This is a genomic window from Kitasatospora sp. NPDC048722, from assembly GCF_040650235.1.
Lineage (GTDB): Bacteria > Actinomycetota > Actinomycetes > Streptomycetales > Streptomycetaceae > Kitasatospora.
Genome location: NZ_JBEZGX010000017.1, coordinates 55,862 through 113,532 on the forward strand (window position 1 = coordinate 55,862; position 57,671 = coordinate 113,532).

The following is a 57,671-nucleotide window of genomic DNA, read 5'->3' on the forward strand; positions in this document are numbered from 1 at the left end:
CGTGCCGGGCCGGGTACTCCGGCGAGGAAGAGCGCGCCGGCCTCGGCGTCGGTGAGGCCGGTCAGCCGCGTGCGGTATCCGTCCATGAGGCGGTAGCCGCCGACGGGCCCGCGGTCGGCACAGACCGGTACACCCGAAGTGCTGAGTGCCTCGATGTCCCGGTAGACCGTACGGACCGACACCTCAAGCGCCGCGGCAAGCTCGGCAGCGGTCATCCGCCCGCGGTTCTGGAGCAGCAAGAGCAAGGAGAGAAGGCGGTCGGCACGCATGGAGGCATTGTCCCGCGTACCTGACAGGAGGTGTCAGGTACGGAAGCCAGGCTGGGCATACACCGTGCGCACGAAACGTGCGCCGATCGAGAGGACATCCATGCCCGTGCAGACCACCGGCCACATCACGTACGCCAACTGGGAGGAACGTACGGTCGGTTCGAGCGAAGCCAGCCCGAAACTCGCCCACGCCTCCGTCACCAACACCTTCTCCGGCGGCATCGAGGCCGCCCGCACGACCTGCGAGTACATCATCGTCTACGTCACCGAGAAGACCGGTACCTTCACGGGCATGGAGGTGTTGGCCGGGCGCCTGGACGGACGCGAAGGCACCTTCGTCGTCGAGGAACGCGGCTCGTTCGACGCAGACGGCACCGTGCACTGCACCTTCGAGGTGGTGTCGGGAACAGGCACCGGAGAGCTGACCGGACTGCACGGAACCGGCAGCTTCACCTACAAGCCCGGCGAGTCGCCGTTCCCTTACACCTTCAACTACGACCTGGGCTGACCGGGGACTGCGAACGGCCTTGAAGACCAGACGACTCCCCAGCCCGAGGAAAGCAACCGGCGAGCAGGTTGCTACTCCACTCTCACTTCTCGAACTCGGGCGGGAGCACGGATGGGAACGGGAACGGCCATCGCGCGATCACCCGGGGGTGTGGACTCCTGAAGATCGTGCGGTGGCCGCGGGCCGTAGCGTAGACCCTGCCCGCTACGGCCCGCGGTGTTCGACCAGGCCATGGCCCGGATTGCTGGCCGGTTCAAGCGGGTGGAACCGCGGGCGACGGCCCGCGCCTTCGTGCTCGGACTGCTGTCCGGCGTCGAGCGGAAGAACTGCTGGCGGCTGGCCGGACAGGCGGGCCATGCCCGCCCCGGGCCGATGCAGCGGCTGCTGCGAAGCACCAGCTGGGACGCCGAGGTGGTCCGAGACGACATCCGCGCCTACGTCCAAGAGCACCTCGGCGCCGACGACGGCGTGCTGATCGTCGACGAGACGGGGTTCCTGAAGAAGGGCGCCGCTTCGGCGGGCGTTCAGCGGCAGTACACCGGTACCGCGGGCCCCGCCGCCTCGTGCGGCCTGCGTGTATTCGTGGATGAGGCCCGTCGAGGCCATAGCGCCGGGGGCGGTATGCGATGTGGCATCGAAGTCGGGCGGTTCGGGGCGGGCCGACATCGTTCGGGCGTCGTTGTCCGAGGGATCGGCGGAGCCGGTGTTCGTCCAGCAGAGCAGCGCGGTAAAGCCCGTAACGTTCCGGACATGCCGTGCGACGTTTGCGACCACGAGATGGTGCGGTGGACCCACCGTCCGAATGAAGCCGCCGAACACTGGTCGTGTCCGTGGTGCTACGCCGTCACAAGCATCGACCTACCGCAGTTCGAGGTGTCACGGTCGGCCTACATGCCGCCGGACCTGCGGTGGGAGACCGCTTCGTCCGAGTTGCTCTGGGATGCCTCCCGCCACGCCTACGGCTACCAGCGACGGACGCTGTGCGGCATCGGGAAGCCGGACATGTCCGGCTTCCCGTACGGCACGTGGGGCTGGCTCCGGGACGACTGTCCGGACTGCACCGCCATGGCAGAGACCATCGACGCGCGGTGGCCCGTGGATCGGCGCGATCCCACCTACCGCACGAGCATTCGTGACACCCCTGCGTCGTAGGCGTTGCCCGCTGGGCGTTGCCCGCTGGGCGCTGGGCGCTGGGCGCTGGGCGCTGGGCGCTGGGCTACACCGAGCCTGCCGGGTTCTCGCAGCGCCGGGGGAGTGGAGGCGGTGCTCGTGCCGGAGGAGGACGGACCAGCCGGCGCGGGACCGGTGGTGCCGGTGGCGCTCGCGCGGCAGCAGCGGTGGCTGGCCGCGGCTCGTACCGAGGGAAGGAGCACCGCGAGGCAGCGGGAGCGTTTCACGGTCACCCCGCAACTGCACGCCCGCCTTGTCCTGTGGTGCGGGAACGCGGCCGCGGTGCACCGCGAGCTCCTCGTCGCGGCCCAAGCCGCCGCCAATGACGACGCAGGGAAGCAGGAGGACGCGGGCGCGGCCGTGCCGACGGCGGTGCCGTCACTGGCGACGTTGCAGCGGGCGATCCGCCGCGACCTGAACCCGGGCCAACGCGCTGCCCTGGCCGGTGGGGAGCGGGCACGGCGCGGCCACGACGTGCACCTGCGCCGGCCTCGCCAGTGACGCAACGCCTGCTGGGAGGACGACCACAAACACGTCCCGGTCGAGGTCGACCTGCGAGGCGAACTCGTATGCCCATGGGTGACCTGGTTCATCGACTGCGCCACGAACGCCGTCACCGGCGTCGCGATCACCCCACACACCCCCTCCCGGGACGGGATCTTGGCAGCTCTGCGTACCGCGATCGCCCGCGACGAACCCGACGGCCCCTACGGACCAATCGGCGGCCTGCCGTCGCTGGTACGCATCGACCGCGGCAAGGACTTCCTCTCCCGCACCGAGTCGCCCCAGGCGGCGCGGTGCGCATACGCCGCCAGGAGGAGCGGCCGGGAGGACGGGGGATCCACGGCCCGGGCGCCCCGTCGTCCTCGACGGCGACGACTGCCCTCTCGACCGCGTGATGTCGTGGAAACGGCGCCGGGAGACCCCGGCGCGCAACCCGCATCGCACGCACCAGCAGAGGTGACATTCCGTGAACTCTCTTACGAAACGCCGGTTCTGCTCGCCGCGCCGCGCGGCGACACTCGCCGCCATCGCCGTGGCCGCCGGCGCCCTCGCGGCCGGCGCGCTCGCCCCGTCCGCCGTCGCCGCCCCGGGGGCCGCCAAGCCGGACGCCGTCCAGCAGCGCCTGAACGCGCTGGTCGACCCCGACCGCGTGCCCGGCGCGCTGGCCGCCGTCCGTGACGAGACCGGTCACACCCGGACCTACACCGCAGGGGTCGGGGACCGGGGCACCGGTGCGAAGGTGCCCAGGGACGGCCAGGTGCGGATCGGCAGCGTCACCAAGACGTTCACCGCGGTGGTCGTGCTGCAACTGGTCGGTGAGGGCGAGATCGGCCTCGACGACCCGGTCGAGAAGTACCTGCCCGGTCTCGTGCGCGGAAAGGGTATCGACGGGCACGACATCACGGTACGTCAACTCCTGCAGCACACCGCCGGACTTCCCGAGTACGAGCCGGACGTCACCGAGTCCATCCTCCGGGGCCGCTACGTCTCGCCCCGCGACGCCCTGGACATCGCGCTCCGGCACGAAGCGGCCTTCCGTCCGGGCACGGCCTGGGGGTACAGCAGCACGAACTACCTGGTGGCCGGCCTGATCGTGGAGAAGGTCACCGGCCGTCCCCTCGCCGAGACCGTCGACAGGCGCGTCATCCGGCCCATCGGGCTGCGCCACACCTACTTCCCCGCCCCCGGCGAGACCACCTTCCGGGAGCGCCACCCCCGGGGCTACCGCACGGACGGCCCGGGCGGATCGCTGCGTGACGTCACCGAGATCGACCCCTCCGCGGCCTGGGCGGGCGGTGAGATGGTGTCCACCGACTCCGACCTCGCCACGTTCTTCTCCGAGCTCATGCGCGGCCACCGCCTCCTCGAGGACCCCCAGCTCCAGCAGATGCGCGCCACCGTCGATACGGGGCACCCCGGCTTCCGCATCGGACTGGGGATCGTGCCGGCGACGCTGTCCTGCGGCACGACCGTGTGGTTCCACAACGGCGGCATCCCGGGCTACGGCACCTGGAGTGCCGCCACCGAGGACGGACGCGCCGCCAGCGTCACGCTGACCGTCGAGCCGACCGGCGTCAGCGACCTGTATCCCGCCCTCGGCGCCGTCGACGCGGCCCTGTGCCCCTGAGGCACACCGACGGACCGTTCGTCCGGCGGGCTGTGTGACCAGGCCGGGCGGATGGTCTCCAGGGCCGTGACAGGCTCCGGGCCTCCGCGCCGGCCCTCCCGACCGGACGGGTCGGCCCGGTGCGGGCGGAGTACCGTGGGGATATCGGGGCGGCCCGGATGCCCCAGGGGAGGGGCCGGCCCTGGGCGTGGGCGATGCGGGCTTGCTGGTAGGTCAGCTGCCATCGGAACAGCCAGGGCGGGTTCCACCACGGGTCGAGGCCGGTGAGTTCCTGGTGGAGCCCGGTGGTGCAGGTCCTGTGTCCTTCGTGGGCGCGCTGGTTGTTCAGCCATGCGCCGAGTGGGAAGCCGTCGTGCTGCTCGTCGCTGCGGAGGGCGAGGTGGAAGTGGGCGGCGGCGTAGGCGCGGGCATGGCTGAGGGCGGCGTCGGTCACAGGACGGTGCGGCCGGGTGGTGGGGGGCCTTCGTCCAGGTGCGGCCTGTTCTTCGGCGATCCCGATGTCCGCCAGTAGCCCGCGTTGTTCGGGCAGCAGGCTGTCGTAGTCGGCGCATTGCTGTTCCAGCCACGTGCGCAGTGGCTCGTTGATCTCGGGGAAGTCGTCATCCGCGCACAGCCGGCCGGCGGCGAGGTCAGGTCGACGCTGCGGGAGCCCTGACGATCAGTCGGCGAATGGCCGGACAACGTTCAGCGGAAGTTCATCGGTTCAATTTCGTACACATTTCGCGTGCTTGTGATTCTCGTCGCATCCACGCCTTCTGACGGTCTTTTAGCGCGGTGGCGGTCCGGTGCACCGATGCGTAAGCGTTACTGTGGTGGAGCGGCAACGTGGCTGCTCGGACCGGGCACGCCTACTTGCGACCTAAGTTTCTTTCGTGGTGCGCACGCGATGAACCGTGTTCGCGCCGCCTTTGGGGAGAGGCGACTTGGCCCTCGAATTCATTCCGGCCCGTCTTGATGACGTGGACGCTCTGTTGACGCTCTACCGCCAGGTGTACGGGCGGAGCTACGCGCTGCCGCTCGGCACCGACCCCGAGGTGATGGCCCGTGAGATCACGGCCCCGGACAGCACCTGGCTGGTGGCCCGGGAGCCCGGCGGCGACCGGTTGCTCGGGTCCATCCTCGGCACGGTCGACCCGGCCGCGCGGATAGGCAAGCTGCAGGGCCTGGTGATCCATCCCGACGCCCGTGGGCTCGGCGGGGCCAATCTCGCCGTACAGCAGCTCGCCGACCAGCTGCTGACGGGCGACCACCCGGTCGACTCCGTGTACGCGACCGCCCGGACCGACACCACCGCCCCGCAACGCATCTGCCTGAAGTCCGGCTTCCGTGCGCTCGGCGTCCTGCCGAACCTGCGCAAGGCCGCCTGGCACGAGACCATGGTGCTGCTGGCCAAGCACCGTGCGGGCGTACTGGAGCAGCGGCTTCCGGTGTACAAGGTCCCGTCCGCGCTCGACGGGCTGGTACGGGCGCTGGCGGACCTGCCGGGGCCCGCGCAGCGACCGGAGCTCGTGGACGAGCCGCTGCCCAGGCCGAGGAAGGGCGGGAGCGCCGTCCGGGAGCTGGAGTTCATCGACGCGCCGGCCTTCGTGAGCCGCCGGTTCGGCGGGCTGGGGGAGTGCTTCTACCCGTTCCACGAGCCGAACGTCATGCTCTCCGCCGCCGACGGCGCCTACGAGGTGTACGCGCACCTCAGCCCCGCCGACGGGTACTGCACGCTGATCGGCATCGAGCTCGCGGAGATCGGCGAGGAGCTGGACGCCATCACCGACCGGCTGGCCGCGCACGGCGCCCGGTACATCGAGGCCCTGGTGCCGCTGGACAGTTACCACTCGCTGCGCCGGCTGCTCGGGCACGGCTTCCTGCCGGTGGCGGCCTACCCCGCGATGCGCCGGGAGGCCGAGGGCTTCCGCGACCACGTGGTGCTGGCCCGGATCCTGCAGCCGCTGGACTTCCGGGGCCTGGCCATCGACGCCGCGTTCCGGCCGTTCACCGAGCAGTACATCGAGCTGTGGAAGAAGCAGCACCTCGACACCCACGGGATATTCCATTGACTTCCCCCCTTCCTGAAGAAGGGGGGTCCCCTCAGCCTCGCGGCTGAGCCGCTGCGCGTGTGCGCTGCGGTGGGACTACTTCCTGCTTCATCGACGACTGCCCGCCCGGAGTGCTCCGTTGAGGTCTTACACCGTCTCCACAGGCTGCTGCCGCCAGCCCGGCGGCCAGGATGTTTCTGGCTGCGTTCACGTCCCGGTCGTGGGTCGTCCCGCAGTCGCACGTCCACTCGCGGACGTTGAGGGGCATCGTGGCGCGAATGGTTCCGCAGGCCGAGCACAGCTTGGAGCTGGGGAACCACCGGTCAACGGTCACCAGGTCGCGGCCGTACCACTGGGCCTTGTACTCCAGCATGGACCGCAGCTCAGTCCAACTTGCGTCGCTGATCGCGCGGGCGAGCCTGCGGTTCTTGAGCATGTTGCGGACCGCCAGATCCTCGATCACGACCGTTTGGTTTTCGCGGACGAGTCGGGTGGTGAGCTTGTGCAGGAAGTCCCTGCGCCGGTCGGCGATCTTCGCATGGATGCGGGCGACCTTGCGCCGGGCCTTCTCCCGGTTGACCGAGCCCTTGGCCTTGCGGGCATGTTCCCGCTGGGCCCTGGCCAGGCGTTCCCGGTCGGCGCGCTCGTGCTTCGGGTTGGTGATCTTCTCTCCGGTGGAGAGCGTCACCAGGCTGGTGATCCCGGCGTCGATGCCCATCGCCGTACGGATGGGCGCGGGAATCGACGGCCGGTCATCGCACAGAAGGGAGACGAACCAGCGTCCGGCCGCGTCCTGCGACACGGTCACCGTGGACGGAGACTGCCCCTCGGGCAGCGGCCGGGACCACACGATGTCCAGCGGCTCAGCCATCTTGGCCAGCGTGAGCCGACCATCCCGGTAGCGGAACGCACTGGTGGTGTACTCGGCGGACCTGCGGGACTTCTTCTTCGACTTGAACGTCGGGTACTTCGCCCGCTTGAGCCAGAAGTTGGAGAACGCCCCCTGCAGATGCCGAAGGGCCTGCTGCAACGGCACCGAGGAGACCTCGGCGAGGAACGCCAGATCCTCGGTCTTCTTCCACTCGGTCAGCATCGCCGAGGTGGCGTTGTAGTTCACCCGCTCCCGACGCAGCGTCCACGCCTCGGACCGCGCGGCCAACGCCTTGTTGTACACGAGCCTCACACACCCGAACGTGCGCGACAGCTCAGCCGCCTGCACATCGGTCGGATAGAAGCGGAACTTGAAAGCCCGCTTCACCTGATTGGCCGTCACGGATCACACGCTATCACCCGTCCTTGTGACCACCTGTGGGCAGTTGGTGGACGGCGGTCCGCCTTGACGGCGAATCGCCGCCCCCTGCCCCGCTGCGCGGGCGGCCCAATTCCTCCCCGGCCCAAAGGCCGGGGTTTCCTTGGAGGTATCCGATGAACAAGTACCTGCAACCGGTCTCGGCACCGGACCCCGAAGTACTCGCCCACGTACAGCAGCTGGCCGACCTGGCCGAGCCGTACCGCGCCGGGGACGACGTGGACGCCCTGTTCACGGCGGCGATGAACGAGATCAACGCCTGGCACGCCGAGCGTTCGCCCTACTTCGGCAAGCTGTGGGCGGCCGAGGGGCACACCCTGGAGTCCATCGAGGAGCTCCACCGACTGCCGTTCGTACACGCCAACTTCTTCAAGCTGCACGAGGTGCTGTCGCTGCCGCGCGAGGAGACGCTGCTGACCCTGACCTCGTCCGGCACGACCGGCCAGAAGTCGCAGATGGCCTTCGACGACTTCACCCTGCGCAACGGCCAGCGGATGGTCGCCCGGGTCTTCGACCACTACGGCTGGATCACGTCCGAAGGCGACGAGCCAGTCAACTACCTGCTCTCCAACTACCAGCCCCGGCCGGGCCTGAACCTCGGCACCTCGTTCACCGACGAGTACCTGTGCCACTTCGCTCCCGTCCGCTCGGTCGAGTACGCGCTCAAGCACACCGGCAGCGGCCACGAGTTCGACCCGTTCGGCTGCGTCCGCGCGCTGATCCGCTTCGCCGAGGAGGGCGCGCCGGTCCGGATCCTCGGCTTCCCCGCCTTCCTCTCCTTCACGCTGGACCGGATGCGCGAACTCGGCCTGCCACCCCTCCGGTTGAACCCGGAGTCGCTGGTTGTCTTCGGCGGCGGCTGGAAGGGCAACGCGGACAAGCAGGTCGCCAAGCCGGAGCTGTACCGGCGCATCCACGAGCAGCTCGGCATCCCGGACGAGCGGATCCGCGACGGCTACGGCGCCGTGGAGCACTCCGTCCTGCACATGGAGTGCCCCAACCACCGTCTGCACGTCCCGGTCTGGGCCCGCCAGCTGGTCCGCGACGTGCGCACGCTCCAGCCGCTGCCGTACGGCGAGAGCGGCTACCCCCAGTTCATCTCGCCGTACATCACCTCGGTGCCGGCCCAGTCCGTGCTGATGGGCGACCTGGTCACCCAGCACGCGCCGGAGGAGTGCGGCTGCGGCCTGCCCACGCCCTGGTTCGAGGTGCACGGGCGGGCCGGGCTCAGCCGCAACCGCAGCTGCGCCGTCGCCGCCGCCGAACTGCTCAAGACCGAGGGGAAGAAGTGACTCAGCACTACTGGCAGGGCGCGTGGGTGGACGACGCGGAGGCGGCGGCCCGCCTGGAGCGCCTCGACGAGTACGCCGCCGGCGCGCTGGCCGAGCGGCTCAGCCCGATCACCGTGCTCGCCGCCTGCGACCGCCTGGCCGGCGCGCTGGCCGACCCGGCGAGCGAGCACTCCGTCCGGCTGGCGGGGCTGCTGCGCGAGGCGGGCGTGCCCGAGGACGAGACCTCGCGGACGATGCGCGACCTGACCGAGGCGCTGTCCCGGGAGGAGCTGGAGGTCAAGCTGACCCGCGAGCTCGGCGGCATCGACCCCGGGCGGCTGGCGCGCTTCGACTTCCGCCGGGAGGTCTTCGAGGGCTGGCTGCCGGTCGGCCTGCTGGTGCACATCGCGCCGGGCAACGCACCCGCCGCCGGGGCGCTCACCGTGGTCGAGGGCCTGCTCGCGGGCAACCTCAATGTCGTCAAGACCAGCGGCGAGGGGCGGTTCACCCATGAACTGCTCGCCACCCTGGCGGAGTTCGACGCCACCGGAGCGATCGCCCGGCAGGTCGTGGTGCTCGGCTTCCCGTCCTCGCGCACCGACTGGCTCGAGCGACTGTGCGCGGCCGCCGACGCCGTCGCCGCCTGGGGCGGCGAGGAGGCCATCGCCTCGATCGCCGCGCTGATACCCGCCGGCTGCCGACTGGTCGACTGGGGACCGAAGCTCTCCTTCGCGTATCTGACGGCCGATGCCTGGTCCGCCCCCGAGACGCTGGACGGCATCGCCGACGACATCTGCCGCCTCGAACAGCAGGCCTGCGCCAGCCCGCAGGTGGTGTACCTGGACACCGAGGACCAGGACGAACTCTTCGCCTTCGCCGAGCGGTTCGCCGCCGTGCTCGCCGCCCGCGCACCCGCACCGCACGACCGCGAGCCGCTGGAGAGCGCCGAGATCACCAACACCGTCCTGGTGGCCCGGCTGGAGGAGCACCTCGGGCTCACCAAGGTGCATGCCGCTCCCGACGCGAGCTGGCACGTGCTCGCCGACACCCGCAGCGCGCTGCGTGCCTCGCCGCTGCACCGCACGGTCTGGGTCAAGCCGCTGCCGCGCAAGCGGATCGCCGAGGTGCTGCGCCCGATGCGCCGCTACCTGCAGACCGCCGGGATCGGCGCGAGCCGCACCGACACCGCGGAGCTGGCCGGCGCCGTGCTGGCGGCGGGCGTCCAGCGGGTGACGGTGCCCGGCGGAATGCTCGGCAGCTATGACGGCGAGCCGCACGACGGCGTGTACGCGCTGCAGCGCTACAGCCGCCGGGTGGACGTCCAGCTGGACGGGCGGTTCACCGGCGACGCCTGCCTGGACGACCTGGTCGGTGCGCGTGAACTCAGCCCCCCGGCGGTCGCGGTGACCGGCAAGACGGAGTTCGAGCAGCTGCAGACCGACCTCAGCCGTGCGGAGGTCTTCTTCCGCAGCGGCGGCAGCTCCGGCGCGCCCAAGCTCTCCGCGTTCAGCTGGGACGACTACCACGAGCACATGCGGTCCGGCGCGGAGGGCCTGCTGGCGGCCGGGTTCGACCCGCGGACCGACCGGGCGATGAACCTCTTCTTCGGCGGGCAGCTGTACGGCGGGTTCTCCAGCTTCTTCTCGGTGCTGGAGACGCTCGGGGCGGTCCAGTACCCGATGATGGCGCAGGACGACCACGCGGCGGTCGCCCGGTCGGTGGTCGAGCACCGGGTCAACACCCTGTTCGGCATGCCGAACTACCTGCTGCGGATCTTCACCGAGGGCGCGGACCTGCTGCGCGAGTACCGTGGTGTTCGCAAGCTGTTCTACGGCGGCGAGCACTTCCCGGCACGCCAGCGTGAGTGGCTGCGTGAGGAGTTCGGGGTCGAGCTGGTCCGCGCCGGCGCGTACGGCAGCGTTGACGCGGGCCCGCTCGGCTACCAGTGCCCGCAGGCGCCGGACCGGGTGTACCACCTGTTCAGCGGACTGCACACGCTGGAGATCCTCGACCGCGAGGCGGACCGGCCGGCGCCGGCGGGTGAGGCCGGGCGGCTGGTGTTCACCGCGCACACCCGGCGCGGGCAGCGGCTGGACCGGTACGAGATCGGTGACCTCGGGCGCTGGCTGACCGAGGACTGCCCGTGCGGTCGGCGCACCCCGCGTTTCGAACTGCTGGGGCGCTTCGGCGACATCTTCCGCAGCGGCAGCCACTTCCTCAACTACCGGCGGTTCGTCCAGGTCGCGGAGGAACGGCTGGAGCACCACGGTGCGCTGCAGATCCTGCTGGACGAGGACGACGCCGCCAACGAGACGCTGACCGTCCGGCTGGAGGGCCGGCCGCAGGACGGGCCGGGCATCCGGGAATTCCTGGACGGGTACCCGGATCTCGCGGCGGCGGTGGAGCGGGACCGGCTGGTGGAGCTGCGCGTGGAGCGCGTACCGGCCGCGGACTTCGCGCAGACGGCGGCGAGCGGGAAGCTGCTGGCCGTCGTGGACCGACGGTCCAGGAACCGCTGACGTTCCGAAGGACGCGGAGGAACCGCGCGACCGGCCATGCAGCATCCCAAGCCGCATGGCCGGTCGCGCGGTCCCCCGCGTTCCTGCCGGTCCGCCGCGAGCCCGGACGTCAGTTCGCGCGCTGGTCGACGAGACGGATCAGTTTGCCCGTGCGCGGGTTGACGTCCAGTCCGTCCGGGCCGACCCACTCGAAGGCGAGCGGGTGGATGTTCCCCTTCCGCACTTCCGCGCCGAACATCGGCCGGGCCTCGTCCAGCACGGCGAGCAACTCCCGCTCGAAGTCGGCCGACCGGGCCGGGCCGGCCAGCCGCAGGAGCAGTTCGTCCTTGGCCTCACGGTGCCGGAGCACGACCTGCAGGTCGCCGACCGCACCCTGCCGGTCGGCCCGGGCGGCCATGGCGCGCAGGTCCTCCAGGTAGACGGTGACCACGCCGACCCGGGCACCCTCCTCGGAACGGCCGAGCAGCCGGAAGCGGCGTCGCGGGTAGTCGACCCACTCGGCGATGTCGCCGACCGGGTAGCGGATCACCGGCATCAGGCGACGCACCAGGTCGGTGGCGATGACCCGGCCCGGACGGCCCTCCTCGGTGATCGGCTCGCCGCTCTCGGGGTCGAGCAGCTCGATCACCTTGTCGGTGCCGAACACCTCGTGCACCCGGGTGTCCGGTTCGTCCGCCACCGGCCCGGCCAGGATGCCCGCGTCCACGCTGGCGTAGCCGATCGAGCGGACCCGCGCGTTCGGGAAGGCGGCGGCCATGAGCGCCAACTGGTCGCCGTAGAAGGCCTCTCCGGCGAACAGCGCCAGCCGGACCTGCGGCAGCGTCCCCACGGTCTCGGCCACCTGACGGGCCAGCCGGCACAGCGAGGTCGGCGGCGCGGAGATCACCGTGGCGCGGAAGTCGCGCAGGGTCTCGATGGTGAAGTCCAGCGGCGCCGCACCGCCGATCGGCAGCTGCACCACCGGGACCGGCGCCTCCTGGAAGGCGTTGAGGGTGAAGACGAAGCTGGAGTACAGCTCCCCGGCGTAGAACAGATTGGCCACCCGGTCGCCCGCGCGCACCCCGGCGGCGGGTAGCCCCTCGCCGAAGCGCCGGGCCATCGCACGCCACTCGTCGCGGGTGTAGACCGAGACGCGCGGTGCGCCGGTGGTGCCGCCGGTCTTGAAAACGATGCCGTCCTGGTGCGGGCCGGTGAGCAGATCGCTGCGCTCGATGCCGTGGGCGCCCCAGTAGGCGGTGTGGTCGATCAGCGGCAGCGCTGACAGGTCGGCGACGTCGCCGGGCAGTCCGGCGTAGAGGTCGCGGTAGAAGGGCGAGTGCTCGCGTACATGGGCCAGGAGATCGGCCAGCTGAGGGTCAGTCATGTCATCCAAACCTGCGATGGGATTACCGGTTGATCGTAGTCGCATCGTCGCGGGTCGGGCCGCCGCGCCTCCCACGCGGCAGCCCGGACCGCCGACGGCGGAGGCCCTGGAACCGATCGCCGACGGTGCCGACCCCGCCCGGCACATCAAGACCGGCACAGTCGTCTCCGACGACGAGTAGCCGTCCCGCGGCCCGCCGGCACAGGGCGTGCCCTCCTGGCCGACGCTGCAACGTCGGCCTACTCGATGACCATCACAGGATCATTCGGGAAGGTACGCCCTCTGACGGCGCAGCGCCGCGACGGCGGCCGCTGACCAGGGCGGTGGGGTGCGAGGCGAGCGACGTACGGCGGACGGGATCAGCTGGGCGGACGGGGGCGAGAGTCGTGCCGGGTGATGCCGTTCACCCGGCTTGTGGCTGGGCGGTGTCGGACCGACGCCGGAGCTACCCGCGGGTCTGCTCGACCCGCTATCGGGCGGATCGGTAGGTGCGGTTCGCTGTGGCGTGCACGGAGCCGAGCAGGCTGAGTGCCTCGGCGCTGGGGCTGCCGGGTTCGGCATGGTAGATGATCAACTGCTGGCCGGGGGCGTCCCGAACGTCGAATGCGTGGTGGGTGAGGGTCAGGCCGCCGACGTCCGGGTGGTGGAGGTGCTTGTTCTCCCGGGTCTTGCCGCGCACGGTGTGGGTGTTCCACAGTCGGGCGAAGTCCGTGCTGCGCGTGCTGAGTTCGCCTACGAGAACCCGTAGGCGTGGACTGCCCGGATCGACGCCGGACGCCTGGCGCAGGTGTCCCACCACCATCTCGGCGGTCCGGTCCCATCGGGGGTGGAACGGCCGGCCTGCCGGGTCGAGGAAGATCATGCGGGCCAGGTTGTCCATCGGTTCGAAGGGGGAGTACAGCGCCTCGGCCAGGGCGTTGGCGGCCAGGATGTCCAGGACCGGGTTGATGACGAACGCCGGAGTACCGGGGTAGCCGTCCAGCAGGACACGCAGGGCGGGGGCGACCTGGTCGGTGGCGGCGACGGGCCGCTGGGACGGTGCGGTTCCGGACAGTTGGTGAAGGTGTGCCTGGGCGTCCGTGTCCAGCAGCAGCGCGCGGCTGAGCGCATCCACCACCTGCGCGGACGGGTGGCGTTCGCGGCCCTGTTCCAGCCGGGTGTAGTAGTCCGCGTTCACCCCGGCCAGTACGGCGACCTCTTCACGGCGCAGCCCGGCCACCCTGCGCACGCCATGGCTCGGCATCCCGACCTCCTGCGGCCGCACGGCCGCACGGCGCGCCCGCAGGAACTCACCCAGCTGGTTGTCGGTCATGTGCCCAGGCTATGCCGCCGGCCGGGTGTGCTGCCCGGGTGTACCGCACCCAGGCAGCACACGGCCTGGGCCGCCTGGAACACCTCGCCCAGACTCGGTGCCCTACCGAGAGACAAGGGGCAGTCATGCCGGACCAGACAGTCAAGGTCGTAGCGATCACCGGTGCCAGCAGCGGGATCGGCGAGGCGACCGCCCGCCGGCTCGCCGCCGACGGCCACCGCCTGTTCCTGGGAGCGCGGCGCACCGATCGCCTGGACCGACTCGTCACGGAGATCACCGCCATGGGCGGCACGGCGGCGGCCCGGCGCCTGGACGTCACCGAGGCCGCCGACGTCCAGGACTTCGTGGCAGCGGCCGAAGAGCGCTACGGCCGCGTGGACGTGATGGTCAACAACGCCGGGGTGATGCTGCTGTCGCCGCTGGAGGCGCTCAGGACGCAGGAGTGGAACCGCATGATCGACGTGAACGTGCGGGGTGTCCTGCACGGCATCGCCGCCGCCTTGCCCGTGATGCGCGCCCAAGGCGGCGGGCACATCGTGAACATCGCCTCCGTCGGCGCGCACGAGGTCTCTCCCACCGCCGCCGTCTACTGCGCCACCAAGTTCGCGGTCCGTGCCGTCTCCGAGGGCCTGCGTCAGGAGTCCGCCGGTGACGTCCGGGTCACACTGGTCTCGCCGGGCGTCACGGAGTCCGAACTCGCCGACGGCATCGCGGACCCGGCCGCCCGGGCGGCCATGCGGACCTACCGCGCCGTGGCCCTGCCGGCCTCCGCGATCGCGGACGCCGTCGCCTACGCGATCTCCCAGCCGCCGCACGTCGACGTCAACGAGATCGTCGTACGACCCGCGGCGAGCGCCCAGTGACGGAAGGAACCGCAATGCCGCACACCCCCGACCCGGACGACCTGGCGCGCAGAGTGCGGGACCTGGAGGACCGGGACGCCCTGCACGCCCTCATGATCCGCGGCTGGCGGGCACTTGACCGCAAGGACTGGCGGACCTGGTCCGCCTGCTGGACCGAAGACGCCGTGCTGGAGTTCGGGCCCTGGCAGCGAACCCGGGGGAGGGAGGCCATCCGCGCGAAGGTGGAGGAGGCCGAGTCGCCCTACACGAGCATCCAGCACCACATCCTCAACATGCACGTAGAGGTGGCGGGCGACCGGGCGACCGGCATCGGGTACATGTGGTTCGTCGCCGTCACCGCTCCGGGAAGAACCTCCGCCCCCTACTCCATGGGCGGCCCCTACGACTGGGAGTTCCGCCGGAACGGAGACGGCTGGCTCTTTGTCCCGGCAGCGGCTCGGGGTCTTGTGGACCGACGGCGACGACACCCTGCGGGCCTTCGAACCGGAGTGACCGGGATGACGTTGTCGACTGCCCGGTGAATCGACACGCTGGGCCGCGCGGTGGCTTCACCGCCGGCTGATCGAGTGCCTGCGGCCGCCGCCCTGTGGCCCCCGACGCCGTCCACGCCGCCTGTCAAGGCCTGGACGGCATCCAGGGCCTGAGGGTCGCCCCCGCTGCCGGCCTTCTCGCCCGCGGCGGCTTCGGGCACCCGGCCGCGTTCTCCACCGCGGTCGGGCACACCATCCCGCACCGCCGTCGGCCTCTGCCACCCGATTGACCGGTGACCGGGGGAAGCCGTGGAGGTGGCTACACGGGCGTACGACGATGCCGTGCCGGCGGCCGGTGCCGACTGCCGCCGGATCAAATCGCTTCGCTCCGTGCCAAAGTGAGCGGTCTTGGCACCTGCTTGGTCTGCTGGTACATGGCCTGGACTGGGACGGCGCCTTGGGGGCCCTTGGCCTGGAAGCCGTTGAGGGCGGCGGCCACACGCAGCAGTCCGGAGACGATGTGGGCGACGCCCTCGGCGGTGTGGCCGATGTCGGCGGCGGTCCTGGCCTGGCGCAGGTGCAGAACGGTGGCCCGGCCCTGGCCGCGACGTGCTCACTCGATGCGGCCGGGCCGTTGGCCTGACGCCGGCGACCGGTGGGCCGGCGATGGAACACCAACGGGTCGAGAAGGCGACCCGGGCCCGTCCCGAGGAGGCCGGGGACGGAGCCGACCGGACCTTACTGGCTGACAGTCCAGAGTGCGACGGTCACCCGTGGTACCGGTACCTCACGTCATAACGGGGTGTCGTTGCGGCAGGCGACGTCCAGTAGTGCGGTGGTCACCGTCCCGGCGAGTGCTGTTACGAACGGTACGAACTGGCGGGGGTCGGCGTGTTCGGCGATGCGGAGGGTGAACTCCTTCGGATACCCGGGGCCGCGATGGGTCATCTCGTCATCCAGCAGGATGCGGGCGAACAGCGCGGGTGTGACGGTACGCCACCGTTGCCGGGTGAAGCCTTGGTAGACGATCTCGGTTCCGAGTTCGGCGAACCGCACCGAATCGGGCGGCCACCCGCCCACTGTGAGCGTCAGGGTTCTGTGGTCGGATGGCCGGCCGTCGTACGACCGGAGCCGCCAACGATCCGCCGGGTTCGCCCACGGGAGCGGTGGAGGGGTGACGGCCGGCGGCGGGAGGTGCTCCGGCCAGTCGAGGACCACCGGCCACCCGGTCACGAACTCCGAGGAGCCCGCGCTGTAGGTCTCCATGCCGGGATTCCCGGCATGGAGAAGGGCCCTTCCGACGCGCTCGGCCGTGGCGACGATCTCCTGCTCCGCAGCGTGCCGCGCCCGGGCGTTCACCGTCGCGCACAGCAGATCCCGCCACCAGGTCGGGAAGGTTCCGGCGCCCGCCGTCTCCTCCACGCGGCGGCGGGCCGCCGGCTCCCAGGCCACCCGGTTGCACCCGCGACCATGGAGGACGATCAGGACCTTTGCCAACTCCCTTGCAGTGAGCGGAGATTGTGTGTGGATGGCGACGTCGTGCACCATCACGCGGAGGACGTCCGCATCGAACTCCCAGGCCAAGAGCCGCAGATCGGCGGCCTGCACCGCGGCGGCCTGTCGCTTGCTCCACTCCTGGAACACGGCGTACCGGACGGCCCGGTCGGCCTTCTCGCGGGCCGCAGCCCGTTCCCGGGCAACGCGCTCCTCCTCCTGCACGATGGCTGTCCGCGCTTCGATCTGCTCCAGCACCGGCCGGTAGGCCGCGGCGGCAGCCGCCATCCGGGCCGCGTACGCATCCTCGGCGCTGCGCCGACGGCGCGCCCGTCGCGCGCCGGCCCCGGGCAGGCGCCGTGCCAGCCGCCGCCGAGGCGCCCACCGCGCCATGGCCTGCCACAGCTCGTCGGCCGCAGCCTCCGTCTCCGCGATGTAGGCGACGGCGGCGTCACGCCAGGTGTCCACTTCCCCCGGTGTCGTCATCACCTGGACGCTGTGCGCCGTGCGGTCACCGAAGGACCGCCAGGGCTCCTGGCGGCGGGCGCCGTCGGGCATCGGCTCGCCCTCGACCCAGTACACGAGACACTCCGGCGCCGCCGAACTCGGGCCGTGCCAGGTGTATTTCGCCACCGCCCTGTGCTGTTCGGACATCACCGATTCCTCCCCGCTCCGGCACCCGTCGCCGTCCCCTACCCGTCTCGCACGCGGAGACACCGCCTCACCACCGCTGTGCGCATTCCAGCCGGCCGCTGCCGCGAACGTGACAGGCGGTCACCGTAGCGGCCGGTCGGCATGTCCCTCGGCGCGGCTGGGCCTGTCATCGGGCTGTGCCGGTTTTTTGCGTGAGCGGGGAGACACCGCGCACCGTGCGGGAGACGGGCCGCCTGCTACTTCTGCGCGACCTGCGCGACCTCCACCTCGCCGCCACCGAGAACTCCCTCCAATGGGAGACGCTCGCCCAAGCCGCCCAGGCAACCACCGACGATCGCCTCCTCGACCTGGCCGGCCTCGGTCGCCCCTCCTACGGTCAGGCCCGCGCGCTGCTCGACCAGCACACCGTGGTGGCCGGGCCGGGCACGGGCTGGGACCTGCACGAGTACTGGCACTCCTCGCTGACCCGCCTCGGCGAGCAGGGCGCGTCCGAGCTGATGCTGATGGCCAAGTCCCGGCACAAGAAGGTGGAGAACGTGCGCCAGTGCTTCAAGCCGTCGGCGGAGGCGATTGCCGAGTGACCGGCCTGCTCGCGCCCGGAAACACGTGCCGTCAGGCAACCGCGCCCCAGCGGATCGCCGCCGCCGCCGCGTAGTCGCCGGCGTGGGCGAAGCCGCCCAGTACCACGAGGTCGCCCTCGTGCACCCGCCCCGACCGCAGCGCCCGGTCCAGCGTGATGGGGATGGCGGCGCCGAAGAGGTTGCCGCAGGTGTCGAAGGTGTCGGGGTGCCGCTCGGCGGGGAGGCCCAATGATCGGCGCCAGTTGTGCAGGAAGGTGCGGTTCGGCTGGTTGGTGACCAGCAGGTCGATCTCCTCCGTGGGGACGGCGATCCGGTCGCAGACCTCGCCGACCAGCTCGGGAACCAGCCGGTTGCCGCGTTCCAGGACCGTGCTGACTCCCTCCTCGCTGAAGCCGATCCGCAGCTGCGACCTTCCCGGCTCCCAGTAGCGACGGCCGTCGTCCAGGACCGCGGTCATGTCGCCGCCGTGAGCGCCGATGTGACGAGACACCAGCTCCAGCACGGGCGAGCTCGCCGAGGTGGTGAGGTAGCCGACGCCGCAGCCGTCGCCGGGGATCGCCGCCTGGGCGAGGCGCCGCACCTCGGACTGGGTGAAGAGCTGCCCGGCCGCCGTCTGCGCGTTGCAGATCAGCGCCGTCCTGGCCTCGGTGCTGCGCAGGATCTGCCGGGCCAGTTCCAGCATGTGCACGAAGGAGGCGCACCCCGCGTTGGCGACGTCGATCAGCCAGCTCGGGTTGAGTCCGAGTCGGCGGGCGACCTCGGTGCCGGCGCCCACGAACGGGGTGTCGGGCAGCTGACTGTGCACAAGCAACACGTCCACGGCACGGATCTCGCTCCGACCGTGCCGCTCGATGAGTGGCTGCACCGCCCGCTCCACCAGGTCCACGTTGCTCTCCCCGGTCACGTGGTGCCGCAGCGGCGGGACGCGGAACATCGGGTTGTCCCTGAGCCGGTCCTCCGCGCCCGGGCAGTCGGTGTAGTAGCTCGCGGGGACAGGCTCCCCGGGCAGGTAGCCGGAGACATCGGTGAGGCTGACCGTCTTCACCGCGCGACCGCCGGGCCGGTGCTGCCGTTCGCCGCGCGAGGCGGGACGCTCACCGGCACGCCGCTGCGGTGGCGATGCTCCAGGATCGCCTTGAGGTTGGCCATCTCCACCGTGTGGCCGGCGTAGAACAGGTCCCAGTAGCCGCCCACCCAGGTCCGGTCCAGGCGCGGGGCGAGCTCGGGGCGGGGGTTGGCGTCGTAGAACGGGTGCCGGCAGTTGGTCCAGGTGATCACCGAGCCGGGTCGGTTCACCACCAGCTCGGCGGGGACGACCCGCATCAGGTAGATCATCCAGAGCTGCTCGCCCTGGTCCCAGGAGCAGTGGAAGTCCACGGTCCTGGCCTCGGCGTTGGTCTCGACCCGGCAGTAGATCCGGGTGCCCGCCTCCAGCAGGTCGTCCCCGACCCACAGGCCGGGGGTGCCGGCGGGCTCGAAGTTGCGCAGGCTGAAGGTCCACTCCTCCAGGTGATGACCCTGTTTCAGGTACTCGTACGCCTCGTCGGGCGGGCAGTCGACGTACTCGTGGATCGTGCAGTACTGCCCGTAGATCTCCTGGTGCGGGTAGGCCGGGCGGGTCAGCTCCGAGCAGTACGCGGCCACATCGGCGGGGGAGGTGTTCTCCACCGTGGTCAGCCCGGGGACCCCGGTCGGGTGGGTGGTGTCAGCCGACGTGGACGGCGCGGCGGTCATGGATGGTCTCCTCGTGCTCAGCAGTGGTCGGAACGGACAGGAAGGGCAGGAACGGGGGGATCTCGGCGGGGTCGAGGTCCAGCGCCACCAGGACCGGACCACTGGCCGCGTTGCTGCGCAGCAGCGCCCGGCGCAGCTGCTCGGCGGTCTCGGCCCGGGTCACCTCCAAGGTGGGGAACAGGCCCGCCGCGCCCGCGGCGATGTCGGAGGGGAGGAACAGGTTGCCGGGGTGCGGGGCACCCTGGAACAGTTGCTCGCGGGTCGCGCACATGGCGTGCGCGTTGTTGTTGAGGATCACGAAGGTGACCGGCGCGGCGTACTCGAGGGCGGTGTGCACCTCCATGCCGTGCATGAAGAACGCACCGTCACCTGCAAGCACGTACGTGCGCCGTCCGGTGGCTAGCGCCGCTCCGATGCCCGCGCCGAAGGTGTAGCCCATGCCGCCCATCCCGACGGCGACCACGAACCGTCCCCGCCGCGGGGCCGGGAGGCGGTGGATCGCGCTGGCACCGGCGTTCCCGGCGTCCACGAAGACGTGGGCGTCCGGGGGCAGCGCGTCCGCCACCGCCGCCACCGCTTCGGCGTGACCGAGGCCGCCGCCGGTGGGCGGGGTGGTCAGCGGGACCGGTCCGGCGTGCGCGGGGGCCGGCCGGACCTCGGGGGCGAGCCGGGCGGCCAGTCCGCGCAGGGTGTCGCCCAGCTCGCCGGACAGATGTAGCCCGGGGGCGCACGGAACGAACGGAGGTTCGGGATCGACGCAGATCACGGGCGTGCCGGCCAGCTCCTGCTCCAGGCCGCCGCGGGCCAGCACCGGCAGCCGGGTGCCGACCAGCAGGCAGAGCCCGGCCCTGCGCAGGCAGTCCGGGACGTTCGGGTGTCCCATCACTCCGGCGACACCGGCGAACCGCCGGTCGGCGTTGTCGAAGACGTCCTTGGCGTCCGGCACGACCGCGACCCAGGCTTCCAACCTCCGAGCCAGTTCGGCCAGTTCGGCCTTCGCACCGGCCGCGGCGACCCCCTCGCCGGCGATGATCAGCACCGGCCCGGCGCCCCGCAGGTGCTCAGCCGCGCGGTCCAGCTGCCGCGGCGGCGTTCGCGGTGCAGCCGGGAGCGCGGGTGGCTCGGGTGGCGCGGGCCGAGGGGGCGTCAGGGCGGCCTGCTGGACGTCCTTGGGCAGCAGGAGGACGGCGGGCCCCCGGGGGTGCGTGCCGACCGCCGCCGCCATCGCCTGCGCCAGCAGCCGCGGCAGCTCCTCGGCCGCCTCGACCCGGGCGCAGTACCGGCTGACCGACCCGAACACCGCTCGGGCGTCGAGGGATCCGGCCCGTCCGCTGGAGTCCTGGAAGGCGCCGCGCCCGTCCAGCTCGGTGGGCGGCTGCCCGACCAGGGCGAGGACCGGCACCCGCGAGGCGTGCGCCTCCGCCAACCCGGGCAGCAGGTTCATCGCGCCGCCGCCGGAGGTGGCCGCGACCACCCCGAGCCGCCCGGTGGCCCGGCTGTGACCGTCCGCCATGGTGACGGCGGAGAACTCGTGCTTGGCGATCACGGTGCGCACCGCGCCGCCGGTGGCGTTCAGCGCGTCGTACAGGTCCTCGATGTTCGCGCCGCCGATCCCGAACACCTGCCGGACGCCGGACTCGGCCAGTACGGCCGCCAGGTGGTCGACGGCACGGACGGCGGTGGACGCGGAAGCGGGGGCGGGGGCGACCGCCCGCGGGGTGGCCCGGGTGTCGGTGGTCACGAGGTGACACTCCGCTCGCCCGCGACGGCGTCGAGGACCAGCCCGGCCGGTACCAGGGTCTGGAAGCGCCGGCGGTACTCGTTCGGTGTGAGTTCCAGGGTCCGGCCGAAGGATCGGAAGAAGGTCTCGGTCGAGGCGAAACCGCAGCGGCCGGCGATCTGTCCCACCGTCAACTCGGTGGACTCCAGAAGCTCGCGCGCCCGGGCGATGCGCATCTGCTCGATGTACTGGCCCGGTGGCGTGCCCACCTCGCGCCGGAACACCCGGGCGAAGTTGCGCACGCTCATGTTGGCGCGCTCGGCCATCTCGGGTACGGGCAGCGGCTGTTCGAGGTTCTGCAGGATCCATTCCTGCGCCGCCCGGATCGGCGGCCGGTCGGCTAGCTGGGCGTCCAGGATGATGCTGAACTGCGACTGACCGCCGCTCCGTTTGAGGAAGAGCACCAGGAAGCGAGCCACCTCCAGGGCGTGGGACGCGCCGTGGTCGGCCTCCACCAGGGCGAGCGCCAGGTCGATCCCGGTGGACACCCCGGCCGAGGTGACGTAGCTGCCGTCCCAGACGAAGATCGGCTCCCGCTCCACCGTCACCCCCGGGTAACGGCGGGCCAGTTCCTCCCGGTAGGCCCAGTGGGTGGTGGCCCGCCGCCCGTCGAGCAGCCCGGCCTCGGCGAGCAGGAACGCACCGCCGCAGACCGACACCACCCGGCGCGAGCGCTCGGCCGCCCGCCGGATCCAGGACACCAGCTCCCGGTCGGCCAGCGCCTCGTGCAGGCTCCAACCCCCCGGCACGAGGAGCGTGTCGATCGGTCCCTCGCCCGCCTCCAGCGGCTCCGCCTCGATCACCAAACCCGCGCTGGTCCGGACCCGGGGCGCGGCCGCCGAAACGAACTCGACCTGGTAGCCGCCCTGGTCGTCCCGCCGCTGCCGGCCGGCGGTGTCGAACACCTCAATGGGTCCGGCGATGTCCAAGGCCTGGACGCCGGGGTAGACCACCACAACAACTCGTCGCTGAGACACCGTCACAGCCTGTGTCCACACCGTGGGTGGCGGCAATGACAGATTCCTGACGAATTCGGCCAGCGCGGCCGGCGCTACCGCACGCACCAGCAGTGATGACACGGTGTCACGGTCTGGTGTGAGACGAGTCATAGTCGCCGGCCCTGGCGGCCCCTCCGGTCGTCCGTGGCCTCCACCAGGTCGGTATGGAGCCCGGGGCCGACCTCCACGATCAGCTCCGCGAACGGCGGACCCTCCACCGCCTCGCGCACCGCCAGCACCCCCACCACCGGCGCCTGGCCCCAGCCCCGGCAGGTCTTCTCGGCGGGCGCCGACGCCTACCTGCCGCTGATGGCGACCTTCGGCGTACTCGGCCTGGTCGTCGCCGCGCTGATCGTCGGCAACGTGGTGAGCGGCGCGGTGGTATCCGGCCACCGGCACATCGGCGTGCTGAAGTCGATCGGCTTCACCCCGCCCAGGCCGAGGCGATGCTGCGGGCCACCCCCGGCGCCGAAAGGGTCTCCGTGCGCGGGCTGGTCCAGGTCGGCCTGGTCGACTACTCCCAGCCGGTCTTCGCCGACTTCTGCGGCGGCGACGACCTCGCTGACTCCAAGCGACTCGAGGTGGTGAAGGGCCACACGGCGCCCCGGCCGAACGAGATCGAGGCCGGGCCGACCTTCCTCGACCAGCACGGGCTCAAGCTCGGCGACCGGATCACCCTGGACCTCGTGGGCCGACAGCTGACCGTCACCCTCGTCGGCGAGCCCCGAACACACCACACCCGCAGGATCGTTGACATCGCGCACACCATGCCGACGACGACCGTCGCCCTCGTTGCCACCGAATACGGGCCAGAGCCGATTACGGGGCAGAGCCGAAGGCCGTGCAGACCCCGACCTGATCCTGCGCGCCCGTATCTGCCGCCGACGAAGGAGTTCATCGAACCGCTCCCCGTTTGACCGGGGCTCGATCACTTGGGAGGGTCTCATCCGGTGCGACTGTTCTGGCTGGACATGTTCGCGTCGGTGAAGCGGCCGGTGCGCCGGCGGTGGGCGCGAGCCAGGTGGTGCTGGAGCCGTACGTGGCGGAACTGGTAAACGGCGCCGCACCGGCGCAGCGCGCCGCGGTGGTAGGCGTCCTCGAGGAACACGGCGGTGTTCCAGGGGAGTCGGCCGGTGAGCGGGAGCCAGAAGCGGACCAGGACGAGCCACTGTCCCCAGGCCGTGAACATGAGGATGTAGGCAGCGGCGCCGCCGGTTCCGCCGATGGCGCCGACCTCGAGCCCGTCCAGGCCCCAGACCAGGGGGCCGAGCGTGCCGTGGAGCGCGGTGACGAGGGCCTGGCCGACTCCGGTGATGGTGGCTGTCAGCAGCGGCGCGAGGATCAGGAGTTGCCGGGCGGCCTCGGCCCGGTTCGTCGCCGGCAGGGCGGAGGGGGTCGCTGCGGAAGTGGTGTCCAGCGGAGCCTGAAAGGCCATCAGGAGCCCGAAGGTCAGCGGCGCCGCCGTGCCGAAGATCAGCCCGAAGACGATGACGTTGACGATCGTGAACTGCGGCACCCCGGGAGCGGTGATCGGGAAGCCGTACACCAGGGACCGTACCAGGGTGATGGCCACGGCGGTGCCCGCCCCCATGACGAACCCGCCCAGCAGTGCCGCACGCCGAGGTGGGCGGCGAACGCTCGGCGCGGTCGACGGGCCATGCGCCGGTGTCCGCACACGATGCTGGAGTTCTCTGACCCGCAGTTGCGGCCCCTCGTGGATCTGGAGGAAAAGCTTGGGCCCTGGGTCGGTGGCGTCGCGGGTTTCACGAGGCGGCGAGCGTGGCCACGACGTCCTGGGCCCAGGCGGTGGCGGCGGCTTCGGCGTCAGCGGGCGGGATGTCCTTCAGGGTGACCCCGGAAAAGGTGCCCTTTTCATAGCTGATGGTGATGAGCGCGTTGCGCTGGAGCGCCACGAGGTCGGCGTGGCCGTTCCCATTCATGGTGGTGTAGAGCAGGGTTGCCTTCTCCCCTATGCCGGGAACGGCCCGGTCGTCAGTGACCTTCATTCCGGTGGTAGCCCCCCCGGTCCGGTGCGCGGCCACGGTGGTCTCGTAGAGGTAGTCGGCGATCGGGGACAGCTGGACCATGACCTGCATCATGGTCCAGCCTCCGTCATTGCTGTGCCAGCCCGCGCTCGCATTGGTCATGCCCCCGACGTCCTTTTGCTCGCTGCAAGAGGTTCCCTTCGCATAGCGGTCGACCGTCTCGGGGCGAACCAGGGCGCAGCCCGCGGGCAAGGTGGTGTAGGGCGCCGTCGTAGGGCTCGCCGGTCCGGAGGCGGCGGGCGTGACCGAGAGGGTCGGCGCGGGCGAGAGCGAGAGCGTCGGCGCGGGCGAGACGGTCGTCGTGGCGGAGACGGTCGTCGCAGGGGAGACGCTCGTCGCGGCCGTCGTCCCCGCGGTCGCCGCCGGGGTGACGAGGTTGGCCACCAGGCCCAGGACGAGCGCTGCGGCGCCCGCCCCGGCCGTGACGCCTCCGAGCAGCCAGGTCCACCGCCGGGAGGGTCCGGCCGGGCGCAGGTCCGCCGGGTCGGGGAGGGTGGCGGGAGTGGGCTGTGGCGGCAGGGGGCGTGTGCCCGGGAGGGTCGGCAGCGGTTCGGTGGCGGGCGGGGTGTCCTCGATCTCGGCCATCTCGTGATGAACCCTTCGGAGGCTGTCAGTCGGCTGACAGGTGATAGGCGGTCAGGGTGGTCCCGTAGCCGACCAGCAGGGCCGAGTCCTGGGCGAGGACTTGCGGGGCCCCTGGCTGCCGGGCGAACGTCTGATGCCACTGCGGGGTGCCGGCGGCGCCGGTGAGCGACTGCACGGTGATCCCCCCGGCGGCGGTGGGCGCAGTGATCAGGAACGACCCTCCGGCGGCGCCCCACACGGTGGCGGCGCCGTGTGGCGACGGCCAGGTCCACGCGGTGCGCCCGGTGCGCAGGTCGAGGGCGGACGCGTCCTGCGGGCCGCCGGTCACGACGACGGTTCCGGCGTCCGCGCACCCGGTGATGACGCCGGTGCGCGAGCCGGTCCAGAGCCAGGCGCCCTCGGTGTCGAAGGCCGCCGTCACGACCTTCCCGTCCGTAGCCGTGGTCCCGATGAGGGGCAGGCAGGTGACCACCCCTTGGCGGAGCGAGAGCGAACCCTGGTAGAAACCGGTGTACATGGTCCCGGACGGAAGACCGGTGGGCCGGCTCCAGAGGACGGTCGCGTTCTGGCCGTCCACGGCGGTGAGGGCGAGATCCGTGCCCAGGGCGTACAGCCGGATCCCGTCCGGCGGCGCGTACAGGTCCTGGGCGTCGAGCGACCAGCGTTGGCGTCCGGTCGCGCTGTCGAGTGCCACGAACCGGAAGGCGCCCTTGGCGAGCCGGGCCGGGTCCCCGAGGAGCGTGACGATCAGCAACCCCGCCGACGGCATGCCCTGGATGCGGAACGCAGTGCCCAGCGCCGTACTGCTCCACAGTCGGCGCCCTCCGGCCGCGTCGTAGCCGTGCAGCGTTCCGTCCGCTCCGGTGACCAGCAGCAGGCCCGGCAGCGGCAGGGCGACAGACTGCGCACCGGGAACCGGATCGGACGAACGCCAGACCGCGTCGCCGCTGCGCGCGTCGCGTGCCCGCACCGAGCCCTCGGAGTCCACGGACCAGAGCCGCCCGCCGTCGCCGACCGGGACCATCCCCGCCTCCGCGGTGCTGCTCCACAACACCCGTCCGTCGGAACGGTCGTAGCCGACAGCTCCCGTGCGGTCCGCGCACACCACCGCCGCAGGGCCGCAGCCCACCGGTGTCATGCCGGCCCGGGGAAGCGTCACCGACCAGGCCGTCGGGGGCGCCCCCGACGTGCCCGGCCACAGCGCCCGGGTGGCACCGCCCGCGGCGGCCGTGGCGAGCAGTGCTCCGCCGAGGACGAGCAGCCGGCGCCGGGTGCCGTTCGGATCGCTCAGCACCCGGGCCAGTTCGCGCTCACGCCGGCGTACGGTCCGCTCCGCCCCTCCCAGCCAGTCGGTGCCGACCGCCGGGCCGTACCGGAAGGCCTCGGCGAGCTCGGCCGGTGCGGGCCGCCGGGCCGGATCCCGGTCCAGACAGCGCACCAGCAGTCCCGTCAGCTCCGGTGGCACTCCGTCGAGGTCCGGAGGTTCCTCGGAGGCCCGGTAGATCAGCACCGCCGGCGGCCCCTCGCCGAAGGGCGTACGGCCTGTCCCGGCGAAGGCCAGTACGGCGCCGAGCGAGAACAGGTCGCTGGCGGGGGTGAGGTTCAGCCCTGCCGCGTGTTCGGGGGACATGAACCCGGGGGTGCCGATGATCTGGCCGCTCGCGGTGGGCAGCGCGTCGGCCGTCGGCTTGCTGATCCCGAAGTCGATGACCCTCGGGCCGTCCCGGGCGACCAGGATGTTCGAGGGCTTCAGGTCCCGGTGGATGATCCGGGCGCGATGGATCGCGGCGAGCGCCTCCACCAGGCCCGCTCCCAGTACCTGCAGCGCGGGCCCGGCGAGCGCGCCGTGCCGTACCACGACCTCGTACAGCGACGGCCCGGCGACGAACTCGGTTGCCAGCCACGGAACTTCAGCCTCCGTGTCGGCGTCCACCACCGCCACGGTGTAGGCCCCGTTGACCGACCTGGCCGCCGCCACCTCCTGGGTGAACCTGCGCCGGAACTCGGCGTCGGCCGCGTACTCCTGCTGCACGGTCTTCACCGCGACGGGGCGCCCGCTGCCGGTGGTGGCCAGGTAGACGGCGCCCATGCCCCCCGCGCCGAGCTTTCGCAGGATGCGGTAGGGGCCGATGCTCTGCGCGCTCATGCGGCGCCGGCCCGGAAGGCGCGCAGCGTGGTGGAGGAGGCGCAGTAGAGCGTTCCGCCGACGGCCGCGGTGGTCCACTGGCCCTCGTCGGAAGCCGGGCGTGACACCCAGCGGACCGCACCTGCGGCAGCGTCCAGGACGGCGGCCCCGGACGGCCCGCCCAGCAGGGGGACGGCGAAGAAGCCGTCGCCTGCCGACGGCACCCGGAAGTCCATCCCCGTGCCCGGCGAGGTCGCCGTCGCCACGGTGGAGTGCCACAGTCCCTTGCCGGTCGTGACGTCCAGGCAGTAGGCGGTGCCCAGGTTCCCGGACAGCAGCAGCCTGCCGGCACCGAGTGCACCGCCGAAGACCGGCTGCGGGACGGGAGGAGCCAGCCAGCGCTGCCGCCCGGTGGCCGCTTCCAGGGCCACCACCGTCTGGCCGTTGACGACCAGCAGCAGTTCGCCGGTGCGGATCAGCCGTGAGGGCGGCCCGGCGGCGCCGCCCGCGAGGCCGGCCGCCTGCCACTGGGACGCTCCGGTCCGCAGGTCCACGGCGTGCAGGACGTCACCGTCGCGGTAGTAGCACCTGCCGTCGGCGACCAGGCCCATCGAGCTGCCGGAGCCGCTGTAAAAGAGCTCATCGTGGCGGGCCATGGACACCGCCATGTCCTGGGCGACATCGTGCTGCCACAGCACCTCCCCGGTGCCCAGATCGGCCCCGACGACGACTCCGCCGCCGGCGAAGGCCGTCTGCCGGGCCATCACCACGGTCCGGTCGTCCGCGCCGAAGACCCGGATGCTCATCTCGGCGTCCATCTGCTGTTCGGCGGGCATGGTGAGCGGCATCCGGTGGTCCTCGGCCGTGGCGTTCAGCCACACCAGGCTCTTGAAGTCCATGGACGTCCCGTAGAGCAGCCCGTTCTGTACCTGGAAGAACTGGACGTCCTCCCGGGACCACGCCTGACGCCCCGTCGAGCCGTCGAGGCCGGTCGCGCCCAGCCCCTCGTTCCACCACACCGGCGTCGAGCCGATGAGGGACAGCTGATGGTCGACCGCCACACCGCTGAACGGCCGGCTCCACAGCGGGGCCGGGGCTTCGGGCGAGGGGCTCGCGCCTCCCGCGTCGGCTCCCCACGCGTCCACGGGATTGCCGACCGTCGCCGTCCCGGCGGCCGCCCGTGCCCGACGCGTGAGCAGCAGCGGCACGCCGACGGCCGCCGCCACACCCGCGCCGAGCCCGGCACCGAGGCCGAACAGGCCGCGGCGGCTGAGCGACTGCCACGTCCGCACCGGCAGCGCGGGCGGATCGGCGGGCGGCGCGGCCAGGTCGGTCGCGGCCTGCCGCTCCCGGGCGTCGAGGTCGGCCAGCAGTCCCGGACTCAGCAGTGCCGCCGGATCGACCGGAGCCAGTGCGGCCAGCACGGCCGCCGCCGAGGGCCGCCGGGCAGGCTCCTTGTCCAGGCACGCGGCCACCAGCGGGCGCAACACGACCGGCACACCGGCGAGTTCGGGCTCCTCGTAGACCGCCCGCCGGTTGATCTGCGCGGGCTCACCGGTGCCGAACGGGGCACGGCCGGTGAGCGCGTACACCAGCAGGCAGCCGAGCGAGAACACGTCCGACGAGGCGAAGGTGACGGATGCGGAGACGATGCGCTCGGGAGCGATGTATCCGGGCGTGCCGCACACCATGCCGGTCCGGGTCAGGTGAACGGCGTCGAAGGCGCGGCTGATCCCGAAATCGATGACACGCGGACCGTCCCGCGCGATGAGCACATTGCCCGGCTTGAGGTCACGGTGCACCACGCCCACCGCGTGGATCGCGGCCAGCGCCTCCGCGAGGGCGGCCCCCAAGGCCCGCGCACCCGCCTCGCCGAGCGGGCCGAACCGCCTGACCACCTCGCCGAGCGACGGCGCCGGCAGGTACGCCGTGGCCATCCACGGCCGGGAACCGCGCGGCTGCGCGTCCACCACGGGCGGCGTGTGGAACCCCGTCACCCGCCGGGCGGCCTCCACCTCCTGCTGGAACCGGCGCTGGAACTGCGGGTCCTCCGCGTACTCGGGCCGGATGACCTTCACCGCGAGCAGCCTCAGTCCGGGCGAGCGGGCCAGGTACACCACCCCCATCCCGCCCTCGCCCAACGGCCGCAGCAACTGATGGGGGCCCACGAACACGGCCGGCTGCGCCGCTATTCCTTCGGTGTCACCATTGGCAGCCACCAAGCCTCCCCCGGTATGTCGCCGCCGTCACGGACAGAGTGACACGTACAACTCATCAAGCGGTTCCCTTCCCCGCATTGGGGGATCCCATCTGCCGGCCGGGCAGGCTGGAAGCGTCCGACGCGTTGCTCGACAGGCCGGAGACGAAGGAGAGGCCTTCAGGCCTTTCGGCGCAGATCCCGGAGCTCCGGCAGTCGCCGGAGTCCGGCCGATCGGTAGGTGGCGATGGCGGCGGCGTTGGAACTCGGCGTACACACGACGACGTTGGAGGAGCCCAGCTCCTGGAGTGTCCGCGCCGCGGCGAGCACGATGGCGCGGCCGTAGCCCCGGCCGCGGTGGTCCGCGTGGACGCCCATCGGTTCGATCAGGCCTGATCGGCCTTCCCCCGGCGGACCACACCGTCGCGGCGGCCACCGGTTCGCCCCGGTCGTCGCGGGCGAGCAGGCAGCGCGCGGTGGCGTACGGGGCGGCTGCCGCCATCGTGCGCCAGCGTTCGTCGGTGAAGGTGGAGTTGACGAACGCCGAGCGCCGGACGAGGTCCCCTACACTCCCGCCCACCACTTCCCCAAGAAGCGCAACGACCCCGACTTCCCAGACCAAGCCCGCGCTCGCCACCACGCTTGCCCGCCGGGCCCACGATGCCGGGGTGCCGTTCCGGGCGGTGGTCGCCGACATCGACGCCGCCAACGCCCTGACCTGGACCGATGCCGAACACCCCGGCCACTGGACAGCCATCGAGCGCACCTTCCGCGACGGGCACACCGAGACCTGGTGGGCCGCCGACGCCACCCTCGGCGCTTGGGGTCCGGACACACTCGCCCGCCTGGTCATCGCCACCACCGACCCAGCCACCCTGCCCGAGAAAGCCACCTGGTACCTCGCCACGAACCTCCCCTCCCCGACAGCCCGCGCGCGGTGGACAGCCCCCACCCGCCCGCCGACCTCGCCGAAATCGTCCGCCTGTACGGCCTGCGTCCATGGGTCGAGCAGAGCTACAAGCAGGTCAAGGACGAACTCGGCTGGGCCGACTTCCAGATACGCAACGACACCGCGATCCGCCGCCATCAAACCCTCGTCAACTGCGCGTTCTCATTCTGCTGGGACACGTGGTTCAGCCCACCACCAGAGAGTTCGCCCACAACCGCCCTACCACAGCCGCCCGAGAAACCGGACCGGCTCGAGAGGGGGCCCACACCGACCCCACCAGCCCCACCCGGCCTGTTGGCCCAAGGCCATCCGTGCCGTCCGGGCCTGGCTCGACCCCTGGATCACCCTCCAACGCTGCTGGCGAGCCTGGACCAATGCACCCCCGCCACCTGAACTCCAAGCCCTGATCGACGCCGTCGGCACCGGCCACGCCCTTGATCTCTACTCCCCGGTCTAACAAACCACCGGTAAGGCGATTTGACACAACCAGGATGAGGAACGGGAACTTTGACGGTACATCAGACGCAGCGGGCACTCCCGGGTCGAACACTTCGGCGATTGCATACAACTCTGTATACGGTTGTTCACAATCGACGGCCGGCACGTCGGCCGCGCCGGCCGCTTCCGTCACATCGGAGTCAGCGACGGGCCAGCGCCACGACCTCCCGGCCCGAGGTGACGACGAGCCGCCCGCCGTCCGGGGAGAGTGCCAGGCCCATGACCGGCCCGGGGAAGCGCATCGCGGAGCCGACGAGTCGACGGCTCGCCAGATCCCATTCCAGCACCGTGCCGTCGCCGCTCCCGCTGACGGCCACCGGCCGGCCGTCCACCACCGCCGTCGCGACCCGCCACACACCGCGCCCGTGCCCCCGCAGCGGCTCGCCGAGCGGGCCACGCGGCGCCCGGTTCCACAGGCCGCGCCCGGTGCCCAGCTCCCACAGCCGGACGGTCGCGTCCTGGCCGCCGGTGACGGCCACCGGCCGGCCGTCGACCACCGCCGTGGCCACCGAGAACACCGGGCCGTCGTGGCCCGTCCGCGGCTTGCCCACCGGCCGGCCCGTCGCGAGGTCCCAGACCCGCACGGTGCCGTCCACCCCGGCACTGACGGCGAGCGGGCGGCCGTCCACCAGGACGGCGGCGACGCCCCACACCATGTCCGTGTGCCCCTGCAGCGGCGGCAGGAGGGGTGCGCCGGTCCTCGCGTCCCACACGCGCAGGGTGTGGTCGACGCTTCCGCTGACGGCCAGGGTGCGCCCGCCGACGTCCAGCGTCGCCAGGGCGCGCACCGGGCCGGTGTGGAGCGGGAAGGGGCCGGCGGCGCGGGAGTTGGCGGCCAGGCTCCAGCAGTGCACCGAGCCGTCCAGGTCGCCGCCGGTGAGCACGTGGCCGTCGGTGGCGGTCAGGGAGGCGACGGTGTCCCCGGGCGGGTCGAGCGGGTCGCCGACGGGCTCGCCGGTCGCCAGGTCCCACACGCGGGCCGTGCCGTCGTCCCCGCCCGTGACGGCGAGCGGACGTCCGCGCAGGACGGCGGTGGCGGCGGCGAGCACCTGGTCGGTGTGCCCAGCGACGGGTGCGCCGACGGTCTCGGGGGCCGAGAGGTCCCACAGCCGCGCGGACTTGTCGGTGCTGCCGCTGATCACCACCGGCCGGCCGGCCACCCGGGTCGTCGTGAGCGTGGACACCGGGGCCCGGTGCCCGACCAGAGGGGCGCCGACGAGCCGCCCGGTCCCGAGGTCCCAGACCCGGAGGATGTCGTCGCGGCCGCCGCTGATCGCGAGGGGACGACCGTCCACGACGGCGGTCGTGATCGACAGCACGACGTCACTGTGGCCGATCAGCGCGTCCCCGATCTCCCGGCCGGTCGTCAGGTCCCAGCGCCGGACGGCGCCGTCGGTGCCGCCGCTCACCGCGACCGGGCGGCCGTCGACGACGGCGGTAGCGACGCAGTAGACCCGGCCGTCGTGGCCCGGCAGCGGGTCGCCGTGCGCGCGGCCCGCCTTCAGGTCCCACACGCGCACGGTGCCGTCCCAGCTCCCGGAGACCGCCACCGGCCGGCCGTCCACCTCGGCCGTCGCCACGCCGTACACCCGGTCGCCGTGGCCGCGCAGGCCCTCGCCCACGCGCGCGCCCGTGGCGACGTCCCACACCTCCAGGCCGAGGTCCCAGCCCGCGGTGACGGCCACCCAGCGGCCGTCCAGCTCCGCCGTGGCCACCGCGTAGACCGGGGCGACGTGCCCGCGCCAGGGCTCCAGCAGGCGGCGGCCGTCGCGCAGGCTCCACACGCGCACGGTGGCGTCCTCGCCGACGCTCACCGCCACGGGCTCGCCGTCCACCCGAGCCGTCGCCATGGCGCTGACCTCGGTGCCGTGCACCCGGAACGGCTCGCCGAGCGGTGCGCCCGTGCCGCCGTCCCACAGCCGCACGAACCCCTCGCCGTCGCCGACGGCGACGACCGTCCCGCCGTCCACCTCGGCGGCGGTGGCGGCGAACACCAGGTCCAGGCCGCCGTGCAGCACGGCGCGGCAGCGGTGGTCGACCTCGGAGCCGGACGCCCAGGAGACCGGCCACCGCGCGCCGGCGTCGCCGTCCAGCGGGACGGCGGCGAAGCGGGCCGCCCAGTCGCGCGCGCCGAACCGGGCCGCGTCCAGGGCGAGGAGGTGACGGCGCGCCGCCGGCCCGGCGTCCCGGTTCAGGTGCGCGGACGCCCGGTAGACGGCCGCGAGCAGGTGCCCGTCGGCGCTGTCGGCGTCCTCCAGCGCGGCCAGCACGGCGGCCGGTTCGGCGGTGACCAGCCACGCCGGATCGCTCACTGAACCCCGCACGGCATCGCGGACGTCCTCGGACATGTTCCGGCCCCTCTCCCCGCCCCATGCCGAAAGCCCGCCCCCGGGGCGTCGATTCGCGTACCACCACCGACGTGAGCCGCCCAGCATCGCAAAAGTGCAATGGGCGGGTCAACGGCGGGCCGTCGGCGGACGTGATCCGGGAGCGACATCCCAGAGCACTCCTTTGAGTGCTCGAAAGATTCCATGGCCGTTATCGGCTACACGATCTCAGCCCCGAGGAAGAGGGCGACCGCCCTGCCCCAATACCGGCCCGAAACGCCGCCCACCGGCGGCGTTTCGCTGGCCGGATGCCCGGGGCGAAAGGTCTAGTCTCGGCCTGTGGACCAGCCGGACCAGCGCGCCGAGGGAGCGGGACCTTTCACCACCCGCCTTACCTGGCGCCCGCCCGGCGGCGGCACCGCCGTATGGGAGTCACGACTGGCTCGACGGCGTGGCCTCATCGCCATCCGCCCACCCGGCGCACCCGCCAGCCGGCACGCCAGCGCCGACCAAGTCGCCCTTACCCGTCTGCGCAGACTCAACGCCACCGCCGCGACCGCCTTCATCATCGGCGGAGCCCTCTTCGCCACCGGCGCCGGCGTCGCCCAGCTCGGCTCCGGCGACGCCATCACCTGCGCCTCGATCTACTTTGCCGGCGGCCTGTTCTTCAACACCGGCGGCTACGTCTCTCTGCTCCAGGTCATCAACGCCCCCCGGCACGAACCGGGGGGTGAAGGCCGCCTGGTCACGCCGGCCTGGCGCTGGTGGAGCTACGAACCGATGCGTGTGGACTGGCTGAGCACGTTCGTGTTGTTCGCCGGCACGCTGGTGTTCGGCGTGAACCTGGTGGACTCCTTCCTCCAGGGGCTGAGCGTCCAGCAGGTCAACCGGCTGATCTGGGGCCCCGACGTGATCGGCTGTGTGCTCTTCCTGATCTCCGGCCACCTCGCCCTCGTCGAGATCTGCCACGGCCGGCCTTGCGTCCGCCGCCGCAGTCTCGGCTGGTGGATCGTCGCCGTGAACCAGCTCGGCTCCGTCCTCTTCATGATCTCGGCGCTCGCCGCCTACACCCGCCCCTCAACCGGCAGCCTCGTCAACACCGATATTGCCAACTGGGGCACCCTCACCGGCGCCGTCTGCTTCTCGCTCGGCGGCATCCTCCAGCTCGACGAACACCCCTGAACCCCGGGGTGGGGGTCGAGCCGTACCCCCCCCGAGTCCGCGCGACCTCCAAACGCGGGCCCGCTGTGAACCTGGCCTGATCACCGCTGCCTGTACCCATCTCCGCCGTGCCCAGCCTTGCAGCCGACCTGCGACGGCCAGGTGCCCGTACATGGTCGACGAACCAGGCCGAGCCGCGGAAGTGTTCCGCTGAGGGCTGGCCGGGCGGCATCCGGTGCGTGTCCGGAAGCCCAAAGCTGTACCGCTCGCGCACGCAGAGTAGTCGGACATGCCGAACCTGCTACTGGAGAAAACGCGACCTCACCAGACCATCAATACACGGCAAAACGGACAGGCGACCTCATCAACAGCGGCTCACCCACCCTCTGGGGACGAGCCTCCGCCACTGAAACCCGCCGTACCCGGCTCTGGGCGATGCCGCACTGAACGAGGCCATCACGGCCGTGAGTCCTCGCCCAGCACCCGGCGGGGCTGGTGCCGTCGTTGGGGACCCTGGGCGAGATCGGGCCGGGCTCCCCGGAGGTGATCCCTCGGTCCGCGCCTATGTCCGCCAGGAGTACGGGCTGTGGGCGCGGCTGACGGACGGCGGGCGGATCGGCTCCCGTGTGTCCGGGGCGGAGGGCGTGGTGTAGCCGGCCTCTGTCGTAACGGGGTGGTCAGCTGCCGGGGCCGAGCGGGCGCCGGGCGATGTCCGTGCCCGAGTGGTCGAGCATGTCGCTGGTGGTGCTGACAAACGCAGGAAGCGCCTGGCGGCCGCGGCTCTGGCTTCTGGTCCAGGACCGTGAGAGCCGATTCCGGGGAGAGTGCCGTGGCGTCCATCCGCAATCTCAACGCGTGCACCGAGCCGGCCGCATTCAAGACCGTGCGGCTGCGCGACGGCGGTTTCGAGGCGTTCGGCTGCCGCGCGCACCGGCGCAGGGTCGCGTACATCGCCGGCGCGGCCAGCCGCGCCGGCATGATCCGGGCCAACGGGGCACACCGGTGCGGCACTGTGATCGACCACCGGCCCTTCGAGCTGATCATGCGGGCGCATCACGGCGGCTGGCTGCCCGACCCGGAGCCGATCGACGGAGCCTGCGGGGCCGGGCCGAGGACCTGGTCCACCGGCTCCGGAGCACCCACGACGACCGCTACGACGTGCTGGCCGAGCGCTGGACCAGCTCGACCTCGCCCTGGTCCTGGCCGAGTCGCTCGTCGACCCCTACGAGGGCTACAAGCCCAGGAGGAGCCGGGCTCGTTGGGCTTGTGGGCTGTCCGGGTTGCCCGGCGGCGTGGTGCGGGAGGCGGTTCCGGGCCGGTGGTGACGATGGGTCCGGCGGGGCCGACAGGGGCTCCGCGGTCTTTTCCTGCATGGAATCGTCGAGCTGCGGCCCGGCCGGCGGTGGCGCTTCTCGAAGGCACGCCGGTGCCTGAGTGGTGCGGCAGCAGTGAGGAGAAACCGCTCGTGATCGCTCCATTCGGCTCCGTCATCAGATGTCATGCCCGGCCGCGCTTTCGTGCACTGACTGCGGGCGGCCTGGCGGCGGGGATGTCCCTGGCCCTCGTCCCGTTCCTGGCCGGCTCCGCCGCCGCCGCAGGTTCCTGTGTGCAGACCGGCAACCAGGTGGCGTGCACGTTCGCCTACACGGGGGCGGCGGACACGTTCACCGTGCCCGCCGGGGTGACGCAGGTGACCGTGGACGCCCGCGGCGCCTCCGGCGGCGCCGCGGCCGGCGACACCAACCCCGGCGGCGCTGGCGGGGCCGGGGCCGAGGTCGTCGGCACCTTGGCCGTCACCCCCGGGCAGACCCTGCAGGTCAATGTCGGCGGCGCCGGCGGCGTGGGCACGGAAGGCGCCCCCGGCGGGGGCGGCTTCAACGGCGGCGCCACCGGCGGGTCGTCGGACTTCGTCTACGGGGGCGGTGGCGGGGGCGCCTCGGACGTGCGCTCCGGCCCGTACGACCTGCTCTCCCGCGTGGTGACCGCGGCCGGCGGCGGTGGTGGCGGTGCCACCGCCGAGCTGGCCGGCGGGGCCGGGGGCGCCGGCGGCCAGTCCGGGACGAAAGGCGCCGACGGTACCGGCGGTCCCGACACCACTGGAGGCGGTGGTGGTGGCGGTGCGACCCCCGTCACCCCGGGCGCGGGCGGGCCCGCAGGGACCGGTGCCGACCGCACCGGCGGCACCGGCGGCCCGGGCGTGTTCGGTGCCGGCGGCGCCGGGGGCACCGGCGATGCCGGCACCACGGGTGGGCTGACCGCCGGTGGCGGTGGTGGTGGCGGTGTCTTCGGCGGTGGCGGTGGTGGGGGCGGCGGCGTCACCAACACCGAGTTCTCGGGCGCGGGCGGCGGTGGAGGCGGCTCCAGCGCCGGCCCGGTCGGCAGCACCTTCACCACCGGCGCCAACACCGGCAACGGCCAGGTGATCATCACCTACACCCTGCCCGCCACCCCCGGCACCGTCACCACCCACCTCACCTCGTCCCCGAACCCCTCCAAGCCGGGACAGCCTGTCTCCGTCACGGACGCCCTCTGCCCGGCCACCGGCGGCCCCGGCGCACCCCGGCCGACCGGCACCATCACCTTCGCGGTCGACGGCACTGCCGCAGGCACCGCGCCGCTGACTCCCGGCACCGGCAACTGCAGCACCGCCCACCTGACCATCCCGAATCTGACCGCCGGCACGCACGTCATCACCGCGACCTACTCCGGCGACTCCACCTACCAGTCCAACTGCGGCACCCCCGAGACCCTCATCCAGACCGTCGAGAAGTGCGAGGAAGGCCACTGGCCCCTGGAGGAGGGGGCCGGCAGAACCCGCGGCGGCTGCGACACCCACGGCTGAGCCGGCGGCACGCCGTATCAACGGCGTGCCGTTGGATGTCGGACGAGCAGGCCTTCGGCTCTGGAAGTCGATGGCCACGACCGCCGCCGGCGCCGGCCCTCGTCCGGGCAGACGGTGCCCATCCCGGGCGAGGGCCGGCTCGCGGCGTCGCCGGCGGCCGCCAGGCGGGCGACCGGTCCGGGGTCCTGGCCGTGCACGGTTCCCCATTTCCATGGTGGGGGACGGCGGTCTGCCCGCAGGGCCTGGGTGGTCGGGGCTGTGTGGCCCATGCCGCCCGGGTTCCCCTGGTGTCACGGTTGAGGTGGGCCTGGGTTGGGAGGAGGTCATGGACGAGCACGCGGACGCCCGCCGCGTCATCGACGACTTCTTCGCCGAACGCGAGGCGCTGGCGCGTTCCCGGGTGGGCTTTCCCGTCGATGCGGACGACATCCGTGCCCGGCGTGAGCGTTTCGCCCGCACGGGCCGGCTGGCCGCCGGCGAGGTCCTGCAGGTGCGGATGTGGGCGGTCAACCGGGCCCTGGCCGCGGTCAGCGGGGAGGCGCGTCCGTCCGGCGCGGTCGAGGAGGTCGTGCGCGAGTACCGGATCGTCACCCGCTGGGTCGAGGAGCAGTCCCGGAGCGAGCCGTGAGCGCGCGCCCGGCCGCGGTGACCGGGCGGCTGGAGGGCAGGCCCGCCCGGAGGCGGCCGGGCCTGCCCTCGTCCTCCCCGGCAAGGGGCAGAACGACCGGAGCACCAGATGATCTGGCGGCCGCGCAACCCCACAGGGCGGGACTGCCACCGTTCCTGGCCGTTCGCGCGCGGCGCGCCTGACTGCGAACCGGCACCAACCGCGCCCGTTCCATGCCGAAGCAGAACAAGGGAACCCAATGTCGGCGTGTCCGATGATGTGACCTGTCCGGCGCCGGGATGGGTGGGCCGGGCGAGGGGAAGAAGAGTGCGTGTGGAGATGATCAATGGCACCGGCCTGCATGGTGGGGCCTGGCCGGAGCTGCTGCACGGCCGCCGTCCGGTCCTGCTCGTGCCCGCGGATCCCGGGCGGCCGCTGCTGCCCGAAGACGGCCGGGCCGGCCGCGACACCGCTTGTCCTACCACCACCGGCCCACGGACGGGCTGGTCCGCCGTCCTGACCGGCACATGGCTGACCATCCACCGCCCGGGCGGCGCGCTCTGGTTCGACGCCGAGATCGCCGCCACCCGCGAGTGGCGCCGCCGCATCCGTGACCACCGCACGCTGCTGCTCATCACCGGCGCCTTCACCGGCATCTTCGACTTCCGGCTCGCCGCCACGGCCGGCGAGCTCCTCCTCCTTTCCACCCCGGTACGCCTCGTCGGCAGCCTCTGACACCTCGGGCTGACCTGCCGCTGTCACCCGCATCTACGCCGGCACGAACCGAGATGATGAAGGAGATCATCGGCTGCTCCCTCGACCTCGGCTGAGGCCCACCGGGTTACCCGGCTACCGGAGGAACGACGCGTAGTCGGCGTAGCGGACGCGGCCCGTGGGGCTGCTCAGGATCGCGTTCGCGACGGCGTCGGGAATCGGGGCCCAGCGGGCCGGCATGTCGGCCGCGAGCTTGGGGTTCAGCGTCCAGATGAGGGCGAAGTTGGTGGCCCACAGGGCGGGGGCCATCGACATCCCCACCTCCGAGCAGACCCCGTCCTTGGCGTTGGGCGCCAACTGCGCTTCCCCGGAGATCTGCTGGGCGAGGAAGCCGTAAGCGGCCTCGACCGGGAAAGCGGAGCGGTAGAGCATGCGCAGCGAGCGGGTGGCGCCGTTGGCGCGCATCCACGTGCCCATGTAGCCGCCGGGCGCGATGACGGTGTTCACCAGTCGGGTCGGGGCGGTCGCATAGGCCGGGCTCTCCAGCCAGCCGTCCTTGGTGACGAAGAGGCCGTAGCTGGCCAGCACCGTCGGTGTGACGACCCCGTTGACGTCCGCGAACAGCGGGCGGCCGACGGTGTTGGTGAGGATGCGCACGCTCGCATCGACCAGCGCCGCCGGCTCCTTCTGTCCGCCGACACCGCCGCCGGAGATGAACTCCAGGTACTGCTTGGGTGTGAACGCGTCCGCCTTGTTCAGGCCGAGCCGCAGTGCGATGGCGTCGGCCATCTTCTGCCCGAGCGGCCGGTGGAGCAGGCCTCCTGACGCGATCTCGGTCGGCGTCGCGGCCAGGTAACGCGGCGAGCCCGCGTACGGGAAGGAGAACCCGCTCGACGAGGGGACGGGCGCGGCCACGGCTTGTGTCCCGGCCATCGCGAGCAGGAATGCGAGCACGGTCACGACGGCGAGGCGGCACGGCTGGAGCAGGAAGCGCATGGCAGAACTGTGAACCGTGCGCTGCGTTCATGCGGCTCCGGCGGGCCGGTCCGAGTCACCCCCTCACTCCAGCGGCCGAACGCCTACCGTGCTCCGGTTCGCCCTCCCGACGACAGCGAGGTCCTCCAGATCGTCTTCAACGTCACCATCGCGCCGAAGACGGAACCCGACTGGCCCGGCCGCCACCGCTGGTGGCACACCCACACCGAGTCCCCAGCCCTCCACCACCTGTCCCGGCCCGTCCTCGAACGACTCTTCATCACCCCGCGGCCGAAGTGATGGACCCCCAGAAGTGGCTGCCCGACGGCAAGGACCACGCCGCCCGGCAGCAGATCATCAGCGACGCGAACCGCGCGGGCATCATCGAGTTCCAGGTTCTGGCCCTGGTCCACCGCCGCGGGGAACGCGCACGGATCCTGCTGCTCGACCGCCACGCCGCCGACGTCTGGGGTCTTCCGGCCGGCTGGCTCGTGCCCGGCGAGGCGCTCTCAGACAGCCTCGACCGGCTCTGCAACTCGACGCTGGGACCGCCAGGCGCCTGGGACGCGTCCTTCGCCACCACCACCGTCAGCCGGCTGCCCGAAGGCACCGAGGTCATGCAGGTCGCCTTCGACATCGCCATCACCCGCGACAGCGTGCCGCGCTGGTTTCCGCCCCGGGCGATCCGTGGTGGGAGGACCGTGTGCTCCACGCGATGGCAGTGCCGGGGCGGTGGCGAGTTCGGGGCTTACGTGTGGCTCGCGTGGGCTGCTGTGATCCAGAACAGGTCGAGGAGCAGCAGGATGTCGACTGCAACGCCTGCGATCAGCATGCGGCTGGTCGCTCGGAGCAGGGCCGTGGCGCCGAGGATGATCCCGGTGACAAGGAGGACGAGGGAGGTGGCGAGGATCAGGAAGTAGACGGCGCTTGGGGCGTCCTGGCTGGCGACCAGACTGGCGCCGATGTCGGCGACGAGGAACTGAGGCAGGCCGAGCAGCCAGACACTGGCGGTTCTGCCCCTGGCCGGGCGGGGGCGCGGTGGCGTGGCCGGGGCGTACGGCGGGGGTGGGGGCTGGGACGGCGGGCCCGCGGGCATGGTCGGCATCGCGGGCCGAGCGGTGCTCAGGGCTGCGTGGAGAAGTTGCCCGAAGACGGGGTCGTTGGAGATCTCGTCCGCCAGGATGCTGCGGACGATGTCCGCCGCTCCGCCTCCTCCTCCCTCGCTGTCGAGCCGGAAGAGCGCGGCAGCGCCGAGCTGGGTGCGGCCGAGTCGCTCGCGCAGGAGCGCGGTCAGGTCCTTGCTCGGCACCCCTGGCGTTCTGACGTAGGTGGCCGAGTTCACGAGTACGTCGACTGCGGCTGCGGCCAACTCCCTTATTTCCAAAGCGCATTCCCCTTTGTAGGTGTCCACCGTGATGGTACGGATCGAGACAAGTGGACACCAGTGGGCTCAGGGCTGGCCCGTGCACGGGTTAGGGACATCGCGGGTCCTAGCAGACGAGGATCCGTCCGACCGCACGGCGGACTGGCGGGCGCCGAGCCTGGGGGCACACGCGCGCGGTGACCCGCCGCCCGGTCCTTCGCCGACCACCTCATGGCCGAACGCGACCACGCCATCAAGCACGGCCTGCGCCCCAAGCAACTACGGACCGCCGAGGTGCGCCTCACCACCGTCCGCGACATCGCCCTGCACCTGCACGGCCAGGGCACCACCACCTGGGCGAGCGTCAGCACCCACGACGTGGAGGCGTTCCTGGCCCGCAACCCGTGCCGCCGTGCCGCGCACCTGGCCGGCCTACGCCAGTTCTTCGCCCACGCCCACCGCACCGGGACGGACCTCCACGACCCCACCGCACCGCTGGACGCGCCGCAGCACCGAGGGTTCCGCGGCCCCACCCTCACCCTCGACCACCAGCGCGCCCTCTACCGACGCTGGATCGACAACCCCGACACCCACCCCCACGAAGCCCTTCGGCCTCGCCACCCTCCTGCACGCCGCCACCACCACCGAACTGCGCCACCTGACCGACACCGCCGTGGACACCGTCCGCCGCACCCTGCACTTCCCGGCCGCCCGGCCCCCACCCCGCTCGACACCGCGACCTGGCAAGCCCTGCAGCGCTGCCTGGACCACCGCGCCCGCACCGGATCAGCCAATCCCCACATCCTCACTACCCGCCTCACCACCACAACCCGCGCCCCCGCCGGCGCCGCCCACATCCGCGACAGCCTCACCCCCGTCGGCCTGCTGCCGCGGGTCCTGCGCTCCACCCGCCTGCTGACCCTCGCCGCCCAACTCGACATCGAACTGCTGACTGCGGCGCTTGGCATGTCCTACTCCGGCGTCACTCCCTGCCTGAACCCCGTCCAGCCGCTCCACGGCCCGTGGCCGTGTGCTTCCGGGTGGCTGCTTTGACAGTGGTGGTGGTTAAGGTCCGAATGCCTGGTCCCCGCCTGAAAGAGATGCCTCGATGGTTCGTGTCACCCCGCCGCGCCGGGTGGATATCGCCGCAGTCTTCCCGGAGCTGGTGCCGTTGGCGCGGCAGACGGTGCGCCTGCACCCTCGCTTGGGCGAGCCGACCGTTGATGACAGTTCGGTCGGGGGCCCGTTGCTGTGGCCGGCCGACGAGCCGTGGCCGGCCTGCGCCGGCCCGCACCCGCAGGACCATCCGCCGGTGTCGCTGGCCGACGTCCGGGCGCGCCGTGGCATCCTCAAGCGGGGCTGGGCTGGCGGGAGCCCGACCGTGCAGGAGCGGGCGGAACTCAAGGCGACGCGGGAGGGACATCCGTGGAGTGCGAGCCCGAACGCGTTGCTTCCGGTGGCCCAGCTGTGGGCTCGGGACTTTCCCGGGCTGCCTTGTCCTGAGGGTGCGGATCTGCTGCAGGTGTTGTGGTGTCCGCTGAACCACGATCCGGCGTGGATGCCGGCCGCCACGGTGGTGTGGCGCTCGTCCGCGCGGGTCGGCGCGCTGCTGACCGATCCGCCGCTACCGGCTGACGTGTCGCACTACGGCGATTACGTGCCGGAGCCGTGCGTGCTGCACCCTGAGGTGGTGACGGAGTACCCGGCGCCGCTGGAACTGGAACCGGGCCTGGCCAACCGGATCGAGGACTGGTGCGAGCGGGAGTTCACCGGCACCGATCCGAGGTACCTGTACGCCGAGGAGTTCCGGGCCTACTACCAGTACGAGCTGTCGGTCGCCCCTGGGTGGAAGGTCGGCGGCTGGGGGCCGTGGAGCTTCCGCGATCCGTCGGTGATCCGGTGCAGCGCTTGCGAATCCGTCATGAGGCCGCTGCTGACGATCGATTCCGGTGCTCTGGATGGCAGTGGCTGGGACCCCATCGAGGACCGGCGCGACGGGGAGGACATCGGTATTCAGATCGGGCGGAGCTACAACATGCAGCTCTACTACTGCCCGCTCTCCTTCGAGCACCCACATCGGGAAGTCATGCAGTAGGCGGCCCGCTCTCTTGCCGGGGGTGCCTCGGACCGGGCCTGGCGGTGCGGATCGTGCTATTCGGTGCTGGAGCTGCGGGAGTAGGCCGTCCTGGACCGGCAGGAGTACCCGGGGTGTGGTGTGCGGAGGCCTGCGCTGCCCGGGACTTGGGCCCGTTGGTGCTGCCCGCGCCGACCGAACGGGAGTTGACGGCCGCGCTGGTCTCTACCCCGGACGACCCGTGGTGGGAGGCCCGGGTGCTGCACGCGAGGCTTTACCCGGCCAAGGGCCGCAGTGTGTGAGCGCGCGGCTGCCCCCGTACCGTCACGCGGGTGGTGGTTCCGGGCGCGGCATGCTGCCTTGCATGATCGATACTCCCGATATCGACGCCTCGGGCGGGGACATGGTCGTTCGCGACCGCGCGCGAGCCGGCCGAGTTCCCCGGGGTCGAGGTCGAGGGCGTGCCCGGCGTCGAGCATGCCGGGGGCAGGGGCCGTAGCCTGTGCGGGATCCGAAGCCGGTACCTGAAGCTCTTCCTGCGCCATTTCCAGCCCAAGGCCTGGCCTCGTGCCGGAAGTGTCGAGTGCTGGCCGAGGCGGCGCCGTCCCGGCCGTGCGGGCAGGAACGCCTGCACGACCTGCTCCTCTCGGAGGCCGACGACGGGCCGCTGCGTACGGACCTGCTCGCCGCGCTGCGCCGGGGTGCGCGGATCGCGATCTGGATCACTGGCCCGGCGAAGGACCTCACCCGCTTCCACTTGAGGGTCGACCAGATGACGGAGGAGGCCGGCCCGGCCGCCGAGGCGCTCGCGGCGGCCGGTGCCTCCATCACGCTGGCCCGCGTCGAGGACGCCGACCGGCAGTACCTCGTCGTCTTGCCGCCCGACGGCCGCGCCTGCATCGCGCGCGGGGCGAAGGATGCCCCGCCCCGGGCATAGCTCAGTCCTCCTCCGACTGCCGTCACCGGGCCGTCGCTGTCCTGCTGCTCCCGCTCGCCGGCGTGCTGACGCGGCCGGGACGAGCGGGCGGCGAGGCGTGCGGTGGCTACGCGAGTCCCAGCGTCGTGGCGCTCCATCCGAGGGCCTCGGGTGTGTGCCAGCGCGGCCGGGCGCCGCCCGACTGGGCTATGGCCTGGCCTGTGATGAAGGCTTCCTGGTGTCGTGGGTTGAGCTCGCGGACTCGCTCCCACAGGGCCCGCGCCTGGGCTTCCTGGGCGGCGCTGACCATGAACTCCATCAGATCCTGGGCGAAGTCCCACGGCCCGAGCAGCGCATCGGGGGCCGTGCTCGCGATCGACCGCGGATCGCCCGAACCCGAGAACCACGGCAGAGCCGTCCCGCGCAGGTGGTCCGCGAACCGCTCGAGGTTCGCCAAGCGCCTGACGGGGTCGGTCAGCACGGCGGAGTGTGTGCTGGACATGTCCAGGAAGCTGGACGCGCACACGATCGACTCCACCGAGGCCGGCCTGGTGACGGTCAGGTCGGGACGGGACCGGCGCCAGGCACCGAGGCCGTCGTCGAAGACGGTCAGGCTCTCGACCCTGAACTCGATCAGCTGCCCGGCACGGTTGTACTTGCTCTTCGCCAACCCGATCACCTCGCGCCGCCCTGCCGTCCGCCGTTCCAGCGCGAGCCGCGATCTGACCCAGACGAACCCGTCCAGCATCTGCGCCAGGCAGGCCGCTGCGGCGTGAACGACGTCAGCGGGCGTCTCGGACGTGATGAGGCGAGCAACGAGGTCAGGCTCCGGCGAGATCACCAGCACATGATGCTGCAGGCACAAGCGGCGGCTTCGTCCGGGGACCGCCGGAGGCCTCCAAGGCGTGGACGCGTCCGTGACGGTCGCGATCGGCGAAGGCGGCGGCGCTCTGCGGCGGAACGCCTTGGAGCGGGTCAATTCGACGGCACACCGGAAAACCGCCACCGCAAGGTGGCGGTCTCCTGTGCCTTCTCGGGGCCGCCGAAGCGTAGCGCGCCTCGGACAACCACCCCGGGCCGAACGCCTACCAGCCAACCCCGAGGGCCTCCAACTGCCCGCGCTGCTCGGTGGTGAGCTCGGTGTTCAACGCCTCGGTGGCCCAGACCACCGCGTGAAAGGCGTCCATCACCCCGCAGCGCACCCGGTGTGCTGGTCGTAGGCCAGGGTGTGCCCGGCGTCGTGCCGGGCCCAGGGGACGAAGGCAACGGTCGGGCCGTGTTCGCGGCAGGCGACCCTGGGGGCGTCGGCCTCCAGGAACACCCGCACCGTCCCGTGGTCCAGGTCACGCCACCGGCGCCGACCGCGTCCCCGGTCATACAACGGGGCCGGGCGCCGACACAGCCCGCACCGCCCACGCCGCCGCACGTCAGGCCGTACCGACACGACCACACGCTGTTCCGATTCGTCCCAGCGAGCACCCTCGACCACGGTCTTTTCGACCATCAGGGTGCGCTTCCATATGCTGAAGGCAGGCACGCCATCTCTCTGCTGACGCATCATCGCCGATCCCGCCCGCTCTTGACCAGCTCCGCCTACAGCCAGAGCCGCGGCCGGAGGAGATCCCCGGGCTGCTGGAACGGCTCGCGGAGGTGCCGGACCCGCGTGATGCGCGCGGGGTCCGCCACACTCTGGCCGTCGTGCTCGCCCTGACCGCGTGCGCAGTGCTGGCCGGGGCGACCTCGCTGCTGGCGGTCGGCGAGTGGACCGCCGACGCCCCGGCCCACGTGCCAGAACGCCTCGGCCTTCGCCCCGACCAGCTGATGCCCAACGGTTGCTGCCCGCCGAATCGACGGTTCGCCGGCTGCTGGCCCGCATCGACGCCGACGCCCTGGACGGGGCGGTCGGCCACTGGCTTGCGGACCGCCACCCGAAAGCACCAGCAACCGGCGGCCTGCGCGGGGTGTCGGTGGACGGCAAGAGCCTGCGTGGCGCCGCCAGGGCTGAAGGCCGCAAGATCCACCTGCTCGCTGCCATGGAGCACACCACCGGCCTGGTCCTGGCCCAGCTCGACGTCGGCGAGAAGACCAACGAAATCACCTGCTTCCAGCCCCTGCTGGACGCCGTTACCGACCTTGCCGGGACGGTCGTCACCAGCGACGCGATGCACACCCAGCGCGAGCACGCCGAGTACCTCCTCGCCAGGCGGGCTCACTACATCGTGATCGTCAAGGGCAACCAGAAGAGTCTCCGCCAGCAGCTCAAGTCCCTTCCCTGGAGGGACATCCCGCTCCAGGGGCGCGCCAAGGACACCGGCCATGGACGCTTGGAGATCCGCCGGATCAAGGTCGCCACCATGAACAACCTGCAGTTTCCCGGAGCCCGGCAGGCCATCCAGATCAAGCGGCGCCGCACCAACAAGAAGACCGGCAAGACCACCATCAAGACCGTCTACGCCGTCACCAGCCTCATCTCCGACCAGGCCAGCCCAGCCCGGCTCGCCCAGCTGATCCGCGACCACTGGAGCATCGAGGCCCTGCACCACATCCGGGACACCACGTTCGCCGAGGACGCCTCCCAACTGAGGACCGGCAACGCACCGTGAGCCATGGCGACCTTCCGCAACCTGGCCATCGGCGCCCTAAAACGAACCGGCGTCACCGACATCGCCGCTGCCCTCCGCCGCAACGCCCGCGACCCGCAACGCCCGCGACCCACAACGCCCGCTCGCACTTCTCGGGCTCACCTGATCACAAAACGGGCATCACGCGACTACGCCGAAGCCCTGCTCCGGTCCCAGCTACGGCGACGGCCCGCCCGCGCGGGACCAAGATCACAGGTGGGTCACGCGCTCTTCACGTGGTGGCCGGATTCCGGCATTCTTACGGTCCGTGCTCCAACGCCTTCGCGCCACTCTGACCTGGGTCTTCCACCTCGCCGGAATCGCCGCCGTCTTCACGACGCTCGACCACGGCTTTCCGGCCCGGGCCACGCTCGGCTTCGTGATCGGGGCGCTCCTCGGACAGGAACCCCTCGCCGACCTCTGGTTCCTGCTCACTCACCGGCTCAGCGGGGCACGGCTGTTGGGCGTCTCCTACGGCCGGGACCGGCTGCTGTGGAACGGCACCGTCGCCGGGGTACCGGTCGAGCTGGGCCTGCGCCCCGGGACGGGCCTTCTGCTGCGGTGGGGGCTGCTGCCCTCCCGTGCCCCGCGCCTGCGCGTCTGGCTGTCCGCGACCGCGCTGTACAGCCTTCACGCGGGGCTGGGGGTCTGGCTGGCGACGTCCTTCACCGGTGTGCTCCAGGGCGTCGGCATCGGCTTGCTGGCGAGCTTCGTCCTGCACGCGGTGTTCTGGAGGCCGTCGTCGATCTGCTCGCTGTGGGCGGTCTTCGTCCTGCCCTTCCGGCGCGACGCCCTGGCGCACGAGCTCTGGGCACCGGGCGCCCTGCGGGCCGACCGCCTGCTTACCGCGGGCCGGATCCCCGAGGCCGCCGCCCTGCTGCGGGAGGAGGCCTCGGCCGACTTCGCGACGGCCCACCTCACCCCGGCCGGCCTGGCACTGGCCGAAGGGCGCTACGAGGAGGCCGAACTGCTCGCCGCCCAGGCCATGGAGAACGACTGCCGGTCCCACGTGCCGTACCTCATTGTCGGCATGGCGTTCGTGGGCCGCGCCGACCGCGGCGAGGTCACCCGTGAGCGCGCCGGCGCCCTCCTGGACCCGTTCCTGGTCCGGCTGGGCATCAACGACCGGACGCTGTACCGCGGCTTCCTCCCAACCGCCGACACCGCCCGCTTCCAGAACGACCCCGACACCGCCGTACGCGTGGCTCGCCCCCTCTCCACCGCCGTCAGTTCCCCGTACTGGCGGGCCCAGGCCGGCTGCTCGCTCGCCGCCGCACTCATCGCGACGGGACGCCCGGACGAGGCGCGCAAGGCACTCGCCCGGGCACGGAGGGAATGCCCCGGGCTGGCCAGGGTCTCCGACCTCGAACGGATGCTGGAGAAGGCTGCACCAACAACGGTGTGACTCCCGATCAAGAGGTCGCCGGGCCGGATGGGCCGAGATGTGCTGCCGTTCAGCGCTCCCGTGCCCCTGGTGTCGGCAACGGGTGAAACGAGGTTCTGGATCACTTTCCGGATGCTGTTGGTGATCTTCACTGGTGAGGGTGAGGTTGCAGCCGATCGGCTGCTGCTAAGTACGTCTGCCTGGTGTTCTGGTCTGGAGGTTCGGACTGGTCGAAGGGGCGGGCTGTTTTCGACAGCTTGATTGGGTTCAGGCACGGACCTGCTGAAGGTCGACTCCTCCACCGGTGAGACGGCCGTTCCCGCGCCCGTGGAATCGTCGCGCGTCGAAACAGGCCCGGGTCCGGCACCCGCCGCGGCATCCCTCGAAACCTCGCGCGTCGAATCAGCGAACGCGGACCCGGCCGACACGGAACCCCGGACCAGTGCCGTCGCGGTGGAAGACCTGCGCCTGGCACTCGCCACCGAGCCGACCTCCGTCAACCCGCTGCTGCGCCGTCTGGGCGCGCCGACCGGAACGCGCACCGCCCACGGCGGCGCGGTGCTGGTCGAGAGCTGGGACGCCGAGCCGGCCGTGCTCGCGGTGCGCCGGCCGGACCGGCGTCTGGTTGGCTGGATCGAGCTGTCGGCCAACGGCACGGGATGGCTCGCGTTCATCGACGGGCGGGCCGTCGTCGACGCCGCTGACCTTGTGCCCTGGGTGGCCCAGGACGCCGACCACGCTGTCACCCCGGGGCCACCTGTGCAGACATCCCCCCTGGCCGGGCTGGCCGGGCTGTCACCAGCTGCGGTGGCGTCCGTCGGCTCGACAACCCCGAGTTGCACCAGAGGCCCTGCCCTCATGCCCGGCGGGCGGCAAGATCGCCCGACCAAGCCATTGCAATCGAACTCACGCTCACCGCGATCGGCACGACAACGCTCAGCGAGCCGGAGCCAACCGTTGACAGTGCTTGCGGGTTCACGACCGGAGCTGCTTCGACCAGTCACCCCGAGTGCGATAGGCACGGCCGTCACCGACCTGTTGCATCCCGCCGGGAACGACGTCCCCGTGGTACGGGTACTGCTCCGTCACCGCAGCCAGCAGGAACTCCAGGAAGCCGCCCTCGAACAGGTCCCATTGCAGCATTGAGTCGAACTTGGCGGCGACCGGCCACCGGTCCGGGTCCGGGCCCCGCATCAGCCAGAAGAAATGGTCGGAGTTGTAGTTGTTGGCCCACTTCAGCAATCCGCCCTCGGCCGGGAACAGCGGATACGGGCACTCGTCGTAGTCCCCGCCTTCGTAGGCCTGGGCCAGCATGCCGCAGTACCCGTAGGGGTCCGTCGTGTAGTACAGGAACCCCTCGAAACCGAGTGGCTGCCCGATCTTGGAAGTGGGAGCTGCCGATGGTGTAAAGATGTGCAGCTCGTCGCCAATACTGACTGCCCCGTACCGGTCGACGAACGCCCGGTAGTCCGCAGGCAGCCGGAAACCGAGCTCCGCGGCCCCGAGGTCCCAGGGGACCGGGACCACCCCGTCCGCGGACGGCGGCCCGATCACCGCGCCGAGCCGGTCCAGCATCTCCTCGATGTCCACGCCTACTCCCGACAGCCGTCGGTTCCCGAAGGAGGCTATCCGCCTGCAGTGACACCGGAAGCAGGTAGGGCCCAGCCCGACGGTGCCTTGGTGCCCGAGCCGTGTGGGAGGCTCCACTTCCATGCTCACCCGACCGGGACAACAGAATCGAACTCACGATCACCAGGCTCGATTGAGCCGTGTCCGGTCAGCTCGGGCGGTCGTTGCCGCGGTACAGCTGCTCGCCCGCAACGACGATCTGCCGGTCGGGGTCGGGGTGGGCATCGAGTTCATCAGCGGCCCGGTAGCCGAGGACGACGCTGGTACGGGTCGTGGTGCCGCTGTTGGGGCCGACGGTGTGGAACAGGGTCCCGTCGAACAGCAGTACCCCGCCGGCGGGGACGGGAACGGGGACGGCCTGGTCGGCGAGGTCGGCGAGTTCGGGGTGCTCGTCCAGCCAGGTGCCGCCGCCATCGGGCTGGGGAACGCTGACGTAGGGGGCGTGGTGGGAGCCGGGGATGACCCAGGTGCAGCCGGTGTCGACGGTGGCATCCTCGAGGTACACGACGGCGGTGAGCAGGCCGCGGGTGGGCTGGAGGATGTCCCGGTGCAGCCGCACCTCGTGCCCGCCGGGGCTGTTGATGGAGCCCTGGTTGTGCCGGTTGAGCACGTAGACCACGTTCGGGCCGAGTAGCGCGGTCAGCGGCCCGGTCAGGGCGGGGTGCGCGACGAGCTGGTGCATCAGGGCGCGGTTGTTCTGGTAGAGGCGGTAGGCCTTGGCCTGTCCGGCGGGCAGCCGGGCGGCACGGTCGCGGACCAGGGCGGCGACATCGTGCAGGAAGTCGCGGGACAGGCCGGGGTCGGGCAGACGCAGGTAGCCCTGGTCTCGGTAGTGGCGTGCCTGCTGTTCGGTCAGCACGGCCTGGGTGGTGGGCACGGTGCTTGTCTCCTCTCTCAGGCGGCGGTGCGGCCGTGGGCGGCGAGGCGGTCAGGGGTGCCGAGGTCGGGCGCGGGGGCTCGGAGGTCGTAGGCGCCGACGAGGTGCCCTTGGCTGATCGCCCAGGGCATGAACTGCCGGTACAGGTCCGCCTCGCCGGGGTGGGCCCGGCGCTGCGCGTACTCCTCGAACAACACCCGGAACGGGCCGGGGGTGAGGATGACGGCGCCGGTGCTAGTGGCCTGCCGCAGGCCCTGGCGGCTGTCGGCGGGCAGCGTGGCGTCGATGCCTTCCAGCGCGTGGACGACGTGCTCGCCGTCGGAGTCGAGGAAGATGCGGCCGACGTTCTGCGCGCCAGGCCCAGGGTCGGTGGTGACGGTCCAGGTGACGGCGGCCGGGCGGGCGCCGTGCGCGGCGACGGCGGCGGGCAGCAGGGTGAACGGGAAGAGGGTGTCGGCGGGCAGGACGACAGCGACCGGGGTGTCGGGCAGGTGGGCCAGGGCGGCGTAGGCCGCCCCGGCGGTGCCGAGCGGGTGGTGTTCGCGGTGGATGGTCAGCTCCACCTGCCGGGCGCAGTGGGTGAGGGCGTAGGCCTCGACGTCCTGGGCGCCGGTGGCGGGGTCGGCGGAGGTGAGCAGCGCGATACGCCGCAGACCGACAGCGGTGAGCTGGGTGAGGGCGTGGCCGAGCATGGGGGTGTGGCCGCTGATGGTGTCGATCGGCACGAGCACCTTCGGCGTGGACTGCAGCTCGGGGTCGGCGGCGGCACGCAGGCGGGTGCCCCGGCCGCCGGCCAGCACTACGGCGACGGTGCGCTCGGGCAGGGCGAGCAGGGTGCTGGTGTAGTAGTGGGCGGAGCTGGTCGTGTGGGTGGTGCTCCGTTCGGTCACGGGGTCCTCCCGAATGGCGGGTGGGCGTTGGTGTCGTTGCCCCGGCCCCGTGCCGCTTGCCTCCGGCTAGAGGAGCTGGAGGTGGTCGAGGGCGAGGTAGGCCGCGGCGGTGTCGGTCATTGCGCCCTGGCGGAGCACGCGGGTGCGGAACTCGTCCAGGGTGAGGATGACGACCTCGATGAACTCGGTGCGTTCCGGCTGGGGTTCGGCGACCAGCAGACAGTCGGTGGCGAGGAACGCGGTGCGCCGGACGTTGGAGTAGGCGTCGAGCCAGTAGGAGCCGACCTCGGTGGCGGTGCCCTGGTAGCCAGTCTCTTCGAGCAGTTCCCGGGCGATGGCGGCCGCGGCCTGTTCGCCGGGCTCGATGAAGCCGCCGGGGAGTTCGTGCAGTACGCGGTCGGGGCCGGGCCGGTACTGGCGGGCCAGGATGACGTGCTGATCGGGGGTGAGAGCGAGCACAGCGCCGGCCGGGCGCTCGCGCTTGAGGTAGAACTCCTCCTTCTGGCCGTCGGGCATCTCGAAGTGGACCTGGTCGACGGCGCGGCCGAACTTCTCGAAGGCGGTGGTGCGTTGGATCTCGCGCCACGGCGCGGTGGTGTCGGTCATGCGAGGACTGTACGGGCCCGGGTCGGTGCGAGGCCGGGCTTTCGACGAGCTCCGTCGGGCGGTGCCAGGTTGCGGGTGGGGCATCTCCAGGAGACCACCTGATCGGGTGACGGAGGGAGGGCATTTCGGTGGGCAGTCCACAGCCCGGCCGATACGCTGGATCCTCGCCCTGCAGCGGAGTTGGGGGGTGGAACACCGTGACGAACGCGCTGTTCAAGACCGCGCGGATCGCACTGCGACTGACACAGCGCCAGGTTGCCGAGCGGGTTCGGGCCCGCGTCGAAGCCGCGACCGGACGGGATTCGGCGTTTGACGCCGGCTACGTCTCGCGCCTAGAACGGGGCCGCATCACATGGCCGCACGAGCCCTACCGGACGGCCCTCTGCCAGGTCCTGGGAGTGGGCTCACCAGCCGACCTGGGCCTGGCGCCCAAGCTCCACTCCGATGAGGTGAGTGACTCGCTCCGCCGAGACGTACTGACGGCCGCCATGGCGGCCCTGCTGCCCCCCGGCCCCACGCCATCGCGCCTGCGCGCGGGCGACGTCACCAAGATCACCCAGCGAACGGCCCTGCTGGAGCGCGCGGACCGACGAGAGGGGGGACAAGCGGTCCACGACCTCGCGCTGCGCGAACTCCGCGACGCGGTCGACCTCACCGAAGCCTCGACCACCCCGGACGTACGCACCGCGCTGCTCGGCGCGATCACCCGCCTGGCCAACCTCACCGCCTGGGCCTCCTTCGACGCCGGCCGGTACAGCCAGGCCCGCCCGCTGTTCTGCCTCGGTCTGGCCACCGCCCGGGAGTTCGGCGACGCCGGACTGCTATGCCACGTGGCAACCAACGCGGCCCGACAGGAGGTTCATCTGCGTCGCTCCGCCGAGGCGTTGAAACTGACGGACCAGGTGGGCGGGCGCCTACCCGCGGCGGCGCGCGCGATGCTCGCCGCGGTCCGCGCTCAGGCCTACGCCGTGAACGGCGACGAGCGGCAGGTGGCACGGCACCTGCTGGCCGCCGAACGCACCTACGGGCGCGTCAGCGATCTGGCCTCGGGACCGGTTTGGACGAAGTCCATCACTGCGGCCAAGATCAGCAGCGATGGCGGCTTCGCACTCTACCTACTGGGCACCGCCGCCGGCCGCTACGACCCCCAGGTCGTCGCCGACCTGCGCCGCGCGGCCGAGGCCGACACAGCCCAGGTCCGGGTACGGGCGATGGCGACCACCCGGCTGGCCACCGTGCTCTACCGGCAGGGCGAATGCGCCGAAGCGGACCACCACGCGGCGCGGGCCGCCGAGCTCGCCCAAGCCGTCGGCTCCGCCCGGCTGGCTTCCGCCCTCACCGAGCTGCGCGCCGCCGCTGGAACCCCCACTGGCGGCCACGGCTGACCAGCGGGTTCGCTCATTGCGGCCGGAAGGCCCGGAGAAGCATGGGGGAGCCGGTCAGGTCGCACCGTCAGGTCCCGTTGCGTTGGCTGGCGCTTCGCCCGCCGGCGAGAGCAGGCCCTGCGCCGGCCGGCCGCAGGTCAGCTGACGACGGCACCGGACTCACGGTGGCGCCAGCCCGGACGTAGGCCGTGCCGGCGTCCGAGCCCCGACAGCCAGCCCGTCTCGAGGAGCAGCCTGACGGCCTCATGGTGCTCGGGCTCCATCCGCTCCGGGTCGCGGTGGGGAAAGTGCGCGTTGCGCAGTTCCCTCCAGGTCGGCCCGTGCCGGTGCGCGGCGCGGTACTCGGCCACCCAGTGCGCGAGTTGCGGGCCCCGGTCCTCGACCAGCGCGGCGGCCCGGACCCTCACCTGAGAAGCGGGGAACAGCGGAGTGGCCGCGGCGTGGACGGGAGGCTGAACCGGGGCGAAGGGCGCCGCGCCCGCACCGAGGACCACCCGGACACGACCGTCCGCGAACACCGGAGGACCGTTGAGCCACCACATCCGGTGCAGGCCCGCCACCGCGCTCTCCACCTCCGCGCTGTCGGCGCTGCCGAGGAGAAGGAGCAGTTCCTCGGCCGAGGCCTCGGCCCAGTGCAGCACATCGCTGTGCGCCAGGAGGTGAATGGCGACCAGCCGGGAGGACGACGTCGCACCGGCCAGCGGCGCGGAGACCAGAAGCCGGTGCAGCCACGACGCGATGTGGTCGGCCGAGGCACGCCCGATGTCCAGGGCCTCGGTTCGCACCGCCATGGACGGAACGGCCACGAACTCGGGATCCGCACCGGTGGCCGCGGCCAGGGCCTGCGGGTCCAGGCGCAGCCAGCCGGCCGCCGCCAGCTGCCGCAGGCATTCCGCGGCGCCCGGGACCGGGATGCTGCTGATCCGGCGTTGGGTCATCGCCAGCTCCCCGGCCCACAGCGCCCGGGTGGCGAACCACAGTGCCGCAAGCCGCCCGTCCGCGCCGAGATCGGGCGCGGTACGGGCGACGGTGGCCAGGACCGCCTGGAGTACGGCGGCCTGCCGGCCGGTGAGCGACGATCGGCCGGGAAAGGCGGGCTGCCGAGGGGCGGGAAGGGAAGTGCCCCGGTCGGGGTGATCGCACAGCCGGCAGTCCCGTGCGCGCTCGGCGTCCCCGTTCGGTACCGGCACCTGCGCGCGGCCCCGCCCGGTCCCCTTGCCGGGGCGGTCCTGCGCAGGCCGGGCAGGCGCCCGGCCCCGCCGGTGGGGACGAGTTCGTTCCGCAGGTGATACAGGAGCCGGCCGTCGCCGCTCTGGTGGCCGGAGACAAGCCGGGTCGCCACCAGGGCCGCCACCGCTGCGTCCGCTGCCGCACGATCCAGCAGGCAGGCGGCGGCCATGTCCCCGAGTCCGGCCTCGCCACGGTCCCCAGGCCCCGCATGAGCGGTGAGATAGGCGGCGGCCAGCCGGACCTCAGCAGGCAGGTGCCCCAGCCGCCTGCACCCGAGCACCCGCTGCGCCAGGCCGGACATGCGGGAGCGCAGCTTCTCGGGCACGCCGACGGGCCGCAGCCCGCCGTCGGCACTGGCGCGGAGGCGGAACTCCACCGCGCGGCTCGGATCGCCGTCCAGCAACTCGTCACGGGGGCCGTACATCCACCCGGCGGCCAGCAGACCGTCGAGCGCCCCGGCCGGGTCGGCCAGTGCGAGCAGACCGGTCAGGTCCCGCGAGGTCAGGTTCACCCGTCCCGCCCGATCGCCCTGCCCGGCGGCCCGGCACACACAGACCAAGGCCAGCAGCCGCTGCTCCGCCGTCGTGCCGACGCGTTGGTCGGCCAGGTAGCGCCACGCCTGCCGCAGCGCGGACACGTGCGCGGCCGGCTCCCCGGTGCCGCCAGTGCCTTCCGGTACCGCGGTGGGTCGAGCGGCCGAACCGCCAGCCGGTGGGGCCGGGTTGCCGGCCGCACGGGCGCCGGCCGACGCGCGCTCGGTGGTCCGGGGCGCGCCCGCCTGGTACACCGGGCGCAAGGGTGAACGCCGCAGCCTGTCCGAGCGCGACTACATCGGGCTGATAGACGGGGTCCATCAGCTGGTCAAGGCGCCGATCGTGCTGGTGTGGGACCGGCTGAACACCCACGTCTCCCACGCGATGCGCGACCTGATCGACGCGCGGGACTGGCTGACGGTGTTCGTGCTGCCCGCCTACGCACCCGAGCTGAACGCGGTCGAGTACCTGTGGGCCCACGTCAAACGAAGTCTCGCGAACCTCGCCAGTGTCGCCCTCGACCGGCTCGAAACCCTCGTCCGCAACCGCCTCAAGCGACTGCAGTACCGCTCCGACATCCTCGACGGCTTCCTCAGCGGGACCGGACTCTCCCTCGACCTCCCACCGCCATCACCTTGAAGCGCCGAGGTCAGTAAGGGAATTGGCACCAAGCAGGGCGTCCGCGCTAGCGTTGCGTATGCAACGTGTGATGCCCCGGCCACAGTTGGCCGTCAGGCGGCAGACGGCGAAAGGAGTGCGACGTGAGGCAGGACGCAACCGGCACTGCGGGGGCGGCGGTGTTCACGCTGGGGGAGCTCCTGGCGGACGTCTCCACGGGAGATGCGGCGCTTCCCCGAGCGTGGGAGAGCCGGTGGGGGCCGCAGGATGACTGGAACCCGCCGCCCTCTTCTGCTTCCGCGCTACTGGGTACGGCCGTCCCACACTGCGCGGTACTCGCACTGGCCGGGGCGCTGTCCGCGTCCGCCGGCGGCATGGACGCCGAACTGCGGGTCGAAGCAGTGGGTCCAACAGAGGTTCTGATGGCCTATCAGGAGCGCCGCTTCGGCCTCGGACTGGCCGACGGCGCCTGTACGGAACTGTGCCGGAACCCGGGCTGTGAAGGAGCGATCCTGGACGAAGAAATCCCCTTCTGCAAAACGCACTTGTACGCCCTGGACCTGTACTCACTGGTTAAGGTCGCAGGGTCCTGGGCCTGGACGTTCCACGCCCCGGGCGAACCCGAGCACAGCAGCGTGGGCCGGCACGCCAGCGAGTTGATGAAAGCCGCTGTCGCAGCGGCGGCAGGGGCCATGGTGGCCGAGGCGATCGTGACTGCGGCCTTCGACGACCCCGGCTCGATGGAGGAGCAGGACGTACCCGCCGCGTACGGGGACATCCTGCGCACCCGCCATGCCATGGACCGTGAGCGACTGCGGCTGTGGGAGACGGGCCGGAGGGAGGCATGGCGGCTCCGCGAAGCAGCGGACGGCTGTGCGGCATGTCACCGAGCCCTGGGATGGGTCGACGACGGCTTCGACGCTGGTGCCTACCCGGCATTCCGTCCCGGGTACTGTTCCTCGGCCTGCGATCCGCTGCCGGCGGCGCGGGAGCGCTACCGGTCAGCAGAGGCGGACCATTCGGCACGGGCGCAACTGTGCGAAGACATTCCTTTCTGAATCGGAACAGCAGTGGCTGCCGCGGGTGCCGTGACCGACGGGCTTCCCACGCACCGGCGTCGCCCGCCCCGTCGCCCGCCTTGAAGTGGCCCGGGCAGCCTGACCGGAGGTCTCCCCAAGGGGCACAGCGCCGGCCGCCCCAAGAGTGCAGGCATTCCTCCGCCACGATGGGCGGGGCCGGTTCGACAGCACCCTGCTGCGCCCCTCCCCTGGGTCTGCCGCACTCTCACCGCTGTCGTGGCGGTCTCGTTGTGCCGCCCCCTTCCGCCGCTAGGCACTGATCGCGGCCAAGCCCGACCATCCCGGGATCACCACGGCGTTCGACGTCGATGAGCGCCAGGACGGCGCGCACCGCCGCCTGTTCCTGGTCCTGGAACTGCTGCGCGGACGCGATCTGCAGCAGTTGACGGCGGACCGGCCGAACGGCCTGCCGATCCATCAGGTCATCGGCTGGACCGCCTCTCCTCCCTCGGAGCGCGCGATCACCGGTGCAATCATGGGACGGTGGAATCGAGCGGGATGTCTCAGGCGGTTTCGAGGCCGGTGTTGCCTCAGGGAGCGGTCAGTCGACGCACTCCCGGTATTCCGGGCCGCCTGCTTGCTTCTCTTCCGGTGGTGGGCCTGGAGATACGACCAGCTGGACACGACAGGGCAAGCCGAAGCCGACCGAAGAATCCGCACTGGACCGCCCGGCGCCAAACCATCTACGGCGACCGGAAGATGAAGGGCGCTCGTGACTGACCGGCTTTGTCGACGGTTGGCCGTCTCGCGGCGGCTGTAGTGCTTGGGCCTGGCGCGAGTGGGGGCCAGGATCAGGCCGGCGTCTCGGATGAACCGTCGCTTGATGGGGTGAATCCCGCTGGGCAGAACCGATTCGGTGCCTCGCCTGGCTCGTACGGTAGTCCAGGCGGGCCTCTCTCAGAGCGGCGTGAGCATTCAACTGGCTCGTCCACGCCCGCGCCAGGTGCAAGTTGCCAGTGCGGAACGATGGCACGATCGAGAGGAT

44 protein-coding genes and 6 pseudogenes (1 of these 50 cut by a window edge) are annotated in these 57,671 nt (G+C 71.9%); 24 read left to right on the top strand and 26 right to left on the bottom strand.

Annotated elements, in window-relative coordinates; genetic code table 11:
* Positions 1-269, bottom strand: partial view of a WYL domain-containing protein gene (locus tag AB0C76_RS15215; RefSeq protein WP_359964620.1) — the 5' end (the start) only. 703 nt of this gene lie to the left of the window's left edge; only the first 269 of its 972 coding nucleotides appear in the window; its start codon is at positions 267-269; its stop codon lies beyond the left edge, outside the window.
* 100 nt (positions 270-369) lie between these two features.
* Between AB0C76_RS15215 and AB0C76_RS15220 the strand changes: the two genes are divergently transcribed.
* The 4 genes and pseudogenes from AB0C76_RS15220 (at position 370) to AB0C76_RS15235 (ending at position 4,078) form a co-directional block, all read left to right on the top strand.
* Complete coding sequence (locus tag AB0C76_RS15220; RefSeq protein ID WP_359964622.1) at positions 370-777, top strand: DUF3224 domain-containing protein; 408 nt, start codon at positions 370-372, stop codon at positions 775-777.
* 231 nt (positions 778-1,008) lie between these two features.
* Positions 1,009-1,329, top strand: a pseudogene (locus AB0C76_RS15225) (transposase); the annotation flags it as partial.
* 753 nt (positions 1,330-2,082) lie between these two features.
* Positions 2,083-2,724, top strand: a pseudogene (locus AB0C76_RS15230) (ISNCY family transposase); the annotation flags it as partial.
* Between the two features lie 193 nt (positions 2,725-2,917).
* The gene (locus AB0C76_RS15235) at positions 2,918-4,078 is read left to right on the top strand and encodes a serine hydrolase domain-containing protein (protein ID WP_359964624.1); all 1,161 of its coding nucleotides are present in this window, start codon (positions 2,918-2,920) and stop codon (positions 4,076-4,078) included.
* Here the strand turns inward: AB0C76_RS15235 and AB0C76_RS15240 are convergent.
* A complete protein-coding gene (locus AB0C76_RS15240; protein WP_359964626.1) occupies positions 4,026-4,511 on the bottom strand; it encodes a helicase associated domain-containing protein in 486 nt (161 codons plus the stop codon). The two genes, AB0C76_RS15235 and AB0C76_RS15240, sit on opposite strands and share 53 nt — an antisense overlap.
* A gap of 490 nt (positions 4,512-5,001) precedes the next feature.
* On the opposite strand from AB0C76_RS15240, the gene AB0C76_RS15245 reads away from it, so the two are divergent.
* Positions 5,002-6,129 carry a GNAT family N-acetyltransferase gene (locus AB0C76_RS15245; RefSeq protein ID WP_359964628.1) on the top strand — a complete coding sequence of 376 codons (1,128 nt, stop codon included), beginning with the start codon at positions 5,002-5,004 and terminating at the stop codon, positions 6,127-6,129.
* 31 nt (positions 6,130-6,160) lie between these two features.
* On the opposite strand, the gene AB0C76_RS15250 is transcribed toward AB0C76_RS15245, so the two are convergent.
* The gene (locus AB0C76_RS15250; RefSeq protein ID WP_359964630.1) at positions 6,161-7,381 is read right to left on the bottom strand and encodes an RNA-guided endonuclease TnpB family protein; all 1,221 of its coding nucleotides are present in this window, start codon (positions 7,379-7,381) and stop codon (positions 6,161-6,163) included.
* 152 nt (positions 7,382-7,533) lie between these two features.
* Here AB0C76_RS15250 and AB0C76_RS15255 point away from each other — a divergent pair, with 152 nt between their 5' ends.
* The gene (locus AB0C76_RS15255) at positions 7,534-8,709 is read left to right on the top strand and encodes an acyl-protein synthase (protein ID WP_359964632.1); all 1,176 of its coding nucleotides are present in this window, start codon (positions 7,534-7,536) and stop codon (positions 8,707-8,709) included.
* Positions 8,706-11,207 (top strand): acyl-CoA reductase, encoded by a 2,502-nt coding sequence (locus AB0C76_RS15260; RefSeq protein WP_359964634.1) that lies wholly within the window; start codon positions 8,706-8,708, stop codon positions 11,205-11,207. The genes AB0C76_RS15255 and AB0C76_RS15260 overlap by 4 nt, the downstream gene beginning before the upstream one ends.
* A gap of 109 nt (positions 11,208-11,316) precedes the next feature.
* On the opposite strand, the gene AB0C76_RS15265 is transcribed toward AB0C76_RS15260, so the two are convergent.
* Both AB0C76_RS15265 and AB0C76_RS15270 read right to left on the bottom strand, forming a co-directional pair.
* Positions 11,317-12,570, bottom strand: a complete 1,254-nt coding sequence (locus AB0C76_RS15265; RefSeq protein WP_359964636.1) for a phenylacetate--CoA ligase family protein — start codon at positions 12,568-12,570, stop codon at positions 11,317-11,319.
* 469 nt (positions 12,571-13,039) lie between these two features.
* Entirely contained in the window at positions 13,040-13,882 is an 843-nt protein-coding gene (locus tag AB0C76_RS15270; RefSeq protein WP_359964638.1) for a helix-turn-helix transcriptional regulator, read from the bottom strand.
* A 125-nt stretch (positions 13,883-14,007) separates the two neighbouring features.
* Here AB0C76_RS15270 and AB0C76_RS15275 point away from each other — a divergent pair, with 125 nt between their 5' ends.
* Together AB0C76_RS15275 and AB0C76_RS15280 are read left to right on the top strand one after the other, a co-directional pair.
* A complete protein-coding gene (locus AB0C76_RS15275) occupies positions 14,008-14,745 on the top strand; it encodes an SDR family oxidoreductase (RefSeq protein ID WP_359964640.1) in 738 nt (245 codons plus the stop codon).
* 14 nt (positions 14,746-14,759) lie between these two features.
* A complete protein-coding gene (locus AB0C76_RS15280; protein WP_359964642.1) occupies positions 14,760-15,266 on the top strand; it encodes a nuclear transport factor 2 family protein in 507 nt (168 codons plus the stop codon).
* Between the two features lie 741 nt (positions 15,267-16,007).
* Here AB0C76_RS15280 and AB0C76_RS15285 read toward each other — a convergent pair.
* Positions 16,008-17,267: a hypothetical protein gene (locus tag AB0C76_RS15285; protein WP_359964644.1), complete on the bottom strand. Its 1,260-nt coding sequence runs from the start codon at positions 17,265-17,267 to the stop codon at positions 16,008-16,010.
* A 449-nt stretch (positions 17,268-17,716) separates the two neighbouring features.
* Here AB0C76_RS15285 and AB0C76_RS15290 point away from each other — a divergent pair.
* Positions 17,717-18,018, top strand: a pseudogene (locus AB0C76_RS15290) (hypothetical protein); the annotation flags it as partial.
* On the opposite strand, the gene AB0C76_RS15295 reads toward AB0C76_RS15290, so the two are convergent.
* From AB0C76_RS15295 to AB0C76_RS15310, 4 genes are read right to left on the bottom strand one after another with little or no spacing between them, the layout of a single operon-like run.
* Positions 17,976-18,989, bottom strand: coding sequence for a ketoacyl-ACP synthase III family protein (locus tag AB0C76_RS15295; protein WP_359964646.1), 1,014 nt, complete (start codon positions 18,987-18,989; stop codon positions 17,976-17,978). The pseudogene AB0C76_RS15290 and the gene AB0C76_RS15295 overlap by 43 nt on opposite strands.
* Complete coding sequence (locus AB0C76_RS15300; protein WP_359964648.1) at positions 18,986-19,678, bottom strand: SRPBCC family protein; 693 nt, start codon at positions 19,676-19,678, stop codon at positions 18,986-18,988. The genes AB0C76_RS15295 and AB0C76_RS15300 overlap by 4 nt, the downstream gene beginning before the upstream one ends.
* Positions 19,650-21,419, bottom strand: coding sequence for a thiamine pyrophosphate-binding protein (locus AB0C76_RS15305; protein ID WP_359964650.1), 1,770 nt, complete (start codon positions 21,417-21,419; stop codon positions 19,650-19,652). The genes AB0C76_RS15300 and AB0C76_RS15305 overlap by 29 nt, the downstream gene beginning before the upstream one ends.
* Entirely contained in the window at positions 21,416-22,435 is a 1,020-nt protein-coding gene (locus AB0C76_RS15310; protein WP_359964652.1) for a GlxA family transcriptional regulator, read from the bottom strand. The genes AB0C76_RS15305 and AB0C76_RS15310 overlap by 4 nt, the downstream gene beginning before the upstream one ends.
* Positions 22,436-22,902: 467 nt before the next feature.
* Between AB0C76_RS15310 and AB0C76_RS15315 the strand changes: the two genes are divergently transcribed.
* On the top strand, positions 22,903-23,373 hold the full coding sequence (locus tag AB0C76_RS15315) for a hypothetical protein (protein ID WP_359964653.1): 471 nt from the start codon (positions 22,903-22,905) through the stop codon (positions 23,371-23,373).
* Between the two features lie 26 nt (positions 23,374-23,399).
* Here AB0C76_RS15315 and AB0C76_RS15320 read toward each other — a convergent pair whose 3' ends face one another.
* From AB0C76_RS15320 to AB0C76_RS15345, 6 genes and pseudogenes are all read right to left on the bottom strand, one after another.
* Positions 23,400-24,047 carry a hypothetical protein gene (locus AB0C76_RS15320; RefSeq protein WP_359964655.1) on the bottom strand — a complete coding sequence of 216 codons (648 nt, stop codon included), beginning with the start codon at positions 24,045-24,047 and terminating at the stop codon, positions 23,400-23,402.
* Between the two features lie 172 nt (positions 24,048-24,219).
* The gene (locus tag AB0C76_RS15325; RefSeq protein WP_359964657.1) at positions 24,220-25,086 is read right to left on the bottom strand and encodes a hypothetical protein; all 867 of its coding nucleotides are present in this window, start codon (positions 25,084-25,086) and stop codon (positions 24,220-24,222) included.
* Between the two features lie 25 nt (positions 25,087-25,111).
* Positions 25,112-27,232, bottom strand: coding sequence for a PQQ-binding-like beta-propeller repeat protein (locus tag AB0C76_RS15330; protein WP_359964659.1), 2,121 nt, complete (start codon positions 27,230-27,232; stop codon positions 25,112-25,114).
* Complete coding sequence (locus AB0C76_RS15335) at positions 27,229-29,430, bottom strand: protein kinase (RefSeq protein ID WP_359964661.1); 2,202 nt, start codon at positions 29,428-29,430, stop codon at positions 27,229-27,231. The genes AB0C76_RS15330 and AB0C76_RS15335 overlap by 4 nt, the downstream gene beginning before the upstream one ends.
* Before the next feature lie 158 nt (positions 29,431-29,588).
* Positions 29,589-29,964: pseudogene (locus AB0C76_RS15340) on the bottom strand (GNAT family N-acetyltransferase); the annotation flags it as partial.
* Between the two features lie 1,031 nt (positions 29,965-30,995).
* Positions 30,996-33,203, bottom strand: a complete 2,208-nt coding sequence (locus tag AB0C76_RS15345) for a WD40 repeat domain-containing protein (RefSeq protein ID WP_359964663.1) — start codon at positions 33,201-33,203, stop codon at positions 30,996-30,998.
* A 318-nt stretch (positions 33,204-33,521) separates the two neighbouring features.
* Between AB0C76_RS15345 and AB0C76_RS15350 the strand changes: the two genes are divergently transcribed.
* The 4 genes from AB0C76_RS15350 (at position 33,522) to AB0C76_RS15365 (ending at position 38,527) form a co-directional block, all read left to right on the top strand.
* Entirely contained in the window at positions 33,522-34,364 is an 843-nt protein-coding gene (locus tag AB0C76_RS15350; protein WP_359964665.1) for a hypothetical protein, read from the top strand.
* Between the two features lie 1,528 nt (positions 34,365-35,892).
* Entirely contained in the window at positions 35,893-37,185 is a 1,293-nt protein-coding gene (locus AB0C76_RS15355) for an Ig-like domain-containing protein (protein ID WP_359964667.1), read from the top strand.
* A gap of 325 nt (positions 37,186-37,510) precedes the next feature.
* On the top strand, positions 37,511-37,813 hold the full coding sequence (locus tag AB0C76_RS15360) for a hypothetical protein (RefSeq protein ID WP_359964669.1): 303 nt from the start codon (positions 37,511-37,513) through the stop codon (positions 37,811-37,813).
* 318 nt (positions 37,814-38,131) lie between these two features.
* Positions 38,132-38,527 (top strand): hypothetical protein, encoded by a 396-nt coding sequence (locus AB0C76_RS15365; protein WP_359964746.1) that lies wholly within the window; start codon positions 38,132-38,134, stop codon positions 38,525-38,527.
* A gap of 114 nt (positions 38,528-38,641) precedes the next feature.
* Here AB0C76_RS15365 and AB0C76_RS15370 read toward each other — a convergent pair whose 3' ends face one another.
* On the bottom strand, positions 38,642-39,502 hold the full coding sequence (locus AB0C76_RS15370; RefSeq protein ID WP_359964671.1) for a hypothetical protein: 861 nt from the start codon (positions 39,500-39,502) through the stop codon (positions 38,642-38,644).
* A gap of 727 nt (positions 39,503-40,229) precedes the next feature.
* Positions 40,230-40,790, bottom strand: a complete 561-nt coding sequence (locus AB0C76_RS15375; protein WP_359964673.1) for a hypothetical protein — start codon at positions 40,788-40,790, stop codon at positions 40,230-40,232.
* Positions 40,791-41,075: 285 nt separating this feature from the next.
* Between AB0C76_RS15375 and AB0C76_RS15380 the strand changes: the two genes are divergently transcribed.
* The 3 genes from AB0C76_RS15380 to AB0C76_RS15390 all read left to right on the top strand — a co-directional run bounded on the left by AB0C76_RS15380 (position 41,076) and on the right by AB0C76_RS15390 (position 43,855).
* Positions 41,076-41,897, top strand: coding sequence for a hypothetical protein (locus tag AB0C76_RS15380; protein WP_359964675.1), 822 nt, complete (start codon positions 41,076-41,078; stop codon positions 41,895-41,897).
* A 55-nt stretch (positions 41,898-41,952) separates the two neighbouring features.
* A complete protein-coding gene (locus AB0C76_RS15385) occupies positions 41,953-42,939 on the top strand; it encodes a hypothetical protein (RefSeq protein WP_359964677.1) in 987 nt (328 codons plus the stop codon).
* Positions 42,940-43,501: 562 nt separating this feature from the next.
* Positions 43,502-43,855 carry a hypothetical protein gene (locus AB0C76_RS15390; protein ID WP_359964679.1) on the top strand — a complete coding sequence of 118 codons (354 nt, stop codon included), beginning with the start codon at positions 43,502-43,504 and terminating at the stop codon, positions 43,853-43,855.
* A gap of 106 nt (positions 43,856-43,961) precedes the next feature.
* Here AB0C76_RS15390 and AB0C76_RS15395 read toward each other — a convergent pair whose 3' ends face one another.
* Together AB0C76_RS15395 and AB0C76_RS15400 are read right to left on the bottom strand one after the other, a co-directional pair.
* A complete protein-coding gene (locus AB0C76_RS15395) occupies positions 43,962-44,675 on the bottom strand; it encodes a hypothetical protein (RefSeq protein ID WP_359964681.1) in 714 nt (237 codons plus the stop codon).
* Positions 44,676-45,044: 369 nt separating this feature from the next.
* A pseudogene (locus AB0C76_RS15400) lies at positions 45,045-45,371 on the bottom strand (transposase family protein); the annotation flags it as partial.
* 113 nt (positions 45,372-45,484) lie between these two features.
* Here AB0C76_RS15400 and AB0C76_RS15405 point away from each other — a divergent pair.
* The 3 genes and pseudogenes from AB0C76_RS15405 to AB0C76_RS15415 form a co-directional block, all read left to right on the top strand.
* A pseudogene (locus AB0C76_RS15405) lies at positions 45,485-45,601 on the top strand (transposase family protein); the annotation flags it as partial.
* A gap of 65 nt (positions 45,602-45,666) precedes the next feature.
* Positions 45,667-46,437, top strand: a complete 771-nt coding sequence (locus AB0C76_RS15410) for an ISAs1 family transposase (protein WP_359964683.1) — start codon at positions 45,667-45,669, stop codon at positions 46,435-46,437.
* A 286-nt stretch (positions 46,438-46,723) separates the two neighbouring features.
* A complete protein-coding gene (locus AB0C76_RS15415) occupies positions 46,724-47,860 on the top strand; it encodes a hypothetical protein (RefSeq protein ID WP_359964685.1) in 1,137 nt (378 codons plus the stop codon).
* 954 nt (positions 47,861-48,814) lie between these two features.
* Here AB0C76_RS15415 and AB0C76_RS15420 read toward each other — a convergent pair.
* From AB0C76_RS15420 to AB0C76_RS15435, 4 genes are all read right to left on the bottom strand, one after another.
* The gene (locus AB0C76_RS15420) at positions 48,815-49,429 is read right to left on the bottom strand and encodes a hypothetical protein (protein ID WP_359964687.1); all 615 of its coding nucleotides are present in this window, start codon (positions 49,427-49,429) and stop codon (positions 48,815-48,817) included.
* 187 nt (positions 49,430-49,616) lie between these two features.
* Positions 49,617-50,345: a phytanoyl-CoA dioxygenase family protein gene (locus AB0C76_RS15425; protein ID WP_359964688.1), complete on the bottom strand. Its 729-nt coding sequence runs from the start codon at positions 50,343-50,345 to the stop codon at positions 49,617-49,619.
* A gap of 17 nt (positions 50,346-50,362) precedes the next feature.
* Positions 50,363-51,235: an NDP-sugar synthase gene (locus tag AB0C76_RS15430; RefSeq protein ID WP_359964689.1), complete on the bottom strand. Its 873-nt coding sequence runs from the start codon at positions 51,233-51,235 to the stop codon at positions 50,363-50,365.
* A gap of 66 nt (positions 51,236-51,301) precedes the next feature.
* Positions 51,302-51,841 carry an NUDIX hydrolase gene (locus AB0C76_RS15435; protein WP_359964691.1) on the bottom strand — a complete coding sequence of 180 codons (540 nt, stop codon included), beginning with the start codon at positions 51,839-51,841 and terminating at the stop codon, positions 51,302-51,304.
* A gap of 197 nt (positions 51,842-52,038) precedes the next feature.
* On the opposite strand from AB0C76_RS15435, the gene AB0C76_RS15440 reads away from it, so the two are divergent.
* Complete coding sequence (locus AB0C76_RS15440; RefSeq protein ID WP_359964693.1) at positions 52,039-53,226, top strand: helix-turn-helix domain-containing protein; 1,188 nt, start codon at positions 52,039-52,041, stop codon at positions 53,224-53,226.
* Positions 53,227-53,363: 137 nt separating this feature from the next.
* Here AB0C76_RS15440 and AB0C76_RS15445 read toward each other — a convergent pair whose 3' ends face one another.
* Both AB0C76_RS15445 and AB0C76_RS15450 read right to left on the bottom strand, forming a co-directional pair.
* On the bottom strand, positions 53,364-54,164 hold the full coding sequence (locus tag AB0C76_RS15445) for a hypothetical protein (protein ID WP_359964694.1): 801 nt from the start codon (positions 54,162-54,164) through the stop codon (positions 53,364-53,366).
* Positions 54,161-55,093, bottom strand: a complete 933-nt coding sequence (locus AB0C76_RS15450) for a hypothetical protein (protein ID WP_359964696.1) — start codon at positions 55,091-55,093, stop codon at positions 54,161-54,163. The genes AB0C76_RS15445 and AB0C76_RS15450 overlap by 4 nt, the downstream gene beginning before the upstream one ends.
* A gap of 121 nt (positions 55,094-55,214) precedes the next feature.
* Here AB0C76_RS15450 and AB0C76_RS15455 point away from each other — a divergent pair, with 121 nt between their 5' ends.
* Together AB0C76_RS15455 and AB0C76_RS15460 are read left to right on the top strand one after the other, a co-directional pair.
* Positions 55,215-55,628, top strand: coding sequence for a transposase (locus AB0C76_RS15455; RefSeq protein ID WP_359964748.1), 414 nt, complete (start codon positions 55,215-55,217; stop codon positions 55,626-55,628).
* A gap of 353 nt (positions 55,629-55,981) precedes the next feature.
* Positions 55,982-56,665, top strand: coding sequence for a hypothetical protein (locus tag AB0C76_RS15460; protein WP_359964697.1), 684 nt, complete (start codon positions 55,982-55,984; stop codon positions 56,663-56,665).
* Positions 56,666-57,671: the final 1,006 nt, after the last annotated feature.

Coding starts and splice junctions, on each gene's coding strand:
- AB0C76_RS15220 (WP_359964622.1), top strand. CDS start 370: ATGCCCGTGCAGACCACCGGCCACATCACGTACGCCAACTGGGAGGAA.
- AB0C76_RS15255 (WP_359964632.1), top strand. CDS start 7,534: ATGAACAAGTACCTGCAACCGGTCTCGGCACCGGACCCCGAAGTACTC.
- AB0C76_RS15265 (WP_359964636.1), bottom strand. CDS start 12,570: ATGACTGACCCTCAGCTGGCCGATCTCCTGGCCCATGTACGCGAGCAC.
- AB0C76_RS15270 (WP_359964638.1), bottom strand. CDS start 13,882: ATGACCGACAACCAGCTGGGTGAGTTCCTGCGGGCGCGCCGTGCGGCC.
- AB0C76_RS15275 (WP_359964640.1), top strand. CDS start 14,008: ATGCCGGACCAGACAGTCAAGGTCGTAGCGATCACCGGTGCCAGCAGC.
- AB0C76_RS15280 (WP_359964642.1), top strand. CDS start 14,760: ATGCCGCACACCCCCGACCCGGACGACCTGGCGCGCAGAGTGCGGGAC.
- AB0C76_RS15285 (WP_359964644.1), bottom strand. CDS start 17,267: ATGCCCGACGGCGCCCGCCGCCAGGAGCCCTGGCGGTCCTTCGGTGAC.
- AB0C76_RS15300 (WP_359964648.1), bottom strand. CDS start 19,678: ATGACCGCCGCGCCGTCCACGTCGGCTGACACCACCCACCCGACCGGG.
- AB0C76_RS15315 (WP_359964653.1), top strand. CDS start 22,903: ATGCTGCGGGCCACCCCCGGCGCCGAAAGGGTCTCCGTGCGCGGGCTG.
- AB0C76_RS15320 (WP_359964655.1), bottom strand. CDS start 24,047: ATGGGGGCGGGCACCGCCGTGGCCATCACCCTGGTACGGTCCCTGGTG.
- AB0C76_RS15325 (WP_359964657.1), bottom strand. CDS start 25,086: ATGGCCGAGATCGAGGACACCCCGCCCGCCACCGAACCGCTGCCGACC.
- AB0C76_RS15330 (WP_359964659.1), bottom strand. CDS start 27,232: ATGAGCGCGCAGAGCATCGGCCCCTACCGCATCCTGCGAAAGCTCGGC.
- AB0C76_RS15345 (WP_359964663.1), bottom strand. CDS start 33,203: ATGTCCGAGGACGTCCGCGATGCCGTGCGGGGTTCAGTGAGCGATCCG.
- AB0C76_RS15355 (WP_359964667.1), top strand. CDS start 35,893: ATGTCCCTGGCCCTCGTCCCGTTCCTGGCCGGCTCCGCCGCCGCCGCA.
- AB0C76_RS15360 (WP_359964669.1), top strand. CDS start 37,511: ATGGACGAGCACGCGGACGCCCGCCGCGTCATCGACGACTTCTTCGCC.
- AB0C76_RS15365 (WP_359964746.1), top strand. CDS start 38,132: ATGATCAATGGCACCGGCCTGCATGGTGGGGCCTGGCCGGAGCTGCTG.
- AB0C76_RS15370 (WP_359964671.1), bottom strand. CDS start 39,502: ATGCGCTTCCTGCTCCAGCCGTGCCGCCTCGCCGTCGTGACCGTGCTC.
- AB0C76_RS15380 (WP_359964675.1), top strand. CDS start 41,076: ATGGCCGAACGCGACCACGCCATCAAGCACGGCCTGCGCCCCAAGCAA.
- AB0C76_RS15385 (WP_359964677.1), top strand. CDS start 41,953: ATGGTTCGTGTCACCCCGCCGCGCCGGGTGGATATCGCCGCAGTCTTC.
- AB0C76_RS15435 (WP_359964691.1), bottom strand. CDS start 51,841: ATGACCGACACCACCGCGCCGTGGCGCGAGATCCAACGCACCACCGCC.
- AB0C76_RS15445 (WP_359964694.1), bottom strand. CDS start 54,164: ATGACCCAACGCCGGATCAGCAGCATCCCGGTCCCGGGCGCCGCGGAA.
- AB0C76_RS15460 (WP_359964697.1), top strand. CDS start 55,982: ATGGACGCCGAACTGCGGGTCGAAGCAGTGGGTCCAACAGAGGTTCTG.